At 61.1% G+C, this 45,843-nt stretch carries 34 protein-coding genes and 2 pseudogenes; 17 read left to right on the top strand and 19 right to left on the bottom strand.

Translation table 11 applies throughout. The features are described 5' to 3' along the window. Both BSG09_RS21130 and BSG09_RS15345 read right to left on the bottom strand, forming a co-directional pair. Positions 1–185, bottom strand: a pseudogene (locus BSG09_RS21130) (RNA-guided endonuclease InsQ/TnpB family protein); the annotation flags it as partial. Positions 186–426: 241 nt separating this feature from the next. Beyond that, positions 427–2,220, bottom strand: a complete 1,794-nt coding sequence (locus BSG09_RS15345) for a hypothetical protein (protein WP_092934629.1) — start codon at positions 2,218–2,220, stop codon at positions 427–429. Positions 2,221–2,444: 224 nt separating this feature from the next. On the opposite strand from BSG09_RS15345, the gene BSG09_RS15340 reads away from it, so the two are divergent. Beyond that, positions 2,445–3,368 (top strand): glycosyltransferase, encoded by a 924-nt coding sequence (locus BSG09_RS15340; RefSeq protein WP_092934627.1) that lies wholly within the window; start codon positions 2,445–2,447, stop codon positions 3,366–3,368. 112 nt (positions 3,369–3,480) lie between these two features. On the opposite strand, the gene BSG09_RS15335 is transcribed toward BSG09_RS15340, so the two are convergent. The 3 genes from BSG09_RS15335 to BSG09_RS15325 all read right to left on the bottom strand — a co-directional run bounded on the left by BSG09_RS15335 (position 3,481) and on the right by BSG09_RS15325 (position 7,571). Beyond that, on the bottom strand, positions 3,481–4,557 hold the full coding sequence (locus BSG09_RS15335) for a CARDB domain-containing protein (protein WP_092934624.1): 1,077 nt from the start codon (positions 4,555–4,557) through the stop codon (positions 3,481–3,483). 388 nt (positions 4,558–4,945) lie between these two features. After that, positions 4,946–5,902 (bottom strand): CARDB domain-containing protein, encoded by a 957-nt coding sequence (locus tag BSG09_RS15330; protein WP_175542222.1) that lies wholly within the window; start codon positions 5,900–5,902, stop codon positions 4,946–4,948. A 391-nt stretch (positions 5,903–6,293) separates the two neighbouring features. Further along, the gene (locus tag BSG09_RS15325) at positions 6,294–7,571 is read right to left on the bottom strand and encodes a DUF1616 domain-containing protein (RefSeq protein WP_092934620.1); all 1,278 of its coding nucleotides are present in this window, start codon (positions 7,569–7,571) and stop codon (positions 6,294–6,296) included. A 118-nt stretch (positions 7,572–7,689) separates the two neighbouring features. On the opposite strand from BSG09_RS15325, the gene BSG09_RS15320 reads away from it, so the two are divergent. The 3 genes from BSG09_RS15320 to BSG09_RS15310 all read left to right on the top strand — a co-directional run bounded on the left by BSG09_RS15320 (position 7,690) and on the right by BSG09_RS15310 (position 11,403). After that, positions 7,690–8,274 carry a metal-dependent hydrolase gene (locus BSG09_RS15320; protein WP_092934618.1) on the top strand — a complete coding sequence of 195 codons (585 nt, stop codon included), beginning with the start codon at positions 7,690–7,692 and terminating at the stop codon, positions 8,272–8,274. Positions 8,275–8,590: 316 nt separating this feature from the next. Further along, positions 8,591–9,601 carry a lipid II:glycine glycyltransferase FemX gene (locus BSG09_RS15315; RefSeq protein WP_092934616.1) on the top strand — a complete coding sequence of 337 codons (1,011 nt, stop codon included), beginning with the start codon at positions 8,591–8,593 and terminating at the stop codon, positions 9,599–9,601. 188 nt (positions 9,602–9,789) lie between these two features. After that, positions 9,790–11,403, top strand: a complete 1,614-nt coding sequence (locus tag BSG09_RS15310; RefSeq protein WP_092934633.1) for an alkaline phosphatase family protein — start codon at positions 9,790–9,792, stop codon at positions 11,401–11,403. 16 nt (positions 11,404–11,419) lie between these two features. Here the strand turns inward: BSG09_RS15310 and BSG09_RS15305 are convergent, their stop codons facing one another. After that, on the bottom strand, positions 11,420–12,727 hold the full coding sequence (locus BSG09_RS15305; RefSeq protein ID WP_092934614.1) for a hypothetical protein: 1,308 nt from the start codon (positions 12,725–12,727) through the stop codon (positions 11,420–11,422). Between the two features lie 286 nt (positions 12,728–13,013). On the opposite strand from BSG09_RS15305, the gene BSG09_RS15300 reads away from it, so the two are divergent. From BSG09_RS15300 to BSG09_RS15290, 3 genes are all read left to right on the top strand, one after another. After that, positions 13,014–14,855 carry a hypothetical protein gene (locus BSG09_RS15300; RefSeq protein ID WP_092934612.1) on the top strand — a complete coding sequence of 614 codons (1,842 nt, stop codon included), beginning with the start codon at positions 13,014–13,016 and terminating at the stop codon, positions 14,853–14,855. Positions 14,856–15,270: 415 nt separating this feature from the next. Beyond that, complete coding sequence (locus tag BSG09_RS15295) at positions 15,271–16,221, top strand: hypothetical protein (RefSeq protein WP_092934610.1); 951 nt, start codon at positions 15,271–15,273, stop codon at positions 16,219–16,221. A gap of 463 nt (positions 16,222–16,684) precedes the next feature. After that, positions 16,685–18,493: a hypothetical protein gene (locus BSG09_RS15290; protein WP_175542221.1), complete on the top strand. Its 1,809-nt coding sequence runs from the start codon at positions 16,685–16,687 to the stop codon at positions 18,491–18,493. Positions 18,494–18,969: 476 nt separating this feature from the next. Here BSG09_RS15290 and BSG09_RS15285 read toward each other — a convergent pair whose 3' ends face one another. Then, positions 18,970–19,563 (bottom strand): DUF7344 domain-containing protein, encoded by a 594-nt coding sequence (locus tag BSG09_RS15285; RefSeq protein WP_092934608.1) that lies wholly within the window; start codon positions 19,561–19,563, stop codon positions 18,970–18,972. Positions 19,564–20,282: 719 nt separating this feature from the next. Here BSG09_RS15285 and BSG09_RS15280 point away from each other — a divergent pair. Further along, on the top strand, positions 20,283–21,242 hold the full coding sequence (locus BSG09_RS15280; RefSeq protein ID WP_092934606.1) for a transcription initiation factor IIB: 960 nt from the start codon (positions 20,283–20,285) through the stop codon (positions 21,240–21,242). On the opposite strand, the gene BSG09_RS20910 is transcribed toward BSG09_RS15280, so the two are convergent. After that, the gene (locus BSG09_RS20910; RefSeq protein ID WP_175542220.1) at positions 21,235–21,411 is read right to left on the bottom strand and encodes a hypothetical protein; all 177 of its coding nucleotides are present in this window, start codon (positions 21,409–21,411) and stop codon (positions 21,235–21,237) included. The genes BSG09_RS15280 and BSG09_RS20910 overlap by 8 nt on opposite strands. Positions 21,412–21,523: 112 nt before the next feature. Between BSG09_RS20910 and BSG09_RS15275 the strand changes: the two genes are divergently transcribed. Continuing rightward, positions 21,524–23,440: a DEAD/DEAH box helicase gene (locus tag BSG09_RS15275; RefSeq protein ID WP_092934604.1), complete on the top strand. Its 1,917-nt coding sequence runs from the start codon at positions 21,524–21,526 to the stop codon at positions 23,438–23,440. A 109-nt stretch (positions 23,441–23,549) separates the two neighbouring features. Then, the gene (locus BSG09_RS15270; RefSeq protein ID WP_092934602.1) at positions 23,550–25,274 is read left to right on the top strand and encodes a helicase HerA domain-containing protein; all 1,725 of its coding nucleotides are present in this window, start codon (positions 23,550–23,552) and stop codon (positions 25,272–25,274) included. A gap of 30 nt (positions 25,275–25,304) precedes the next feature. On the opposite strand, the gene BSG09_RS15265 is transcribed toward BSG09_RS15270, so the two are convergent. After that, positions 25,305–26,420 carry an aminotransferase class I/II-fold pyridoxal phosphate-dependent enzyme gene (locus tag BSG09_RS15265; protein ID WP_092934600.1) on the bottom strand — a complete coding sequence of 372 codons (1,116 nt, stop codon included), beginning with the start codon at positions 26,418–26,420 and terminating at the stop codon, positions 25,305–25,307. Positions 26,421–26,653: 233 nt separating this feature from the next. On the opposite strand from BSG09_RS15265, the gene BSG09_RS15260 reads away from it, so the two are divergent. Beyond that, on the top strand, positions 26,654–28,282 hold the full coding sequence (locus BSG09_RS15260) for an alkaline phosphatase family protein (protein WP_092934598.1): 1,629 nt from the start codon (positions 26,654–26,656) through the stop codon (positions 28,280–28,282). Beyond that, positions 28,279–29,289 (top strand): lipid II:glycine glycyltransferase FemX, encoded by a 1,011-nt coding sequence (locus tag BSG09_RS15255; protein ID WP_092934596.1) that lies wholly within the window; start codon positions 28,279–28,281, stop codon positions 29,287–29,289. Before BSG09_RS15260 ends, BSG09_RS15255 begins: the two co-directional genes overlap by 4 nt. A gap of 236 nt (positions 29,290–29,525) precedes the next feature. On the opposite strand, the gene BSG09_RS15250 is transcribed toward BSG09_RS15255, so the two are convergent. Beyond that, entirely contained in the window at positions 29,526–29,810 is a 285-nt protein-coding gene (locus BSG09_RS15250; RefSeq protein WP_092934594.1) for a MarR family transcriptional regulator, read from the bottom strand. A 287-nt stretch (positions 29,811–30,097) separates the two neighbouring features. On the opposite strand from BSG09_RS15250, the gene glmM reads away from it, so the two are divergent. Beyond that, positions 30,098–31,423 (top strand): phosphoglucosamine mutase, encoded by a 1,326-nt coding sequence (gene glmM / locus BSG09_RS15245; protein WP_092934592.1) that lies wholly within the window; start codon positions 30,098–30,100, stop codon positions 31,421–31,423. Positions 31,424–31,510: 87 nt separating this feature from the next. Here glmM and BSG09_RS15240 read toward each other — a convergent pair whose 3' ends face one another. Continuing rightward, positions 31,511–31,717, bottom strand: coding sequence for a DUF7563 family protein (locus BSG09_RS15240; RefSeq protein WP_006431419.1), 207 nt, complete (start codon positions 31,715–31,717; stop codon positions 31,511–31,513). Between the two features lie 610 nt (positions 31,718–32,327). After that, positions 32,328–34,139 (bottom strand): glutamine--fructose-6-phosphate transaminase (isomerizing), encoded by a 1,812-nt coding sequence (glmS, locus tag BSG09_RS15230; RefSeq protein WP_092934588.1) that lies wholly within the window; start codon positions 34,137–34,139, stop codon positions 32,328–32,330. Between the two features lie 613 nt (positions 34,140–34,752). Here glmS and BSG09_RS15225 point away from each other — a divergent pair. Continuing rightward, entirely contained in the window at positions 34,753–34,935 is a 183-nt protein-coding gene (locus BSG09_RS15225) for a DUF5786 family protein (protein WP_092934586.1), read from the top strand. 87 nt (positions 34,936–35,022) lie between these two features. Here the strand turns inward: BSG09_RS15225 and BSG09_RS15220 are convergent, their stop codons facing one another. The 6 genes from BSG09_RS15220 to BSG09_RS15195 form a co-directional block, all read right to left on the bottom strand. Next, complete coding sequence (locus tag BSG09_RS15220; RefSeq protein WP_092934584.1) at positions 35,023–35,766, bottom strand: helix-turn-helix domain-containing protein; 744 nt, start codon at positions 35,764–35,766, stop codon at positions 35,023–35,025. Between the two features lie 289 nt (positions 35,767–36,055). After that, positions 36,056–39,253 carry a bacterio-opsin activator domain-containing protein gene (locus BSG09_RS15215; protein ID WP_092934582.1) on the bottom strand — a complete coding sequence of 1,066 codons (3,198 nt, stop codon included), beginning with the start codon at positions 39,251–39,253 and terminating at the stop codon, positions 36,056–36,058. Between the two features lie 310 nt (positions 39,254–39,563). Next, positions 39,564–39,986 (bottom strand): universal stress protein, encoded by a 423-nt coding sequence (locus tag BSG09_RS15210; protein ID WP_092934580.1) that lies wholly within the window; start codon positions 39,984–39,986, stop codon positions 39,564–39,566. 183 nt (positions 39,987–40,169) lie between these two features. Then, positions 40,170–40,853 carry a cytochrome c biogenesis protein CcdA gene (locus BSG09_RS15205; protein WP_092934578.1) on the bottom strand — a complete coding sequence of 228 codons (684 nt, stop codon included), beginning with the start codon at positions 40,851–40,853 and terminating at the stop codon, positions 40,170–40,172. 2 nt (positions 40,854–40,855) lie between these two features. Then, the gene (locus tag BSG09_RS15200) at positions 40,856–41,434 is read right to left on the bottom strand and encodes a TlpA family protein disulfide reductase (RefSeq protein WP_092934576.1); all 579 of its coding nucleotides are present in this window, start codon (positions 41,432–41,434) and stop codon (positions 40,856–40,858) included. Then, on the bottom strand, positions 41,435–42,148 hold the full coding sequence (locus tag BSG09_RS15195; protein ID WP_092934574.1) for an SCO family protein: 714 nt from the start codon (positions 42,146–42,148) through the stop codon (positions 41,435–41,437). Positions 42,149–42,353: 205 nt separating this feature from the next. Between BSG09_RS15195 and BSG09_RS15190 the strand changes: the two genes are divergently transcribed. Beyond that, entirely contained in the window at positions 42,354–43,457 is a 1,104-nt protein-coding gene (locus tag BSG09_RS15190; RefSeq protein WP_092934571.1) for an iron transporter, read from the top strand. A gap of 125 nt (positions 43,458–43,582) precedes the next feature. Continuing rightward, positions 43,583–43,759 (top strand): hypothetical protein, encoded by a 177-nt coding sequence (locus tag BSG09_RS20905; protein ID WP_008011862.1) that lies wholly within the window; start codon positions 43,583–43,585, stop codon positions 43,757–43,759. 445 nt (positions 43,760–44,204) lie between these two features. Here BSG09_RS20905 and BSG09_RS15185 read toward each other — a convergent pair whose 3' ends face one another. Further along, positions 44,205–45,455, bottom strand: a complete 1,251-nt coding sequence (locus BSG09_RS15185; RefSeq protein ID WP_092934569.1) for an RNA-guided endonuclease InsQ/TnpB family protein — start codon at positions 45,453–45,455, stop codon at positions 44,205–44,207. Between the two features lie 216 nt (positions 45,456–45,671). Here BSG09_RS15185 and BSG09_RS20255 point away from each other — a divergent pair. Continuing rightward, positions 45,672–45,843: pseudogene (locus tag BSG09_RS20255) on the top strand (RNA-guided endonuclease TnpB family protein); the annotation flags it as partial.

Raw genomic sequence — 45,843 nt, 5'->3', positions numbered from 1 at the left:
CCTTTCAACTCGCGTTTCAACTCCTCGTGGTCGGGAATTTCGCCCGTGTCCTCCCAGACTTGGCGGGAGTGATAGTTGGCAACGTTCCAAAGTTTGCTGGCCGACCATCCGTGGCGGTCGAGCGAGTCCTCTACCTGTGAGCGGTTGAGGATTCGTGCTCGGTGGGTGCGATGGACTTCCAGCATTCGTGGAACGGCTGTATAATCGCTTATACTTGCTTCAATTGTAAAAGATTGGATTGAGAACCGTGGAATATCCAGTCCTGTCGGAGACGGTGGGGCGTGACACTGAGTGACGGCGCGTATCCACGGCCTAAAGGCCGTGGTATTGCGCCTGTTCAGCGTATAACACTCGGTGTTAAATACACCACAGATATTATACTAAATAATAGAGTTGGCAAAGAACCTCTTGTTGTCATTATCGAAGTTACTCGTCCATCCCGTAGATATAGTATAGTTCGAACTCGCCATTAGACTCAACTCGATTGACGCCATATTGCCCACCAACCGAATTCAATTGTCTCCGTGAATACCGTAATTCTTGGTAGGCACGTAGTTCCCGACCCTTATCTGCTTGTGTCACGATCAAATATCGGTCATCGATATATTGTCTGGAGAGTCCATTATCAATCTCCTCGCTAGTTATCCCATCGTACTGCTGGTTGCGAGTCAATTCACCGCGTATCGCATCTGCGTATCGGTTCGGTCCGGCACGGATTCCGACGAACGTCACATTCTCATCTCTGTTGTCAAAGGCAGTCTGGTGACCGGACATAGACATATCAGTAACGTGTGGGGAGGCGCTGTAGATATACGGCGATGGGAACACAGCCACTAACGAAATCAATAATAAGAACCCCAATCCGACAATGACGATACCGTGTACACCCGCTGGCAAATGTTCTCTTGCGAACGTAGTTAAACCATATACGATCGCAATTGACCCTGTGATCGTGATCAGGACTAGCATCAACCCGAGCACGCGGAAGTACATATTTCCGTAGGAACCGAGAAAATACAATGCGAAAACGCCGGTCAGTCCGGCCAAGCTGATGATGAAATACGGAACGAAACCGTTCGTCTTCCGCATCATTGTTCCATCGTTCTCCCAGATCGTCCACAGCATCAAGAGTCCGGTCAGGCCGATAAATACGAGGCTTGGGCTGAAGAGTTTTAGAAATAGTTCAGTGGCGCTGGCACCGAGTTCAGCGAGTGATGTACTCTGTGAACCGATCGAATCGCTGGCTGACCCTCCTCCGATAAAGTACGCAAGGGCTCCGGAGACAGCGTACTCGACCGAGCCTAAAAGGAAGTCATGCTGGGTGGTCCACGCGAGAAATGCAGCCAGAAGTACGATAGTTTGACCGTAGATCGGACGATGGTCTACAATCGGATGATCTGTACGATACCGTCGGTATAGATACTGCAATACACAGATACCAAGAAAAACAACGAGTAGATGCGCGACGAGCTGTGGGTGATAGAAGACGAGCGTAATCGATGTGATCGCAAAGAGCACTCCGATAGCAGATAGGAGAGGGTGTACTGCCCCACCGCCAACGTACTTCAGCAAGAGGTATAGAGTGACCGAAAAAAACAGGATTGCCTGTGACATTGCGTGAGGAACGAGATAAGTACTGAGGTTCGTGATTGGCAAAAACAGAAAGGCAGAAAAGGCACCGATAACCGTGCTATACGGACTCTCAAGTCCAACCGACACCGACAGTGTCACAAACAAGAAAAAAAGAGACGACAGAGTGACAATCACGAACAACGCTGCATGAGCGAGATCGATCTCGAATATCACGGAGAGGATGGTCGTGACTGTATGAAACGCAGGATACTCGAGTTCGATAGGTGAAAATGACCCTGACTGGATACCACGTATCCATCCAAGATGGGTAAGCGCATCACCGGCACCATAAAACCGATATCCGCGAAGAATCGGAAGTCCAACGAAGGCCACGAGGGACCCACCACCGAGTCCGAGCCCGAGCTGGCGGTACCAGTCGGTCGTCGCCCCGAAAGAAACGAGGAGGGAAACGAACAGCGCACACCCGGATAGTATCCAGAACGCGAGTGGCGTGTTCGTATACAGGGACAGCTCGTATCCAGTCGCCGGTGTCGAGTGAGCGGCGAAAACGGCACCACTGAGAGCGAGGAATCCGATTGCGAGGAGTCCACTCTCTCCCAGTGTCGAACGCGAACGCGCCTGTGGCATTATTCGCACCTTCGCAAGCCCACACCTTGTTATGAAGCGCGTGAATACCAGTAACTTCGATATAGAGCCATCCCGGAAATTGAGACAGAACTGATTGTCAGATGGTGATTGCAGAATTATCAGCCGTTCGCTGGCAGTAACGGACGCGTTCGGATTGCCACCTCAGATGCTTCATAACAAAACCTCCAACTCCAGAACGTCCGGACAAAGACACCCACTCGAAGATGAATGTTCTTAATCTGACATCGAAATCGAACTCGCCACCGTTCGAACTGCAGATACGGGCCCTCGAGGAACGCGGCATCGACTGCACGACGGTTTCGGTACCGGGGATGGTGACGGCGGAATCGGGCCGATCCGTCCTCGATTACGTGCGATTCTATCCGACGGTGCTGACTGAATCACTCGGGTCGTACGATCTCGTTCACGCGAACTACGGACTGACAGCGCCGTTTGCACTGGCGCAACCGCGATTGCCCGTCGTGCTCTCGCTTTGGGGGACGGATCTCGACGGTGAACTCGGCTGGGTGAGCAAACGCTGTGCGCCCTACTGTGATGCCACGATCGTCATGTCGGAACAGATGGAACGTGAGTTGGGACAGGACTGTCACGTGATTCCTCATGGGGTTGATTTCGATATCTTCGAGCCGATGTCGCAGTCGAACGCGATCGATCGACTTGGCTGGGACCCGGATGCGAAACACGTGCTCTTTCCATACAAGAAAGAGCGTACAGTGAAAAACTATCCACGAGCGGCACGAATCGTCGACGCGGTTCGTGACGACGTTTCGGGACCGGTCCACCTCCAGACGGCTCGTGAAGTGCCACACGCTGAGATGCCGATCTATATGAACGCTGCCGACTGCCTGCTGTTGACCTCCGACCGTGAGGGATCGCCGAACGTGGTCAAAGAGGCACTGGCGTGTAACCTGCCGGTTATTTCCGTCGACGTCGGCGATGTCCGTGAGCGACTCGAGGGTGTCACACCCTCGAGCGTCTGTCAAACAGACGCGGAGCTTCGACGCGCGCTGGCTACTGTTCTTACCAGCGAAACTCGGTCGAACGGGCGTGAGCAGGCCGAGAAAATCAATATGGGGTGGATGGCTCCACGGATTCACGACGTGTATCGTGACGTCGTCGATCACTAAGCGGATGTCGACGGTGTCCTGTAAATAAGGCAAGTGATCGCGTTGACCGTGTGAGAAACAAACGTCGAGAGTGTTCCTGATTTTTGCCCGATCGGAGAACGACGACGACGGACTACAGGCGACGATAGACCACGAGCGTTCCGAGAAGCGCGGCCACTGCCACGGCAGTCACACCGAAGCCGGGCAATCCATCACCATTACCGACGGTTACATCCTTTGTTTGGTCTGCTGCTCCGATCGTATATGTGCCCGCTTCGTCGAACGTGGTCGTCGTCGACAGCGTCACGGTCTCGCCAGGGTCGAGGGACACTTCTTGTTCGTCAACGGTCTCACCATCGACGGTAAACGGCACGGTAACGTTCTTGGTGACGCCGCCGTCGTTTTTGACCGTGGCCTCGATGGTCGCAGACTCGCCCGGCGACACCGTCTCGTCCATGGTCAGTTCGGTCACGGTATGCGAGCTACAACTCCCGGACTGGATCACGACCGGTTTGTCCATATCGAGCGAGATTCGTTCGGTGCCGGTCTGGGTCGCAGAGACTGCGTCCCACTCACTGATCCGGCCGTCGGTCGACTGTACGGTAGCGGCGTCGCTGTTGAACCGTGGGCTGATCTCGATCAAGAAGTCGTCGTCCATGCCGCCGTTGAACGCAGCGCCGTCACTTCGGCCCTCAGACCAGAGCCACGTGATGCGACTCGAGGTGTCGCGGTGATCGAACTCGTCGTCGGCTCCATCGTAGTTATCGTCCTCGACGACCCACTCGCCTTCTTTTGGCAAGTTGGTAAACGTCATCGTCGCTGCGCCACCGCCGGAGTCACCGCGATTCCGATCGTGGAGCACCACGAGACTGAGACCGTCACCGCCTTCATACAAGAAGAGCGAACTCGTATCGTCTTCTTGGAGATGAGTCGTTCCGTGAGAGCTGTAGGAGTGCGAACTCGGAGACGTATTCGGGGTCCGGTAGTCGTAGAACTCCTCGACGGTCAGGTGCCCGTTGCCGAGCGGTTCGATGGTCGTACACTGGTCTCCCTGAGAGATTGTATACGTGTCTGGTCCGGACTGTGCTGTGGCCGTGCCGGCCACTGCAGCCACGCCGAACGTCGAACTGACGACGAGAGAGGCCACGACTGCAAACATCGTGAGCGACGAGTACGTTGCAGGGTTCATGCTACTGGATCGTTGTGACATTATTCGCCTCAGCCATGCCGATGCAGTTCATCCCAATTGTTATGTCATCATTTCTCAGGGAGTGAAGCGATAGTCACGAGATGTGGACGATGAAGGCAGCGAGCGGTCCGCAAACGTGTTTTAATTCACTATTTCTCATACGGTCTGCTGTAACGATTTACCGGCGCAACCGCAGGACGGGTTGCGGTTGCACCGGAAATGACAGACAGTAGTCAGTATCAGTGCCGTTTTCGGTTTCGATACTGGTGGGCAGAGCGAATCGCTTCGACGCTCAAACGTGGACATGCGGTCGCCACTTGCCGTGAGCCTCCGTCTCGAGCGAATCACGAGTTGAAAGGAGCGAAGAAGATCACGGCTCGAACAATGTCGCGATCGAGGTGGCGTTGACTTACTGGCGATAGCGGATGAGCAGGACACCGGCCAGCGCTGCCAGCGAGACGGCAACAACGCCGAATCCAACCATCTCGTCGCCGCTTCCAGTGACGGACATCGTCATGGTTCGGTCACCTGCCGCGACGGTGTACGTCCCCGTATCGTCGAACGTCGTCGTCGTTGACAGGGTCGTGGTCTCGCCAGGCTCGAGTGTCACATCCCGTTCGTCGACGATTTCGCCGTCGACGGTGATCGGAACTGCCGTTGTCGCCGTTCGCTGGCCGGCGTTCTCGACGGTCGCCGTGATAGCAACGGACTCACCAGTCGTCACCCTGTCGTCGATCTCTAGTTCGGTGACCGAAACCGAGGGACAGCCGTCGGATCGGATCTCGATCGGTTCGGTCATGTCAAGCGAGGTCCGTTCGTAGCCGTTCTCGGTCGCCGACAGCACCTGCCAGTCGGTAATCGTGCCCTCGTACAGCCGGAAATCGGCTGCGTCGTTAAACGCGGGATCGATCGTGAGTTCGACGTCGTCATCGAGGCCACCGCGGAAGACAGCTCCGTCGTTCCGCCCATCGGTATACACCCACGTGATGCGACTCGAGGTGCGATCGTGCATGAATTCGTCATCACGTCCCTCATAGCCATCGTCCTCAATGACCCACTCGCCGGCGTCGGGCAGCCCAGTGAACTCCATCGTCACCGCACCACCGGCGGTATCGCCAGCGTGCTGGTCGTGAAGCAAAACGAGACTGATGCCATCACGTCCCTCGTACAGGAACAGCGAACTCGTATCGTCTTCCTGAAGATGTGTCGTGCCGTACGAGCTGTAGTTGTACGAACGAGGCGCGGTATTCGGCGTTCGATAGTCGTAAAACGCCTCAACGGATTGTGAGCCGTTGCCAAGCGGATCGATAGTGACACACTCGTCCCCCTGAACGACTGCATACTGACCGTCAGATTGTGAGGGCACCGATTGGGCAGTGACGATGCCAGCCCCAATTATCGTTCCAAACACGATCACAACGTTCGTGATAACGAGCACGCACGTACTGCGTGCGGGAATTCTGTTACTTATTCTCATGATATTGGTTGTGTTCTCTATCGAAGTGTCTGCTACTCGAGTCAGTCAGGAAGCAAGCTATTGTTATGGAGGAGATTATCCGGCACTGACCGGATTTCGGTGCGCTCGAGCGAGGACCAGCGGAGAAGCGACCGGAGTCAGCGATACCAGTGGCGCGGACGGATTCGTTGCCGTCGACCGCGTCTCGGTCGCAGCCGCAGTGTCGATGGTGTCACCACCTCCGCCGATGTATCACACCGATCAGGCCGAATTACTTGCGGCGCGATCTCGAGACGCGATATCAGTCGTCTATCGGTACGTCATCGGCTCCGTCAGCCGGTTCACCTTCGGCCTCGGCGTCATCGATCTCGTCGTCCGGTTCGTCTTCGGCAGCCTCATCAGCCGGTCCGGCTTCGCTTTCGGTTTCGGCAGCCACATCGTCGTCAAATATGCCGTCGAATGGATCGCCGATCCCATCGTCCGTGTCACTGGATTCGGTCTCATTGTCTGTAGAATCGGTTTCGTCCTCACTGCTACCGCCTTCGGGCACAGTACTGTCTGTCTCAGCTACAGTCGTCCAGAAGTATGCGTTCCGATAGGCGTTCTCGAATGTCGGTGTCTCCGGTGTCCCGTCAGGATACAGCAGGACAGCAATTCGAACGGTCCCCTCCTCGGTCGTTGGCGTGACGGTTTGATCGACGTAGTCGGTCGTCCCCTGATTGACCTGCATGTCAGTCCGCTGTAGCTCCGTCCGTTCGACCAGCTCGCCGTCCACGAATCGCTGTTCCTGCACGACGACAGTATAGGTCATTTCTCGTTGCTCCTGGTTCTCGACACCGACGACGAACGGGACCGACTCGTTCGGTTCGATTTCCGGCGGGTACCCCGACGCGACGAGTTCTCCAGACTCGTTTTCGGTGAGCAGTCGAAGGCTCGTATATTGCTCGCCCTCCTGTGGAGAGACGAGCGCATAGCCGACTGTCGTCACCGCAAGCACCATGCTGAGGACGAGTACGACGTTGATAGCAACCTGCAGTGTCGATTTCGCGCCGAAGACCGCTGTGTGAGCGGCCTCGAGCCGCCGACCGAATCTCACCCGGTAGCGATCGACTGGCGGAACGGACAGTCGGCGGGCAGTAGCGAGACTCGTACCGACAATCGAAAAACAGGCCACTGCACTACCGACGACCGGACCGGTGAACCCCCACGGCGTTGCCGCAATGACTAGCCCGAGAAGCGGTAAGACCGCGAAACTCAGTCCGAACGAAAGCGCCCCACGCTCGATGTCGGTCAACGCCTGCGTTTGCTGAATGAACCGACGACGACCGGCTTGGGGCTCCTGAACGGGGGTCGCTCGCGGGAAGAGCGTTGCAACGGTCACGTAGCCCGGCACGAGAAACAAGAACGGAAATCCGACTGCTGCTCGCACCACCGGTGATGACACGTTCGCAACGACCAAGACCACAGTCGCGACGACAGTGAAGCCAGCGACACCGATCAGATCAGTCGGTATCACCGTAGCGAGGCGCTTGCTTCGCCGACGCAGGGTCGAGACAGGCTGAAACGGGAGGCCTTTCATTGTACTTGGCAGTTATCAGTCGCTCGCATCCCCTAGCCATTGTTACTTGTAAGATAACGATCCCGCGCGATCGCGTATCAGCGCCATTATCAATATCGACAGCGGCGTCCAACCAGCTATGTGGCCGTGGGAACACGCACTCTTCGGGTACCTCGTCTACTCGGCGGTCTGTCACGCTCACTACCGGGACGCGCCCGGCGAGTACGAAGCGGCGGTCGTCCTAATCGCATCCGTTCTGCCGGACGTGGTCGACAAAACGCTGGCCTGGCAGTTCGACGTGTTTCACTCCGGCTACGCGCTCGCTCACTCGATATTCATCACTGTCCCGCTCGTGACCATTGCGGGACTGGTCGCTCGAGAATACGGTCGACCCGCGCTCGGACTCGCGTTCGCCATTGGGTATCCGCTTCACCTCGTGGGTGATGTGATCCCCAGCTACATCTCGAGCGGCGAGTGGACGATCTCCCACCTCCTCTGGCCAGTCGTCATCATCGAGGGTCGCGATCACGGCGGCCTGCTCGAGGGATTCCGTCACAACTTCGGCCCATATCTCGCAGAGGTGCTTGCGCTCGAGCCGACACCGTATCTACTCGTCCAAGTCGGTATTGCCCTCACAGCGGTTGGGCTCTGGATCGTCGACGGCTGGCCGGGCTGTCGGCTCGTTGTTCGCTGGAACCGGCTGCTCTACGAGCGGCTGAGTTGAGGGGATGGTGGCAACAACGCGGAATGGGCAGAAGGCAATCGCCGCAGGTAGGACCACCGTAACGCGTGCTGCCGACACCGACCGGTCTCCCGAATACTGATACGGTCTGCTGTAAGTCATTTCTGGTGCAACCGCGACCCGTCCTGCGGTTGCACCGGTAAATCGGTACAGCAGACCGTATGAGACGATCACACCTGTCTCGTGGTGAGTCAGGAAACAGGCTGCTTACAAAGTAGCTCTGACGCGAGGCGATCCCTATGGACTGGACCGTGACGAGCGAATCGAGACGGCCGACCGACAGCGGGGGACCGCAGCCATGAGCATCGATGTCCGCGTCGCGACCGACGACGACCTCGAGAAGTGGAACGGATACGTCGAGCGATCGCCACAGGGAACGCTCTGTCACGAACTCGAGGCGCTACAGGTCCAGGCCGACCACGCCGGTGCGACGTTGCATCCGCTGATCGGATTCAAGGGACAGGAACCGGTCGGGCTCTTCCCCGTCTTCGAGATCAAAAAGCAGTTCGTGACGACGGCGTTTTCGCCGCCGCCGCATCTCCGCGTGCCGTATCTCGGGCCGGCGTTTCTAAACATGGGGAAGCTGAAACAGCGAAAGCGCGAACGGCGGCGACAGCGATTCATCGACGGCTGCTTCGAGTGGATCGAGACCGAATTGAATCCGAAGTACAGCCACGTTCGCACCGCGACAGCCTTCGAAGACGCACGTCCGTTCAAGTGGCAGGCGTACGACGTGACACCGGAGTATACCTACGTGGTCAACCTCGCGAGAGAGGAAGACGACCTGTTGATGAGCTTTAGCAGCGACGCACGGAGCAACATTCGCAACACCGACGACGATGCCTACGAGATTGCAGTCGGCGGCTCCAAGGAGCTCCGTCTGATCCACAAGCAGGTCCAGAATCGCTACGAATCACAGGGGATCGGCTTCGACGTACCGGTCGAGTTCATTCTCGATCTCGCCGAGCGGTCGCCAAACGGCCACGTCCGACCGTACACGCTCCGTGTCGACGGTGAGTTCGTCGGTGGCATCGTGGCCCTCGAGTACGGCGACACCACGGGCCGGTGGATGGGTGGCGTCCGGACCGACGCCGATGTCGACCTCCCGACGAACGACCTCCTCGACTGGGCAGTCATGCAAGACGGACGCGCGCGTGGCCTCGAGACGTACGATCTCATCGGCGCGGATACGCGCCGGATCAACCGGTACAAAGCGAAGTTCAACCCCGAACTGCGGACATACTACAGCCTCGAACACGGTACGTGGGGAATGCAAACGATCGCATCGCTGTACGATAGCGTCAAGTGAACTGTAGGTCAGCACTGGAGACGGACGAGCGCAAGCCAGTCGAGACAGGTACACGGTCGTTACTTCAGCTGGCGAACGCATGATGGCAATCAACTCGTGACTGCCGACCAAGGATAGATTCGAACACAGTCTTTTCTTGTTGGTAATCTAAGGCATAACAAAGACCGACCGAGATGGACGAATCGACGATGGACGACGGATCTTCGCTTCAGACACTCCTTGTCGGCATCGATGCTGCCTGCGATCGGGTACTGGCACCGCTGTTCGAAGACAACGAGGTCCCCACCCTCGAGTCGATCTATCGGAACGGAACCAGCGGGGCCCTCGAGTCACAGATTCCACCGTGGACGGCCTCGGCGTGGCCGTCGCTTTACACGGGGATGAATCCCGGCAAACACGGTGTCTATGGCTTTCTCTCGTTCGATGGGTACGACTGGGATGTCGTCAACGCGACCGACGTTCGCGAACGGACGCTGTGGGAGTTGCTCGATCGCCACGGCGTGACGAGCGTCGTCGTCAACGTCCCGGTCACGTATCCGCCACGGGCGTTCGATGGGGCCCTGATTCCAGGATACACTGCACCGGAGGACCCGGACTGCCACCCCGAGGGGGTGCTCGAGGACGTCCGAGGGGCAATCGGTGAGTATCGCGTCTATCCTGACGGCGATACCGACGATCTCGGTACTAAATATAGTGACTGCGTGCGCATGCGAGGCGAGGCGTTTCGGTATCTCGCCGACCGATACGATCCCGAGTTCGGCTTTCTCGAGTTCCAAGCGACTGATTCGATCTTTCACAAGCGGCCCGACGACAAAGCAGCGATCAGCGCCATCTACCGCGAGGTCGATCGGCAACTCAACGAGATTCTCGAGGCCCACGAGCCGACGAACGTGATCGTCGCCAGCGATCACGGAATGGGGCCGTACGACGGCCACGAGTTCCGGATCAACGAGTACCTCCGCGAAGCGGGGTTCGTCGAAACCGAACGCGGCGGGACGGGAATGCCGACGTGGGCGACCGTTCGCGACGGTAATCTCAAGGAAGGGAAGGACGCAGCGGAGTACGAACCCGGGGTCGCCGAGCGGGCGATGGCAGCCGCCGCGAGGGTCGGACTCACGAGCCAGCGACTCGGTGCGATCCTCGAACGCCTCGGCCTCGACGACCTCGCCGCGGCCTATGCCCCGGCCGGGCTCGTCAGCGCGGGGGCAACCCAGGTCGATTTCCGTGCGTCGAGCGCCTACGTTCGCTCGCGGATCGAACTCGGCGTCCGAATCAATCTCGAGGGGCGGGAACCCGACGGCGTCGTCCCGCCGTCGGAATACGAGAGCGTCCGAACACAGCTTATCGACGCCTTACGAGCGGTCACGACGCCCGATGGCGACCCTGTGTTCGAGACGGTTGGGCGCAGGGAAGAGTACTTCCACGGCCCCGAGAGCGACGACGCCGTCGACATCGTGACCGTCCCGGCGGACTTCCAACACTTCATCTCGGCGACGTTGCGAGACGAGCAGTTCGGCCCGCCGAGCGAGCCCTGGAACCACAAGCTCGAGGGAACGGTCGCGGCGTACGGCGACGATATCGATCACGCTGCTGGCGTCGGGGATGCCCATCTCTTCGATATCGCGCCGACCGTCCTCTCGACGCTCGGGGTTCCATTCGACGAACGGATGGATGGCGAGCCTCTCCCGTGTGTCGAGGCGGCTGGAACGCGCCAGTATCCACGGCTCGAGGAGGATCGATCGATCGAGACGGCAGACGAGGGCGTCGAAAAACGACTCGCTGATCTCGGGTATCTCGAGTGACAGCCAAAGAAGGGGACTATCGATCGGACCGAACGAACTGCAGGCCGGCTTTTGCCGTCCGCCAGGCCGGATACACCGTACTGTAAACGCTGTTCGGCGTGTTTCTCGCGCCGATCCAAAAGAGCCGGTGTGTCAGCGGCGGTTCGGACGACGAGACCAGCTCGTCTAAATCGACGGTCTCGAGCCACTCGAAGAAGGTCCGCTCGGCCGACGACGCAGGTTCTGTCTCGCGAGCGCGCTCGCGGATGTCAGCCCACATGTGACGTTCGTCCTGTCCAAGCACCCAGTCGCCGCGCTCGAGCGAGCGTCGGAGGTCATGATAGTCCGCGTCCGAGAACGGATAGCCGTGGGCCGACGGCTCGAGACCCGAGAGCCGGAGCCCAATGGCAGTGCGATAACACTTTTCACACTCGCCACAGTTGCCGTCCATGCGGTTGTTACAGGTCTGGAGCTGGAGGTCCGGATCCTCGTTGCGGACGTAGTCGGCGATGACGTCGAGGCGTTCCTGTCGGGTGAGTTCGTAGACGTCGTGGTGACACCCCGTGCCGGTCCAACGGACGTGCTCGTCGATGTCGGGGCGAGAGCCCCACTCGAGATCGATGCCGTCCCAGTGAGTCGCGGCGACGTAGAGATCGGTCATCCCGCGTGCGTAGGCCATCGGCGCACAGAGGCCCAAGAGTCCGAGGCCGTGGCCGACGGAGCTGTACCAGCCGCCGTCGACGTAGCGCTTGTAGTGGGCCAACAGCATGGGATGGTCCAGAAAGGAGAGCATGTTCGACTCGACGAAGGCGGTCGCACAATCGTGATCGGCAGCGAACCCAGAGACGCGCTCGCGGAGGGCGTCCCACTTCTCGTCGTCGGCCGCATCCGGCGTGATCGTCCAGCCCCGGATGCTGATCAGCGTCGGCGACTCCTCGCGGTGGCGGACGTACGAACACGTCGAGTCCACGCCGCCGGTAAAGAGCAGGCCGCTCTCGTCGCCTGGCTCGTGCTCAGGCTCGATCGTGCTGCGGGCGTAGAGCGTCCCGCCCTCGAGAAAGTCGTACATCTCACACAGCGACGCCTGGACGTCCTCGAGTGCTCGGGCGAACGTCGCGTCGACCTCGTCGACGTAGACGTCGGCTCCGTTGGCCCACGCGACCGGACAGACCTGTGCGAGCACCGGAATCGCGAGGACGCCCTCGGGGACGTCCTCGATCGACACGTCGTAGCTGGTGCGAAACGGTTCGTCGGTGAAAAACCGCTCGAGGGCGGCTGAACTGCGGATCGAACACTCGAGGCGGTCGCCGTGGGCTGAAATCTCGTCGATGATAATCGATGACATAGGACGTAGTCGGATCGTCCAGACTGGATCACGACCGGCTACAAAAACCATCAGAACCGTTGAACGGCCGCACGCTGAGACGGCGAGCTGTAGGCAGTCGTCCCCGATCGACAGGGACAGCATATCTCGACGCGCGCGCGAGCTGTGACAGTCTCTCACACTGTTGTACGAACGGCGACGACGGCTGTGTTCGCAGGTATGATCCCTATAACAATCCACGGCAGCGGCGACGACTGGGCCAATACATGCGTCTCGAGAGTGGTTCGGCCGCACCGGGTGACCCCCCATGAGACGATCGGCGATCGAAATGACGGTCGCGGTCGGCTTTCTCGCGGTTGCGATCGGGCTCCTCGTGGCGAGAGCGAACCCTGCGACTGCCTACGAGGCGTCGGTCTACGTGGGGACGCCGACGGTCACGTGGGCTGGCTTCGCGCTCGCGCTTGCGATTGCCGTTGGAACGACGCTGGTCTGTCGTGGTCGCCAGCAGGGTGTTGGGATCGGCCTCGGCGCGCTGACAGTGACAGCAATCGTGAGCCTGCCGTTGGTGCGGAACTACCGCTTTGCCGGGATGGGCGATGCGCTCACGCATCTGGGGCTGACACGAGACATCGTCGCCGGCGCGACACAACCCCACGAGCTCTTTTATCCGGGATTGCACGCGATCGCAACGGTGTTTCACTTCGTCGGCGGTATCTCGATCGAGCGTGGCCTCCTGATCGGCATGGTCGTCCTGTTTGTCCCCTTCGTCGTGTTCGTCCCGCTGGTCGTCCGTGGGATGGCTGGCAGCGAGTTGGCAGTCGGGATCGCCGCGATCGTCTCCTGGATGGTGTTGCCGGTCAATAATATCGCGACACACATGGCCGTCCACACCAACTCGAACGCGCTGTTTCTCGTGCCGCCTGCCGTCTTCGCGCTCGTTGCCTACCTCCGACGGCGCTCGACAGTCGAACAGCTTCCCCTCGATATCTCGCCGTTTAGCGCTCTTATCCTTCTGACTGGGTTCGCGCTCCTCGTCGTCCATCCCCAGCAGATGATCAACGTCGTCGTCCTCATCGGCGCGGTCAGCGGTATCCAGTATCTGGCCCGCTGGCGCTTCGACGACCATCCGATGCTCGAGCATCCGACGACCTACGCCCACACGATCTCACTCGGTGCCCTCTTTGGCATCTGGGCGCTCAGCAAAGAGCGGTTCAGGCAGGCCGTCGTCGCGCTTGTCACCGGGCTTCTCGCACAGGATGTCGGCGGGAACTCAACGGTCAACCAGCGCGGGACGTCGTTGACCGAGATCGGTGGGAGTCTCACCGAGCTGTTCGTGAAGATGTTCCTCGATAAGACGATCATCGCGATTATCGTCGGCCTCTTTATTCTGGTCGTCTGGCTCCGCCGAACGAGTCTCGACGATGAGCCCAGATCCTTCGTCAACTACGTCTCGCTCTCGCTGTTCCCGCTGACCGGCATGTTCCTCGTCTACTTCCTCGGGACGCCGACGATGGCGTTCCGACAGATGGGGTTCATTTACGTGCTCCTGACAATCCTCGCCGGAATCGCCTTTGCACGGCTTACCGGCGGCCTCTCGAGCGTGATCACGAGGCCGGGTGCGAACGCGGTCGTCGCACTGGTGCTCAGTGCCTGTCTCGTCCTCGGGTTGGTGACGGTGTTTACGTCGCCGCTGATCTACAACCCCAGCCAGCACGTGACCGACGAAATGATGAGCGGGTACGAGGATGCATTAGGCCACGGGGCCGAGGGCGTCCCCTACGCGGGAATGGGGTACGACCCATACCGGTACGATCATGGAATCAACGGCGTTTCTGGCGGCGGTAGCGGGACGATCAGCGGCGCGTCGGCCACGACCGGAACTGCCAACGCCAGTGTGTTCTCGGCGGGCAATTACACCGGGGCCTATCCCGCCGACAAGTACTACCTCGTCTTCACGGAATGGGACCGGACCAAAGAGATCGATATCTACGAAGGGCTCAACTACGACCGTGTTGCACTCGAGGGACTCGACACCGAACCGGACGTGAACAAGGTCATCTCAAACGAGGAGTTCAAAATGTACACGGTCAATGGGACGACAGTCAACAGGACGGCGACCAACACCACGGCGGTCAACGCCACGGCGTAGGATTGCCGTCAGTCGACGTGACAGCCGTCCCGTCACCGTTGGCCATCGATCAGCGCACACGCGATCCCTCGAGCAGCAGTTGTGTGACGCGAGGGGCCGATCGACCGGCAGTAATACCGGTTTGTGACCGTGAAAGACGATGCTGCCTGTGTGAAACAACGTTACTTCGCTGTGTAACAGTCTGTCAGCCGCCTGCTGAATCCGGCCGAGGTAGCGCTTCTGGTCGATGTATTCACTGATTTCCCGAGGAACGCTGTGATTTCCTGGTGGCTATCGGGCGCTGATTCGTTCGTAATTTCGAGATTGAAAACTCGTAGTTTGTGTGTATTCGTGCAGTGTTAGAAATATTGTCTGAAAATCCTAAAGATGATAGCAAGAAAAAGTTTATGAGTGTAAGGTGGTGTTACGGAACTGTATGGCGCAGAATCCCCGTACGTCCGAAACGGAATCTACTCCGACAACAGGCCGTAATTCCGGATTAACCCGCCGCAACTACGTTCGTTCGCTCGCCGCGGTGGCGACTGCAACGACGGCGATCGGTGGGGCCGGCTCCGCTGCGGCCAAGGACGACTACGAGGTCATCAAAGCCCAGGGACAGACGATCACCATCGACGCAGGTGAGACCTGGGAAAACAAGCTCATCGACATGACGACCGGTCAGGACATTGTTGTCACTGCCCACAGCAGCAACTGGACGATCCGAAACATCGGATTCAAGGGTCAGAACACGTCCGGGACCGGGACCGCTACATTTGGCATCTCCGACACCGCTGGTGGCACCTGTACCGTCGAAAACGTCTACCTCGGCGACGGTGCGAGCACGGGTAACGGCAACCCCAACGGACACGGCCAGACCGCCTTCTGGGCCGCCCCCGACCACTCCGGCCACATCGACTTCAAGAACGTCAACATTCAGGGCTTCGCGGACAACGCGATCTACGGCTCGGCCCCCGGTAACAACGGTGGCGGGACGATCCACATCGACAACAGTTTCGCCGCGAACTGTTATGTCTCACACTTCCGACTGGCCACTGAAGGCAGCAAGGTCACGAACTCGAGCGTCTACGTCGACACCAGCGAGGGCTACGTCGGCCGCGGGATCTGGGCGTGGGCACCCGGAACGATCGAGGTCGAGAACTGCCAGCTCGAGATGAACGGCCAGAACAACGCTATCGTCGCCGGTGCGAACGGCAAGCCGACCGAAGTCGTCGTCAAAAAATCCGACTACGACAAACAGGCGGGCATCGCCGAACACTCCGGCTCGAACGTCAACCTCGGCAACAACGTCGGAACCAGCCCCGAGGCAGTGATCCCTGACGGCGTCCCGACCTCCCCGAAAGAAGCCGCATCTGGCGCGTCGAACTAAATCCTCTTCTGAGACGACACCGCGAATACGGACCCAGCTGACGCGACGTTCTCCGTCTAGCAGTTCCCGCTGACGCGACTCCCCTCCCCAGCGCGGATCATCGTTGATCCCCTCCACGATCCGTGCTCTCTCGCAACATACTTTAGTTTCTGTTTTCGCTTCGACACTCGTGGTAGCCCCTTGAGTAGCTCAGCCACCGCGAGCTCTTGGGTGTGATCGGCCGGTCATCCGGTGGTAAAATTGTATTACCGGGCACCAACGCTCGAGATCGATCGGATGTCAGCGCTTCTCGGGCGGTAATACAGTATTACCAACAGTGAGGATGATATATTCCACAAATAAAATTCCAATTCGATATATCACACAATCATCTATGAATCCTACAGACAATAGGTACAGTCTGTAAATTTTAGGCTCTGGAATTGGGAAAGTTTATTGCGGTAGTGTCTAATTACCCGATTGCATGGCACGCGACCTTTCGGAACTGGATGACGAGTCGTCTTTCTCTCGTGACGGCGAGACGATCGACGACAGTGGTAATGATGGATTACTACATCGACGATCGTATATGAAACTCGCCGGTGCAACGACAGCAGCAGCGGCACTCGGCGGAACCGCGAGTGCAGCGGCTGACGACTACGAGGTCATCGAGGCCCGTGGCCAGACGATCCGGGTCGGCCGAGGCGACACCTTCGAGAACAAGCTGATCGACTTCACTACCGGCGAGAGTTTTCTGATCTACGTCGAGGGTGCGAACTCGGTGATTCGGAACATCGGCTTCAAAGGTCTCTACCGAGGTGCGTCATTCATTATTTCGATCAACGCCGGGCAGGGCGACATCCTCTTCGAGAACATCTATCTCGGTGACGGCGCGACAAAGGAAGGCGCTGATTTCGTACACGGCCCCGGTGCCGTCTTCATGCACAAAGGCAGTCAGGCAGACCTCACGTTCCGTCACTGCAACGTACAGGGGTTCCCGAACAACGGCTTCTACTGTTCCAATACGCCCGTCGGCGGCAGCGTTCGCTTCGAGAGCTGTTTCGGGAAGAACAACGGCGTCTCCACCTTCCGGTGTGGCAGCGAAGACGACGAAATCGTCAACTGCGTCGCTTACAACGACACCACCGACTATGGACGCGGCTACGGCGGCTACATCGAGACCGACGGGCGGCCCGTCTGGGTCTGGAACGGTGGCACCGTGACGATCCGCGACTCGCACTTCGCCGACGGCCCCTACCCCTACGCGCTCGTGGCCGGGGCGAACGGCTCCCCCGGCAGCGTCGACTTCCAGAGTGGCGGCTACCGCGGCACGATCCAGCGCGCAAGCGGCTCGACGGTCTCGATCGGCAGCGACGTCTCACGGAATCCGGACCTCTCGATTCCCGACGGCGTCCCAACGTCGCCCGAGGAAGCCGCATCGGGGTCCGGAAGTACAGGCTCGAGCAGTTCCGGGCGCACGGACACGAACGACGAACCGGACCTGCCGAACCTGCTGCTCGTCGACGGCAGTCCATCGGATGCGACGCGATACGAGTTCACCGTCAGCGGCGAAGTCGAACACTCCAACGCCAAGGGCGCGTCGATCGACGACGGAGACACCATCGACGGCTCGACCGTGCAAGGCAGCGTCGGCGACTGGAAAGACGCCTTCCGCTATGCGGGCGAGCTCGAGGAACTCACCGTCGACGGCCCCGGCTCGGTGCTCATCAACGGCGAGGCAGTCGACCCCGCTGACTACGGCCAGGAAAAGCCACACGTGCTCGAGGTTGTGGGCAGTGGAACACCGACGAGCTACGAGATCACAGTCGACGGGGCGATCGAACTCGCATCGACCGACGAACCGGCAACGGAGGCGACGACAGTCTCGGGCACGACCGTCCAGAGTTCGGTCACTGACGAAACCCAGACCGTCCGGTTCTCAGGGGAGCTGACGGACATCACCGTTACCGACGGCGAAGCTACTGTCATGCTCGACGGCGAGCAGATCGACCCGAGCGAGTACGGCGACCAGGAACTGCCGCCCCACGCGCTCGTAATCGACGGCGTCGATACCGACGGGCCGAGCACGTACTCCTTCGAGGTCGACGGGACGGTCGTCAAATCCACCTACCAGGACGCCTCGATAGATGACGGCGACGTGATCGACGGGACGACCGTTCGCGGCGCTGTCTACAACTGGATCGACGCCTACTGGTTCGACGGCGACATCGCCGACTTCCGACTGCGTGGCGATGCGAACGTCGACGTTCAGTACAACGCACGCGATCAGTAACTGCATCCGATTTTCTGCTTCACCGTCACTGTCCGCTCGAGTACCTCGTCATCGCGACCGTAGATGTGACCCTCGAGACAGACCCATCGGTCGTCGTTCTCGACGATCCGGATCGGATAGTCGGGCGACGCCGTCGTCTCAATCGAGTACGATGCTGACTCGAAGCCGACGTCGGCTACGTACGTTGGCTCGCGCTCACCCGACGCGAGAGAACAGTCACCACTCGAGTCGCGTTAAAAGGCCCCCGCGCCGAGAACAGCTGCTGGCACGCGACTGTTCCGGTACTGGATGACGGTCGTCGGGAGCCGTCCGAACATACGAAGCCGAGCAGTAAAAAGTCTTCTTGGCGGACGGCAAGACACGACCACTGTCCAGTGGTTCGATTCCGTCACCGACGAATAAAACTGCTATCTGCTAGATCATGACTGACAAATTACGATGAGCGAGAAGACGGCTCCACGAGACGAAGCGAACACTCAGTCGATACGTGAGAGTTTCCCGTCGACGGTACGTTCCTGATGACGGTTTTGGACGACGTGTGCGGCCGAGAGACAAAGGAAAGCAGCGATGACGACACTCGCGATGGCGAGTGTCGGGATGGCCGACAGCAGTGGTACCCCGAGGAGTGCTGCGCCCAGCAGGGTCGCGCCAGTCACACTGAGCCCAGCGTACCATCGGTCCCACCGGTCCTGACGATGGGAATCGGTATCGAGATACATCATCAGCAGGTCGGCGTTGTCCGCAAGCGAGATGAGCCCACGGTCCTGATCGTACTCGACGATCCCAGCGTCGTCCATCTTCGGGAGATGGGTCTGGTAGAGGGCGACGTAGACCCGCTTGCGCTGGTCGGAGTTGAGCGCGTTGACGCTGGTGTCGTTTTCCCAAGCAGCGATCTGTTCTGCAAGTTCACCGAGTGTGACCGTTTCGTCCGCTTCGAGCAAGTATGCGAGCACTTCGCGACGACGCCGATTCTTTAAGAGTTCGAAAATAACGTCCTTCGAGAGTCGTTCGTCTTCGTCTGCGGCGACCGACGTTATTTCATCGGGCAGCGACTGGTCGATGGACGACATTATTAAAACCACCCACCTGTAGCATCCCCATTCGCGCTCGCTGTCTCCGGTCTCCGGCGGCCGACGTCACCGAAGTCTCGGCGTAGCGGCGACCGCTGTACGTTCAAACGACGAGTCGAACTCACGATTGACACACCAGGTTGTACACCAATATAGATACTCTTAAGCACAGCCACGTTTCGCACCGGCTGCAAAGCAGGTACGGAGGGAGTTCGTGACCGGCTGACAGCGGTGGCTTCCCATCGCCACGGCTGTCGATCGTGATCGTCCGAGCGGGTGGGCAGTATCAGCCGACTGTACGTGTGTATCCACGGCGTACGGCCGACTCGATCGAAACGAGATCGGACACTGGGATGCGTTCGGACGACTGTCTGACAACACGGCACCAGTGCTGACCGTCTGACTCAACGAATATAAATTCGAGTGACAGTTCGGACACGAAAGACGTGTTTACCGTCTCGAGTCGGCGTAACGACCCTCATATTACATGTACCATGCGCGTATTAATGCTAACAGAGCGAGTCGATTGACCCGTAGGCGTTTCGTCCGGACGCGACCGATGGGACGTGACTATCGTCGCTGTCTCCGAGACAGCCGATGATCGGATCGTTCGTCTACCTTTCTTTTATTCAGCCATTGACGACAGCAGAGTAAATCGGTGTTTCCCGCGAAACCATGTTACCCCCTTACAATGACTGCACGGCTTCGGTCGGGTACTGATGACGCGGTCTATTATCGATCACGCCAGCAACGAATCGCAGTCGGAGGCGGTTGAGGCTGATCGCTGTCCCGATTGCGAGACCGAGACGATCGTCCACGATCCGGACCGCGGCGAGCGAGTCTGTGAGGAATGTGGCCTTGTCCTTACGGAGGATCCCATCGATTACGGCCCGGAATGGCGAGCGTTCAACGCACAGGAACACGACAACCTCTCGCGGGTCGGCGCACCGCTGACACAGTCGATGCACGACCGCGGGCTGACGACGACTATCGACTGGCGCAACAAGGACGCCAACGGCCACTCGATGTCGGCCGACAAACACGGCCAGCTCCATCGACTCCGTGTCTGGCAGGAACGAATCCGAACGAAAAACGCGGGCGAACGAAACCTCAAATACGCCCTCTCCGAGATCGACCGGATGGTAAGCGCGTTAGGTGTCCCCAAGCCAGTCAAGGAGACGGCAAGCGTCATCTACAGACAGGCACTCGAGCAAGACCTCATCCGCGGGCGCTCGATCGAGGGCGTCGCGACGAGCGCCCTCTACACCGCCTGTCGTAAAGAGGGTATTCCCCGTAGCCTCGAGGAAGTAACATCCGTTTCACGCGTCGAGCAGCGCGAGATCGGCCGTACCTACCGGTATATCGCAGACGAACTGGACATCAACTTAGAGCCGACGAATCCCCGACAGTTCGTTCCGCGGTTCTGTTCGGAACTGGACGTCGGCAAAGACGTCGAGACCAAGGCCATCGAAATCATCGACCAAACGACCGACCAGGGGCTACACTCGGGCAAGTCACCGACCGGCTTCGCCGCCGCGGCCATCTACGCTGCCGGGCTGCTCTGTGACGAAACGATCCCGCAGCGAGCGGTCGCCGAGACCGCCCAGACGACCGTCGTCACCGTCCGTAACCGATATCGCGAGCAACTCGAGGCGATCGACCAACAGCCGGCTACATGACTGAGCGGTCGTCCGCCTCATAGATTTCCTCGTCGAGGAGGGCGTGGAGGTTGCTGTAGGGAACGAACGCAAGGAAGTTGTCGTCGGAATCGTATAACTCGAGCCCGTCATCGGTGTGATCGTACCGTTCACAGACGATCTGTCCTTCTGGGAGGATTGCGTGGTACATGTGAGCCTGTAACGCTGGCACATTAAATATAGCTGTTTGCGCTCGGGGCAGCCGTCCCGCCGTCGCGTCCCGAGCGAAATGGGTTTACTCCCACCGCCGCTACGACCCGGCAGTGACTGACGAACGTTCTTCGGCGGCTTCCGACGAGCAGCGAAGCGACGCCCACGACCCGGCTGGGGACGCGACGGCCGACGCCAGCGCGAAGCCCGACGAGAACGAGGCAGGTGATGCGTTCACCATCGCCGACTTCCACGACGCCAGCCAGCAGGCCGGTCGACCGGTGCTCACCGCGGCAGCCGTCTCCCGTGCGCTCGAGATTCCCCACGAGGAGGCGAGCGACCGACTCGAGTCGCTTGCCGACCGTGGCGATGTCGAACGGCTCTCAGTGTCGACTGATCCCGTCGTCTGGTATCCCAGCGAACTCGAGGATCTGACCGACCGCGAGCGCGTCGTCGTTTTCCCGAAACGCCGCGAGATCATCGTCGACCGACCGGACCAGTTTACACGTGCGCAACTCTCCCAGTTTGCCCACCTTGCGGATGCCAACGGCGAGGACGGCTATCGCTACGTCGTCCGACCGGAAGACGTCTGGAGTACGCCCCACGATAGGTTCGAGGACTTAGCCCGGACGATGCGTCAAGCGCTTGGTCAGCGTTCCGAGAAACTCGAGGAGTGGGTCGAAAGCCAGTGGGATCGGGCCCACCAGTTCCGGCTCGTGACCCACGAGGACGGCTACACCGTTCTCGAGGCCCAGACACCCGAGATTATGGGCAACGTCGCCCGGCAGAAACTCGACGAGGAACACGTCCACGCACCGATCTCCGAAACCGAAGACTGGGTTCGAGAGGGGTCGGAAGCTGCGATCAAGCGGATCCTCTACGAGGCCGGCTATCCGGTCCAGGACCACCGCGAGCTTGCCTCCGGCGAGGAGCTGCCGATCGACCTGAACGTCCGACTGCGAGACTACCAGCAGAACTGGGTCGACCGCTTCGCCGAGGCCGGCGAAGGCGTCTTCGTCGGCCCGCCGGGCAGTGGGAAGACGGTAGCCGCGATGGGCGCGATGGCTCACGTCGAGGGCGAGACGCTGGTCCTGGTGCCGAGTCGCGACCTCGCCCAGCAGTGGGCCGACACGATCGTGGAGTACACCTCGCTCGAGCCCCATCAGATCGGCCAGTACCACGGTGGCCGCAAGGAGGTCCGCCCGGTGACGATCGCTACCTACCAGATCGCGGGGATGGACCGCCATCGCTCGCTGTTCGACGATCGCGAGTGGGGACTGGTGGTCTTCGACGAGTGCCAGCACGTCCCCTCGGACGTCTATCGGCGGAGTACGCACCTACAGTCGAAGCATCGTTTGGGGCTGAGCGCCAGTCCCATCCGGGAGGACGATCGCCAGACCGAGATCTTCACGCTCGTCGGCCCGCCGATCGGCACCGACTGGGAGGCCTTATTCGAGGCCGGCTTCGTCGCCGAACCAGAACTCGAGATCCGCTACGTGCCGTGGGGCGACGACGAACAGGCCAACGCCTACGGCTCGGCTGACGGCCGGGAAAAATATCGCATCGCCGCGAAAAACCGAGGCAAGATCGACGAGGTGCGCTACCTGCTGTCGGCTCACCCCGACGCGAAGGCGCTCGTCTTCGTCGACTATCTCGAGCAGGGCCGGGAGCTTTCCGACGCGCTCGAGACCCCCTTCCTCAGCGGGGAGACACCGCATTACGAACGCCGGCGGCTGTTAGAGGAGTTCCGGCGGGACGAGCGCGACCTGCTGATCATCTCGCGGGTCGGCGACGAGGGGATCGATCTACCAACGGCTGATCTGGCGATCGTCGCCTCCGGACTGGGTGGGTCGCGTCGGCAGGGTACCCAACGAGCCGGACGGACGATGCGCCCCGCTGGCGGTGCGCTCGTCTACGTCCTCGCAACGCGGGGCACGCGCGAGGAGGATTTCGCCCGAAAACAGCTCCAGCACCTCGGGCGCAAGGGAATGACGATCCGCGAGCAAACCGTCGAACGCGACGCGGAGTGACCGGAACCGCGACGAGGAGGCCGCTCGCATCGAGGCCAATCTTCAAGGTCGCGTGTTCGGACAGTACAGATATCATGAGTGAATCGTGCGTTCGCGGGGTGATCGACCGGTGAGCGACGGCACCAGACAGCGACAGATCCGCGTCGGCGAGACGGCCGGCGGTGCGGAGCTCAAACTGCCCGTTATCGAGATCCTCACCGGACGCGGGTTCGCGACCGGCAAGAGTGGCTCCGGAAAGTCGAACACCGCGTCGGTCATCGCCGAGGAGTTGCTCGAGGCCGGCTACCCACTCCTCATCGTCGACACGGACGGGGAGTACTACGGGCTCAAAGAGGAATACGAGATGCTCCACGCCGGCGCTGACGAGGAGTGTGACATCCAGATCGGCCCGGAACACGCCGAACAGATGGCGACGATCGCACTCGAGGAGAACGTCCCCGTCATCCTCGACGTCTCGGGGTATCTCGACGAGGACGTGGCCGACGAACTACTCCGGGAGGTCGCCCGACACCTATTCGTCAAGGAGAAGAAACTCAAAAAGCCATTCCTGCTGGTCGTCGAGGAGGTCCACGAGTACATCCCGGAGGGCGGCGGCGTCGGCGAGACGGGCAATCTGCTGATCAAGATCAGCAAACGCGGCCGGAAACACGGCCTCGGGATTTTGGGAATCAGCCAGCGACCGGCCGACGTCAAGAAAGACTTCATCACGCAGGCCAACTGGCTGGTCTGGCATCGGCTGACCTGGGACAACGACACGAAAGTCGTCGGCCGGATCATCGACACCGAGTACGCCGAGCGCGTCGCCGACCTCGATGACGGACAGGCGTTCGTCCAGACCGACTGGACCGAAGCCGACGTCCGGAAGGTCCAGTTCCGACGCAAGCGGACGTTCGACGCCGGCGCGACACCGGGGCTCGACGACTTCGAGCGCCCCGAACTCAAATCCGTCTCGGATGCGCTGGTCGGCGACCTTCAGGACATCTCCGAGCGCAAGGATCGCGAACAGGACCGAATTCAGGAACTCGAGGCCGAACTCGAAAAGAAAGAAACGCGCATCGAGACCTTAGAGGACGAACTGGCCTCGGCCCGGGACGTCTCGAGTGCGGCCAAACAGATGGCCGACGCCTTGCAGAACACCGAGACGGTCCAGTCGCAACTGCCTGGCGGCAGCGAGGACCTGCGCCGACTCCACGAGGAGATCGCAGATCTCGAGGCCGAACGCGACGAGTTGCAGGACCGACTCGAGACACGCGACGACCGAATCGACGCCCTCGAAGACGAACTCGAGTCGCGCGCGGACAAGCTGAGCCGCCTGCGCGATGAAAACGAGCGGTTACGCGAGACCGTCAGCGAACACGAGAGCGCAGACGAGGACGAGACCGACGAGGAGTCGACGATCCTGCAGGCCGGCGGTGACGACATCGAGTTCGGGTACACGCCCGTCGACTGGGACAAGGCGACAGCCAACGCCAGATCGAACGACAACACGTCCACGTCCACAGCCGATGAGACGACACGTGTCACCACCGACAGTGAACGTGACCTCGCAACGGTCCTCGAGGCGACGGACATTGGCGACCGCGTCGAGCGCGCGTGCGAGGGCTCGCAGTGTTCGCTCGAGACGGCACGTGACGTGCTTGCTGCCCTCGACGAGCGCGGGTCGCTCGCGGCAGCGACCCTCACAGCGGAAGTCGAGCGCTCGAGGGTCGCGGTCCAGGGCCTCCTCTCGGAGTTGCGGACGGAGGGCGTTCTCGAGCGGACGCCCGATCGGGCGTACGCGCTGAGCGACGACGTACACGCAGCGCTCTCGTCGCCGCCAGCTGCCAGCGAATGAGGTGCTGCTCGAGCCGCGAAAGCTTCCGGCTCACTGCTGCAGTCGATCGCCGGCGGCCTCGATCGCTGCCGGCTCGATGCTCTGGTGGACCGGCAGCGTGACGACCTCCTGTGAGAGACGCGTCGCCGTGTCGTAGCCGTCGGCCTCGAATACGGACTCGCGGAGTATCGGCCAGGTGTGTGCACCCACGACGCCACAGTCATGAAGCGCCGCCAGAAACGCGTCCGGATCGCGCGCCCGGACGGGAAATTCGTACGGGCTGATCCCATCTGACAGCCGCTCGTAGAAGATCGTAATGTCCTCGCGGTCAGCGAACACCTGTTGCCACGTCCGGTAGTTCTCTCGCCGGGCGGCCCGGATCGCGTCCGGATCGGCGGCGTCGGTGACCATCGCTGTGAACTTCGACATCGGCGCTTTTGTGGCCTCGTATCGGGCACCCGGATCGACAGATGAGGGATCGTTGGCCCCGTCGTCGAGCATCGACTCGATCGACTGGTAGAGCGGGCCGAGAGCGGTTTCGGCGGCCGACGTCGTGACGAACCGACAGTCGGTGGTCGCGATCCGCTCTGCGCTGCCGGCCAGCGGCGATGGGGAGAACGCCGCTTTGACCTCGTCGGCGACACGGTAGAGGATCGCGCCGTCGGGAACCGGCAGTAGCTTTCGCAACGTCGTGAACCCGAGATCACCGTGCGTCCCGAGCAGCGACCCATTCGCGACGCTGATCGGGCCGTGTGCGTTGTCGTCGATGTGGTAACAGTCGTATTCGTTGGTCAGCGATGCAAGCCGCTCGAGGCCGGGCTGTGGAAACCCGAAATAGTTGACCGACATGACGGCGACCGTGTCGTCGTCGATCCGGCTCTCGAGATCGGCGAAATCAGGCGCGAGCGTCTCTTCGATGGCGTAGAACCGAGGCTCGAGCCCGAGGTCACGGAACGGTTCGACGACGGCTGGCGAGAGGTAAGCGGGGACGAGAACGTTCTCGCCGGGTTCGACGAGGGCATCGAGGCCGTCCCGGAGCGCGACCTTCCCAGCACCGTAGTAGGTGTGGTCGACGTCAGGGGCGTGCCGGTCGACGAACGCGTCGATTCCCGCATCCCCCGACCGTGAGAGCGACGCGTCGAACACGGAGGGGGTGGCACTGATCATATCTCGAATCGGTGGTGACGAACACCAGTAACGGCGATCATCGACGTAATACGGTATCATCGGACACCTTAGTGATGCGGACGATACTCGCCTGCAACGGGTGACAATCGACCCTTACAGCCACGGCGAGAGACACTGACGCGAACGCTATTCCGACCGTACTGCCACCCAGTACGATGTTACAGTCATCAAGCGGTCGCATAACAAAGCCTAACCGACAACATACCGTCTCTATGGCAAGTTCGACGGACGAAGAATCCCTTCGTCTGCTCGTCATGGGGCTCGACGCCGGGTGTCGGCCGATACTCGAGCCCCTGTTCGAATCGGGCGAGGTGCCGACCATCCAGCGGCTGTTCGAGTTGGGCACTGCTGGACCCCTCGAGTCGCAGATTCCGCCCTGGACTGCAAGCGCCTGGCCGTCGCTGTACACGGGCAAAAATCCGGGCAAACACGGCGTCTACGATTTCCTTTCCTTCGACGGCTACGACTGGGACGTCGTCAACGCGACCCACGTTCGAGAACGGCCGGTCTGGGAGCTGTTGAGCGAGCACGGCTTTACCAGTGTCGTCGTCAACATGCCCGTAACCCATCCCGCCCGGGCGTTCGACGGGGCGCTGATCCCGGGGCTGACCGCGCCCGAGGACCCGGACTGTCACCCCGAAGGAATCCTCGAGGATGTCAAGCTGGCGTGTGGCGGCGACTACTGGATCTATCCACAGAACAGCCCGGAACCGGAACAGTCGATCGAGGGCTACGAGCGGACGGTCGAACTCCGGGGGAAGGCCTTTCGGTACCTCTGTCGGCGAACCGCGCCGGAGCTTGGCTTCCTCCAGTTCCAGCAGACCGATTCGGTGTTTCACGAGCGCCCAGGGGACAAGAAGGCGATCGAAGCAGTGTATCGGGCAGTCGACCGCGAGCTCGAGGAGACGATCGAGCGAACGGACCCCGAAAACGTCCTGCTCGTCAGCGACCACGGCATGGGGAAGGTGACCGGCGACGAGTTCCGCGTCAACGAGTACCTCCGGTCGGAAGGCTACGTCAGTGCCCAGAGTGGCGGCGAAGGGATGCCCGACTGGTCGAAGTCCTGGGAGAACGATCTGCTCGAGGGATCGGACGCCGGCGATGGTGGCCCGAGCGCGCTCGAGCGAGCGATGAATCTGGCCGCGACCGTCGGGATCACGACCCAGCGAGTCGCAAACACGCTCGAGGTCGTCGGGCTGAAAGAACCGATCGGCAAGCGGGTGCCAAACGACATGATCCGGGCGGCGAGCGAGCAGGTCGACTTTCCGGACTCGCAGGCATACGTCCGCTCGAAGAGCGAACTCGGCGTCCGGATCAATCTCGAGGGGCGCGAGCCAAACGGTCAGGTGCCAGCCGAAGACTACGAGCAGGTCCGCGAGGAGCTCATCGACGAACTGTCGGCGGTTCGGACGCCCGACGGCGAGGCGATGTTCGACGCCGTCGAGCCGCGGGAGACGTACTTCGAGGGACCCTACGTCGAGGAAGCACCCGACATCCTGACCGTCCCGGCGGAGTTCGACAACGCGATCGCCGCGTCGCTTGGAAACGGCCAGTTCGGCGAGCCGATGGAGTCGTGGAACCACAAGCGAACCGGCGTCGTCGCGGCCGCTGGGTCGGCGTTTGACGAGTCCGCCGCGCTCACCGAGGCGACGATTTTCGATATCGCGCCGACGATCTGCTCACTGTTTGACATCCCGATCGACGCCGCAATGGACGGTGAGCCACTGCCGATCATCGAGAGCAGCACCGAACGATCGTATCCGACGTACGACCCCGAGCCGATCACGGCGACCGACGACAGGGCCGTCGAAGACAGACTCTCAGATCTGGGCTACCTATGAGCGTCGAGATACGCACCCTCAACCCACACGCCGATGCCGAGGAGTGGAATCGGTACGTCGAACGCTCGGACGACTCGAACCCGTTCTTTCGGGCGGAAGCGCTCCGGTTGCAGGCCGTCGATACCGATACGATACTACACCTGCTTGCAGGGTTCAAAGGTCAGGAAACAGTCGGGATCTTTCCCGTCTTCGAATATACCAAGGGACCGGTAACCGGCGCGTTCTCTCCGGCTCCCCACTCATGGACGACGTATCTCGGCCCAGCCCTGCTAAACGTCGACAAGCTCAAACAGCGCAAGGCCGACCGCCGGATCAAACGGTTCATCGAGGGCTGTCTCGAGTGGATCGACACCGAACTCTCGCCGCTGTATAGCAAGTTCGTCACCGGCACGCTCGACGACGTCCGTCCGTTCGTCTGGAACGACTACGACGTCAAGCCAAGTCACACGTACGTCGTTGACCTCGATGGTTCCGAAGAGGAACTGCTCAATCGGTTCAGCAGCGACGCGCGAAGCAACATCCGAAACGCCGACGAAGACAGCTACACCATCGAGGAGGGCGACACCGACGACGTCGAACGCATCGTCGAGAAGGTCCGTCAGCGCTACGAGAGCCAAGGCCAGCCGTTCCGGTTGAGCGTCGACTTCGCGAGAGCGGTCCACGAACAGCTCCCCGACGGTGCGATCAGACCCTACATCTGTCGCGTCGACGGTGAGTTCCTCGGTGGCATTCTCGTCGTCGAATCGGATCGGACGCGGTATCGATGGCAAGGCGGGGTCAAACCGGACGCTGACGTCGACATCGCGATCAACGACTTACTCGACTGGCACGTCATGCGCGATGGCCTCCACGCGGGAATCGAAGAGTACGACCTCGTCGGCGCTGGCGTCCCGAGCATCAACCGATACAAGGCGAAGTTCAACCCGCGGCTCGAGACCCACTACGAGATCACGTCAGGCGCGTTCGGGATCGATCTGCTGGTCGATCAGTATCAGAAACACCGGTAGCGCACGCACTGCAGCCGTTCGATCGTCGAGTGCTAACCGACAGTTCATACGACCGGACAACCGTCAGTGACTACTCGACTGCGTCCCGACGGCTGTTGCCTCGGCGACAACGTCTCGAGTCCGATCGATGGCTGAGACGGACGCCTGTCAGTCAGTGCCGGCCGGCCGCGACTCGCACTGCGTGCGGGCCGGAACATCGGGACAGCAGACCGTATGAATCGTGTTGTCCGGCAGTATCAGTCGTCGATCCGATACTTCGACTGTCGGGCATCCGCGAGACAGGCGCGACTTGTCACGACACCCTGTTCCTCGAGTCTCCCCAGTGCGTATCGGACGGTTCGGGGACAGAGCCGCGATTCGGCGGCAAGTTCCTCCTGTGTCAGTGGGGCCTCGTACTCGAGGACCTTGTAGATCAGTTTCGCGCTCGGCGGTAGGTCGGCGTCGATCGTCGCCCCGTCACACTCGCCGTGTGGGTCGTCGGCATCGACGACCTCGTCGGAATCCGATTCAGTTGCGCTCATGGGTATCGATTGCTGTGGTCGCCACGTCCGTCGACCGGTTCGGCTGGCAGGACACGAGACGTTCGTATGTCATGTTCAGTCACGTGTATCTGCGTGTGTTACATATACGGCACCGACAGTTCAACGAGACAGGCAGGAGCTAACGGGCGTGTATGCGACCGTTCCAGCACTCGTTGCCGTCTCGAGTCTGCCCCGAAGCGGTCGCACAACACTGGCATGGAGCCGATCGAGATGACGGACACCAGTAATCCGCACATAGTAAGGCGGTCGCCCGACTCAGGACCGATATGTTCGGAACCAGTGGCATTCGCGGACGAGTCGGCGACGAGGTGACGGCAGGGCTGGCGCTTTCCGTCGGTCGTGCGGTCGCCTCGGACGGCTACGACCGGGTCGTCGTCGGTCGCGACGTGCGAGACAGCGGCGCGATGCTCGTCGACGCGATCAGCGCGGGACTGTGTGAGTGTGGGGCGGACGTCATCACGGTTGGCGTCGAGGCGACACCGACGGTCGCGCGGTCGATCGAGCGTCTCGAGGCCGACGCGGGGGTCGTGGTGACGGCCTCGCACAACCCGGCGACGGACAACGGGATCAAACTCTGGAATCCCTCGGGGAAGGCGTTCGGTCCTAACCAGCGCGAGGCTATCGAACGACGGATTCGCGAGGACGACTACGAGCTGGCTGCCTGGGACGGCGTCGGCGATCGAACGAGCCACGACGGCGTACAGGACTACCACGCCGACGCACTCAACGCGACAGTCGACATCGCACAGCCACTCAGCGTCATCGTCGATCTCGGCACCGGTGCCGGCGGCGTCACTGCGACGGTACTCGACGAGCTGGGCTGTCAGGTCCGGACGCTTAACGGGCAGGAAGACGGTGCCTTCCCGGGCCGCCCGAGCGAGCCGAACGCGGAGACCCTCGAGACGCTGTCGACGCTAGTCGCAGCGACGGACGCCGACGTGGGGATCGCTCACGACGGCGACGCCGATCGAATGGTCGCCGTCGACGAGACAGGCACCTTCGTCCCGAAAGACGCCTTGCTGGCCCTGTTCGCCCGCGAGACAGCCGGCGACGGAGACCGAATCGCGGCACCAGTCGACACGAGCCTCGCCGTCGACGACGCGCTCGAGGCCGTCGGCGCGTCGGTGACGCGGACACAGGTGGGCGACGTCTACGTCGCCGAACGGACGACAGAGCCGGACGTCGTCTTCGGCGGCGAGCCGAGTGGAGCGTGGATCTGGCCGGATGAAACGCGGTGTCCCGACGGCCCGCTCGCGGCGTGTAAGCTGGTGGAACTCGTCGCCGACCGCGGGCCGCTGTCCGACCTCGTCGCCGAGATCGAGGGATATCCGATCCGACGCACGTCGATCGAAGTGACCGAAAAGGTGGCGGTGATGGCCGACGTCAGCGAGGCGGTGCGCGACCGATACGACGAGATCGATACGCTCGACGGCGTCCGGGTCGAGACCGAAGACGGGTGGTTCCTGCTTCGTGCGAGCGGCACACAGCCGTTGATTCGCGTCACGGCGGAGGCGCGGTCGGCCACCGACGCCGACACGTTGTTCGAGGACGCACAGGCACTGGTGACCGAAACTGTCACGAGGAGAGCCTAACTGACAGATTTAGTGTGGCCAACGGAGAGCGTGTCATCGGCAAGCGCTAGCAGAGAGACAAGATACTCGAGACGATACTGATAGACACTATCGGGCTTCTTTCGGAATGAAATCCGAGGTCTTCATCTCACGGTACGTCGCGCAGTCGGGACAGGCGTGGACGACGTCACGGTTGTCGCCGAAGACGCGAGCGAACTGTCGAGTCACTTGATTGCCACAGTTGACACATCGGGGGGCAGTCGTTTGCTGGCCGGACGTCATTGGCGTCCACTTCGCGGATGGGTCCGTCGACATCAACAGTCTATACCCATAGCAGGGTATTTACTATAGACCGCATAATCGATACGACCGCCGCTCGAGCGCTGAGTTGGCAACGACTAGCACTCGATCGAAACACTCTGGATATCGTACGTATCAGCGCTTCTCACCCGAGAAATACAATATTACCCTGTCGAAATATCGGATTTCAGGCCGGAATTATGTATTCGTGGTCACATCTTGGGACCCTCGAGCAGCGACGACCACCCTAGTACGTGCGGCCAATTTGGTTTGTAACTATTGTGGGATAGCCGTGCATAGCCGTCCACGCTGTTGCCCGGCGTGATCAGGTATCCCCTTTATCCATCGGTGAATTTCGATCGTAATTGGAAGGGGTGATCGATACCCAGGGAAGCGATGGGATCATCACCGCATGTGATCGTCACAGTACCCCGCCACGTTCGACAGCAGTCGAGTACGGGACCGATGCCGATGCCGAGTGGACTCGAGACTATGGGGGTGGCCTCGCGTCCTGCGGTCTCGAGGACCATACTCGACGCACTCTCCGGTATCTGCGGCGAGCCGTCCGTGGCCGGACGATGTGACGGCCCTCAAGAAGGGCGATCGGAGCAACCGCGTGGCCGACCTATTCGACGGTAACGCTCTTGGCGAGGTTTCGCGGCTTGTCGATGGGGCGATCGAGGAGGTCGGCGGCGTGATAGGAGACGAGCTGGAGCTGGACGTTTGCCAACAGCCCCGCCAACTTGGAGTCCGTGTCGGGAATCGAGAGGTGCTCGTCGGCCACCGCGATGGCAGGGTGCCCGTCGGGACAGACCGCGACGACGGGCGCGCCACGGGTCTGGGCTTCCTCGGCGTTTTTCAGGGTCTTCTCGTCTTCTTGGCCAGTGAAGACCGCGAACACCGGCGTGTCTGGCGTGACCAGTGCTAGCGGTCCGTGTTTCAACTCACCGGAGGCAAAGCCCTCAGCGTGTTCGTAGGTAATCTCCTTGAACTTCAGCGCACCCTCGAGTGCCACGGGATAGCCGAGCCCGCGTCCAATGAAGAAATACGACTGGCTGTCGTCGTACTGCCTGGCGATCGACGCAGCCTCGGAGGTTGCAAGCACCTCTTCGATCGCGCTCGGCATCGACTCGACGGCCGGCAACAGCGACTCGAGATCGGCTGGCGGCTCACCCAGACGGTCGGCAGCGATGCGTTGAGACAGCAGGGTGAGCATGACGGCCTGTGAGGAGAACGTCTTCGTCGCGGCGACGCCAATCTCCGGCCCGGCGCGGATGAACAGCGCGTCGTTGGCCTCACGGGCGGCCGTCGAGCCGACGACGTTCGTCACCGTCAGCGTGCGCGCACCCTCAGCGTTGGCCTGTCTGAGTGCGTTTAGGGTGTCGGCAGTCTCGCCGCTTTGCGTAACCGCGATCACGAGAGTATCGTCGTCGACCGGCGGTGCGACGACGCTGTACTCGTTGGCCAGTAGCGCAGTCGATTGGACGCCGGCCTGATTCAGCCCGAGCGAGCCGTACAGCGCAGCGTGATAGGAGGTCCCACAGGCGACGAACTGGACGCTCTCGACGTCGTCGAACGTCCCCGGTTCGAACTCTGAGAGTGCGATTCGACCCCTTCGAGGATCGATCCGCCCCTCGAGCGCTTGGGCCAGCGACGTCGGCTGCTCGTGGATCTCCTTGAGCATGAAGTGGTCGTACTCACCCTTCCCGGCCTGTTCGGGGTCCCAGTCGACCGTCTCGGGCGTGCGCGTGACCGGATTCCCCTCGAGGTCGGTAAACTCGACGCCGGTTTCGTCGACGATGACGACGTCACCGTCCTCGAGGTAGACCACGCTGTCGGTGTACTCGAGGAACGCCGGCACGTCGCTGGCGAGGAAGTACTCGCCGTCCTCGATGCCGACGACGAGCGGCGAGCCTTGCCGGGCCGCATAGAGGACGTGCTCGCCAGATACCATGGCGGTGACGGCGTAACTGCCCTCGAGTTCGCTGATCGCCTGGCGGAACGCCCGCTCGCTGCCAAAGTCCGCATCGAGGTAATACTGGATGAGATGCGGGATGACTTCGGTATCGGTATCGCTCGTAAACTCGTAGCCGTTTGCGGCCAGTCGCTCTTTGAGCTCGGCGTAGTTCTCGATAATACCGTTATGGACGACAGCGACGTCTGCACTCTCGTCAGTATGGGGGTGCGCGTTGGCGTCAGTCGGTGGCCCGTGGGTACTCCAGCGGGTGTGGCCGATGCCGACCTCTCCCCGAAGCGGTTCGCCGATCGATTCTTTCAGCTCTTCGACCTTCCCTGAGCGTTTTTCGATATCGATGCCCGAGCCGTTCTGGACGGCGATGCCGGCCGAATCGTAGCCTCGGTACTCGAGGTTCTCCAGCCCGGTCAACAGTGGCTCGATGGCGTTTCCGTCTCCGACGCGGCCGATAATTCCACACATCGGTTGCTCACCGCCTGGTGGGCCGCTGGACGGCTGGCCCGGAGACGATCATGGGGTTCGCGGACGGGACACCAGCCAGTCTCCGCTGTGCAGACGACGGTGACCGTCTCGTGGCAGACGATCCCGTCGAAATACGTGGTCGAGACGACGAACGGTATGCAACCATGAGCAGAATTCAGGCCTCCGGAAGCCATTACTATAGACGGGCTACTGAACGGCGTAGCCAAAGGGTACGCTGCCACGTGGTGTCATCCGTAGTGATTGTCAGTCACAAGGCACCATGAGCGTGCAAATCGACACCGACGGCGAACTGTCGGAAACGAGCCCCTCTCACACCTAAAACGCACGTGCTGTCGAATCCCCCTCAAAAGTATGGGAAACGAACAGGGGATCAGCGCTCGAGTATGGGGAGACAAACACTCGATAGCGATCGCCCAACGTCAGTAGGGCCGATGAACGGTCGCATCGGACTGGGTACGGAGGAGACTCGAGCAATCGCCGGAACGCCATTCGATGAGTCGGTTGGCTCAATCGATCCGCTTTGGAACGCCAGTGTGGACGAGGAGACGGACCGAACCGTCACATCTTTTGTACTGGCTCGGAACGTATGAGTATGGGTTTTGGTAGCTACGACGAGTCCGAACAGCAAGAGCAGACCACCAACGATGAGGACGTAGAGGCGGTCAACGTCCACGAAAACGATCATCACGGCGAAATGTCCTTCGAGTCTGATGTCTCGACGGACGAACTGGTCTCGCAGCTCGGCTCGATGAAAGACGACGACGACGACGAGTAATCGCGTCACCCCACAGCCGTCGCTGACTTACGTTTTTGAAGCCGGACACTCGCCGTCGAATCAATCGAGATCGAGCGGCGTCACCGATCAGGAAAGTGACGACGCGCAGAGTTCGCCGATCGCTCGTCGCAGTCGCTGTGAGATAGCCGACTTCGAGACGTCGAGTCGGTCCGCGAGTTCGTCCTGGGAGATCCCTCGCGGCACGTCGAAATAGCCCTCTTCGTGCGCGACTGTGAGCAGTTCCTGTTGTTTCGCCGTCAGGGCGACGACGCCGTCGTCACCGTCATCGGAGACGCGAAGGTGATCGACAGTCACGGAGATCTCTCGGTCGCGACAGTAGTCGTTGAACGCGACGAGTTGCTCCCGGTCGGCGAACCGAAGCTGGACCTGCCAGCCGTTCCGGCAACTCGAGAGTTCGAGCAGCCGGCCGCCGACGGTGGCAATGGTGGCAGTAAACGTCACCGCACGGTCGGTAAGTGCAACCCGATAGACGCGTCTGTCGGGATACCGATCGACGAGCACGGGATCGGTGACCGTCGGATCCGTCTCGAGGCCGGTTTCGAACTGGTCGAACGCGGTTCCGTAGACGGTGACGAACACGAGCGTTCGCTCCGGCTCGACGGTCGTCCAGTAGTCGGGTTCGACGGTCACGTCCGGCGCGTCCCGGAGCGTCGGCCCTAAAAACAGGTCCGGGTGATCGAGTCGGAGTTGCGCGACGATCCCGCCGTCGGCCTGCGACTGGATCGGGGACCGATCGTCGGTCGCATCGGAGAGCTTTTCGAGGCTCTCGGTCGGGTCGGCGAAATCGATGCTCACGAGTGCATCCGCCATCCGGGGAGACGGCCGCTGTAACTATCACTTACCTCGAACGCGCTCATTGAATAGCTCATTAGATGCTGAGGACATGATCATGGGAGCTATATACGGAACCAGTACCGGCTCAATGCTCAATACTGATTCATTAATCGGTGCCGTGACCAGTCATAAAACGTGAAGAAACACGGTATTACCCACCGTTCAGGCCGAAGTAAGTACTGTATACTGCCCGTCGCCGCCGCTCGGCGACTCGCTCGCGATCGAAGATGGACCGACGATCGGCAGCGTGCAGGCACAGTTGCGCCTAGTCTCTCGTCGGCTCGTCGAACAACAGCGCGAACAGTTTCCCCTGGGCCAACCGAAGATGGCGACTGAACGTCGGCTGTGAGACGCCGAGCGATTCAGCGACCTCCTCACCAGTGTGTTCGCGGGGCCACTCGAAGAAACCGCCGTAGTAGGCCGCCTCGAGCGTCCGCCGCTGGCGGTCGGACAGGTGGTCGTATAACTCGTCGAACGGACGGGGCGGGCGAAGCGGGCGGTCGCGCTGGCGGCGAGCGACGAGTTCCGTTCCCGGGTGACGTCGCTCGAGGTGCTGGACGAACGACCGAACGTCGACCGGTTCGCCGAGTTCGGTCACGAGCCGGGTCCGATCGTCGACCGGTGTCAACGACCGGAGAACGCCACCATGGTCTGCGATCGTCTCCGCGACGGTGGGCGCTGTGACACCGATTTCGAGGACGCCATCGTCGCCCCGCTCGACGATCGAGCTCGAATCGACCGCCGGCAGCGATTCGACCGCATCGCACACGGCATCGTCGACGCCGCCCTCAACGGTACAGAAGGCCGTCGACCCGCCGGACGTCCGCGGCACGATCGCTCGCACCGTCAGTCGCCGATCGAGTCGGTTGGCGATCGCCGAGAGCGGCTCGGTATCGTCTCGCAACACGATCTCGAGTTCGGTGATTCGGTCGGCAAGCAGTGCGCGTTTCGTCTCGATCGACCCGATCGCAGCGCCAGCGATCGCAGCGAGGTGCTTGCACGCACGTTGGACGTGCTCGTCGAACGCCGACGGCTCCGACGCGTAGGCGGTGAGCGTCCCATAACGGACCCCATCAGCCGTCAGCGCAACGCTGAGTACAGACTGAATCCCTCGCTCGAGGAGCCGTCGTCGCCACGATCGGCCGTCGTCGTGTGTCTCCCGGTCGCTCGAGAGGTCATCGACGACGAGTTCCCCGGTCGCAGCTGCCGTTCCCGTCGGCGTGTCGGCGTCCGCTCCCATCGGAACCATCGCGGACTCGAGGAACTCGCCGTCTCGTCCGGCCCAGGTCGTCGGTACGACCGTCTCGCGCCCGTGGTCCGCGTGGCCGATCCACGCGAGTGTGATCCCGTCAGGCGTTTCAGGAGACGACAAGTCGACGATTGCCTCGCAGAGGCGCTGTTCGACCGCGTCGCGGGTTTCGGCTGTTAGCATCGCCCTGCCTGCGTCCCACACCCGTTCGGCCTGTGCGGCAGTGGTCTCGAGGCGCGAGCGATCGTGTCGGCACGTCCGGAGGCTATCGGCATGCTCGAGGGACTCGAGGGCGACCGCAGCGGCGTCCGACACCGTCTCGATCGGGTCCGTCTCGAGTCCGTCGAACGCCATCGGGTCGGTGCTGGTCGCGAGGACGACGGCTCGCGTCGCGATCGGGACGGACAGACCCCGCTCGGCGCGGAGTCCGGTTTGAGCGAGCACGGCATCGAGCTCCGCGCGCTCGTAGACGGTCGGCGCTTCGTCCGCGACGGTGGCTGCCAGCGGGGTGTCGTCGAGATCGATCGGTGGTGGTTCGATCGAGTGGCGATCGCCACCGACGTGTTCGGCCGCCGCGATCGCTGCCGGCTGCAGTCGGTCGTCGGCGATGCGATACCAGACGGCCACGTCAGCACCCGTATGCTCCCGGATGGCATCCGTGGCGGCGTCACGAACGGCCGACGGCGTCTCTGCACGGCGGATAGCCGCGACGGTGTCGTGGACCGTCGACAGGGTGGCCACACGAGACTCGCGTCTATCACGGACGACACAGAGTGTTCGATCGGGCATCGACAGCGGCACGACGAAGACGTCGACCGGCGGTGCCTCGTCAGTCGCGAGCGTGCCCGAGACCGGCTCCATCCATCTGACGACCGGCGATCGGGCTCGCGTTCGAATCGCCGACACGAGGTCCGCATCGAACACCGTCTCGAGTTCGTGGCCGGCGAGTGCGTCCACATTGGCAAGCTCTCGGAGCGCTGGATTCGCCAGCCGAATCGTCGATCCCTCGAGGACGGCGATTCCATCGTCGAGCGCGTCGATGACGGCCTCGAGCAACTCGAGTCGCTCCAGGTCCGGTGCGGCCGCGGCGTCGACGGACTGGTCGGTCGCGTAGACCGAGATGCCGTCGTCGCTGGGGTGGACGCGCACGGCGAGGCGGCCCTCGAGCGACGGCGCGGTCACGCTGATCGTTTCGATCGCACCCGTCGATTCTGCGGCACGCACCCGATCGAACAGCGCTTCGCTGATCTCGTCCAGAAAGAGATCCCAGACGACGGTTCCACTCACGTCGGCGGGATCGATCTGGCGCATCTCGGGACGAAACAGTGCAGTCGCCGCGTCGTTGGCATACTGCAGTTCGTCTTGCGGGCCGAGGACGAAAAACGCGTCTTCGAGTCGGTCGACGCCCGCACGCAGGGCAGCAGGGGCGGCCACGTCGGCCGCCGCGCCGATCCCGGTTCGGGTCACGACGACACCTTCGACGGTCGGATCCGCAAGCCGGTTCGCACATATCACCTCCGAGACGTGCCACGTGCCGTCGGCGTCACCCAGCCGAAGGGTAACGCGTTCGGTCGCGCCGACCGGCGCGTCTGTGACGGCTGCAAGCGTCTCGTGGATCGCCTCGCGGTCGTCGGGATGGACGAGCCGACCGATCGGCGTCCGCTCGAGTTCGGCGGGCGTATACCCCAGTTCTGACTCGACTGCCGGCGTCGCGTATTCGATCTCGCCGTCGGCATCGAGCACCCAGACGACGGCAGCGGCATGCTCGAGGATCGACCGCTGGCGTCGGTCCGAGGCCGCGGCAGCCAGCCGGTACTGCTCTCGCTCGGCGGCGGTTCGAACCCGCGCGGTCAGCACCGGCGGCGACTCGTCGCGGGCCACGACGTCACTCGCACCGGCTGCGAGCGCGTCGTCGGCATCCCCCTTGTCAGTGATAGCCACGATCGGCCGCTCGTCGGCTTCGGCGGCGAGGCGCTCGAGCGTTAATTCTCCCTCCGATCGATCGACGGCAGCCGCGTCGAACGGACAGACCAGACAGTGGACGTCACGATCGGCGAGTCGCTTGTGAGCCCCCTCGAGCGTCCGCTCTCGGAGGATCGATGCGCCCGCGAATCGTGCAGCGAGCACGTCTCTCGCATCGTCGGCAGCGGCGTCATCGCCGACGACAAGCACACAGGGTGTGTCGCTGACGACGGTCACGGTCCGCCTGCTCACGCGCCGACCACCCCGACTGATACTGCCGGACAAAACGGTTCAGACGTCGATCGCACTCGAGACGCTGTCGCCGACGGCGACAGCCGTCGAGACGCGATCGAGTAGTCACTGACGTTTGTCCGGTAGGATGAGACACACGTGGTGCCACCGCTCGCCATCGGCACTGCTCTCGGACACGGGAGGCAAACGGCACAGCGAGCGGACTGACCGGCCACGATGGTGGCTGCGTCGCTTCCGCGCGGGTTAAGTATCAGCGTCGTACCCGGACGTAGCGACGGATTAGGAGGTAGTACACCCGTATTGCCGATCGCTACGTCTGGTCTCGAACCGTGAGAACCGGAACTGGAGCGTTTCGGACGATTTCTTCGGCGACGCTGCCCGAGAGCAGGTGCTCGAGCCCGGACCGACCAGCCGTTCCGACGATCACCATATCGACCGGGTTCGTCTCCGCGTAGTCGACGATCTGTTCCTGCGGGACGCCATGACGAATGTCCGTCGTCGCGTCGATCCCTGCTCGAGTCGCCGCTTCTTTGGCCTCGTCGGCAGCTGTAGTGGCTTCTTCATCCGGATCGGTACGAAGCCGATCTTGTTTGTTCTCCGCCTGTGGCCCCGCTTCGGAAACCGACAGCACGTGGAGGGTCGCATCGAGTTGGTCGGCGAGGTCGATTCCGTGCTCGGTTGCCTGACGAGCGACGTCGCTGCCGTCCGTCGCGAGAAGCAGCTCCTGATACATGGTCGTCCGTTCGAGCGACGGTGGGATACATCCCGGACCTGCCGTTGCCTGCCCGGTGGTTGCCAGTCCCTACTCGTCACGTCACTGCCAGGCCGCCGTGGTTCGGTTGCGATCGACCGCGCGTTGCCACCGGCGAGGGCGACCACACGCGATCGCTGTCGGAATCGAACTCTCCACCGTCGCTCAGAACAGCCCGAAGATGTTGAACCGAACAACCGCGAGGTACAACTGCCCGATCCCGGCGACGATCATCACCACGCCCGCGATCCGTTTTAGTAGCCCGGAGTAGGCCGTCAGCCGGCCAGCACCAGCGACGAGTCCCATCCCCGTCGCGACGGTCAACGAGACCATCAACACGACGACGCTGCCGACATAGGTCCCAAGGAGGACCAGCGCATCGGCCATCGACAGCGAGAGCGCACGGGTGACAACGCTGATGAACAGCGGCGCGACACAGCCCGCCGACGCGAGCGCGTAGCCGATGCCGAAGATCGAAAAGCCGAGCACGCTCGAGCGGCGCTTTGGGAGCGTAACCGAAAACGATGGCGCGCGACCGGCGACGATCAAGGCACCGAGAACGAGCAACACGAGGCCGGCAGCGGCTTCGAACCACTTGATCGACGACAGCGTCGACTGGCCAACCCAGAACGTCGCCCCAAGCAGGGCCGTGAACGTGACCAGGACGCCCAGCCCGGCGAACAGCCCGCGGCTCAACGCACCGCCGAGCGACGCCTGCTCGCCGTCGGTCTGGCTCACGTAAAAGCCGACGTAGCCCGGCAACAACGGGTACGCACACGGCGAGAAAAACGTCGCGATGCCGGTCGAGAGTCCGAACACGATCGACGTGGTCAGTGCGGCGTCGACCATCCTTACTGCCCTCCAGCCGCGAGTGCTTGTTCGATGCCAGCGACGAGTTCGTCGGCGGTTTTGATGCCCGAATCCGACCACTGGACGGTTCCCGACGCGTCGATCGCGACAGCGGACGGATAGCCGCCCGCGAGATATCTGGCCGTCAGTTCGGCAGTCGGGTCGAGCCCAAGCAACCAACTACCGTCGTGTTTCTCCCACCAGTCAGCCAGTTCCTCGTTCGGTATCGATTCACTTGTGACCGACATAAACAGTACCTCGTCGCCGATCCGCTCGTTCGCCTCAGCGAGTGCCGGCATCTGCTCGACACACGGCGGACACCACGTTCCGAAGAAGTCGAGGAACGTCGCCCGATCAGCTGCCGGAACGCGGAACGCATCGGCTTCGCTGCCCGGCGCATCGATCGTCTCGATCGTGAGCGGCTCCGTGTTCGTCGAGTCGGTTTCGTCCGAATCGCCGGGCTGTGACTCGCCAGTCCCGGTGTTGCCGTCCAGCGATGGCGGCCCACGAACTGCCATCACGCCAGCACCAGCGACGACGCCCACGCTCCCGAGACCGGCGAGGACGTCCCGTCTGCGCATTTACTCCGTCACCACCGTTTCGACGTCGTCGATGACCTTCGACGGGTCGATGGAAGCGCCGTTCGGATATGCACGCTCGACGATGCCGCGTTTGTTGGCAAGCAGGATCAGATTGTAGTGGGGGAACATGTACTCGAGATGGTCGTACTCCGGGGCATCCGTCTTCTTGAACGGCAGCCCGATGTCCTCGGTCATGATCGTCTTGGCTCTGTCGTACGTCTCGGGTCTGAGGAAATGCCAGTTGTCAGCCTCGGCGTCGACACCCTGCTCGTCGGCGAACGTCCGCAGTTTCGATTCGGTGTCTCGTTCCGGATCGAACGTCATCTCGAGGAGCGCCACGTCGTCGCTGAAGCCGTTTTCAGCGGCGACTTCCTGGGTGCGCCGCAGCCGCAACGTGAGCGCTGGGCACATCCCATCCGGGCAGTTCGTATAGACGAACGTCATCAACACGGCACGTTCGCCCTCGAACTGGTCGGTCGAAATCGTCTCGTCGATCAGGGGATCAGGCAGGCTGAGCGACGGCAACTCATCACCGTAGCTCGGATGTGAGGACTCGCTTAAATCCATCTCCGGCGGCTCGAGGATGGTGTTGGGGGCCCCAGAATCCGAAGATCCGTTTCCGGTCTCCCCTCCGCCGATCGTTCCATCGAGACAGCCGGCAACACTCGTAAGTCCTGCGATTCCGACTGTTCCAAGATATGTCCGCCGGTCCATATTCGAGTTCTAGAAGCGGTGGATGAAAGGTCCACTGGTTCTCCTCACGAAGGGGCGTCACGTAGCAGTCGCTTACTGACATCGGCTTCAAAAGACACGGAAATTGACCAGAACGGAGAAACACATACCGGCAGCGACACCTCGGGTATCACGTTCGACCAGTGAACCAACAGGCGTTTTGTCGGGGGTTCCCAACCACGGGCTAATGAACCGCCGGGCTTTCCTTCGTGGTACAGCCGCAGCTGGAGCCGTCGGGACTGTCGGCCTCGCCGGCTGTCTCGAGCAACTCGGGTTCGAAGAAGAATCAGCCTTTGCGAACCCACCGCTCGTCGAAAACCGGCCCGATGCCGTCTATCTCCCTTCTTCACGCGACGCGATGGGAATGTATGGGATGGCAACCGACGGCGACTACGCCGCGATGCTCTCGTATACCTTCCCCCACCGGTTCTGGACCGTCGAAGCAACCGACGAGGAGAAAGAGCTCATCGAGATCACCGCCGACGACAGCCTTCATCTCATGGTCACCGTCTGGGATCGTGAGACACACACCGTCCTTCCGGTGGACGCACGCATCGAACTCCGTCAGGACGGCGAGCTCGTCGATATCGGCTCCTCATCGCTGTGGCCGATGATTTCTCAGCGGATGGGCTTTCATTACGGAGACAACATCCAGCTTCCGGGTGAGGGGCAGTATACCGCCCGGATTCAGGTCGGTCCGGTCACTCTCGAGCGAACCGGCGCGTTCGCGCAGCGACTGGGCTCGCTCGGCTCGCTCGAGATCGACTTCGAGTACGTCCGGTCGGACATTCACGACCTCTCGTTCGAGACGATCCCCGACTCACAACAGGGGAACCGCGAGGCGTTATCGCTCATGAAGATGGAACACGGCGGCGGTGACGGCGAGCACACGCCGATGGGACAGGCCACGCCGCTCGAGGAACTGCCTGGGGAGTCACTCGACGCCCAGCGCAGCGGCGACGCGACGTTCGCCGCGCTCGTCTCCGATGCCGACCGGCTCGCGGACGGTGGCTCGTATCTGGCAGTCAGTCCCAGAACGCCGTACAACCGGATTATCCTGCCGTTTACCTCCCTGTCTGCGACCGTCGAACGTGATGGGGAGACCATCTACGACGGGCCGCTCACGGAGGCGCTCGATCACGAGATTGGCCACCACTACGGCGTCACCGTCGATGAGATTACGTCAGGTGATCGCGTCACAGTCACCGTCGACTCATCGCCGCAGGTGTCACGACACGATGGATACGAGACAGCGTTTTTCGACTTCGACGACGTGACCTATACTGTGTGAATCTCGGGGTCAAGCCTCATCCGCTGATAAAGCCGATCGTACGGTCCGTGAACGGAATGAAACGAGTCCCTGTCGGTACTGTACGATTCCGATAACTATCGGGGACAACCAAATACGTCTACGGTATGTCTCGGACAGGAAATGCAGACATCAATATCGGCTGTCCGGAGTGTGATGCGACGGTTGCCACGTCCCTTCCACCAGGACCGGGGATCCACACGGAGAACGATTCGAACCGGCTTCTCGGAAAAGAAACACAGTGTCGAAACTGTGGCCACGAACTCGAACTCTATTACTACTGAACTGACAGCGCCGCCAGCAGTTTCGATGCAACAGGGGCCCACATCCCGTGGCTGTAACCCACACACCGGGTTTCCGGTGAAATCGTCGGAGACGCAGAATCGGCCTCGAGTGATCGAGATTGGTCCGACACCGAAACGTGGCAGCGACGTCCTGTGGCTGACACACACCGGGTTTCCGGTGAACGACATCGTGATTTCACTGGAAAGCGGACGGCAGTCGGTGGGGCCAGTCAACGACAGTGACGAGGCCAGTCTCTAGTCCCCACTGCCAGTCACTGCACACCCGATCGCACGAGGGCTATGTGATAGATATGTCAATCGCTTCAGTTATCGACGCCACCAGCGAACAAACACACCGGGTTTCCGGTGAATTCGATTCGTCGGTGACATCCTCCGCGCCGTAAACGGCGCGGCTTCCCGTACTGCGGGTGGGATATTTGCTGGTCTACGACACGACCTGTTCTCTCGTCTGAAACGTCCCGCTCTCGCGGTCGAACAGGTGTACCGATGGCTGTGCCACACAGCCGTTACTCCTATCCTCACCGTGAAGACTCGGAGTTATCTTCTGGCGCATGTTTTCCGCTCCGTTACAATCCGCGTTGGCTACCAACTCACACGACTCACAGACGTACAGGCCACGTTCGACACGGTTCGACTTCGTCGCATCGCCACAGCGTGAGCAGGTCTTACTGGTATCCCACTCGTTCTCCTTCAGCACCTCGACGCCACGAATCTCGCCTTTGTATGCGAGGTACTGGTAGATGCGGTCAAACGCCCACGAGTGCAACTTCTTGTTCCCCGTCTTGCCCCAGTCGGACTCTCGAACGTCTTCGGGCCAACTCACCGCGAGCGTGCCAACACCGCGTTCGACACACTCCGTGATGATCGTGTCCGTAAGCGTGTGGTAGAAGTGAGTTTCACGGTCTGTGAGTTTCCTGCGTGCCCGCATCGACTTCTCCGAGGGGCCGTTCTCACCCTCAGTGTCGTACTCTGCTCGGGTGAAGTAGTGCTTGTCCTGTTTGAGCGAGTTGCCGGGGTACAGGATGTACTCGTCGGGGAATGCGACTGTGGCGATGTTCTTGATACCGAGATCGATACCGGCCACTTCGTTGCCTGCTGAGTCGTTGGTTTCGAGTTCGACTTTGCAGACGAAGTGCAGTTCCCACTCGTCGCCATTCCAGACGGCTCGAACGTTCTGCACCTTGTTGACTTCTGAAAGGTCAACGTCGGGGCGGATCTGGTACTCGCAGAGCAGGAAGTCCGACCAGTGTTCTTTCAGGTTCTTGCCCTTTGAGAGTCGGACGCGGTCGTGTTCGGGGTCGTGTTTGAAGCCGTCTGCTTTGAACGTGACCGTACTCTTGGGTCGAGTGTCGCCGTGTTTACGGTAGCCGGGAGGATTCGCCTCGTCAAACTTGTGTCGCAAGTCGAACCATGACTGGAAAGCGTCGGAAAGTTCTTCGATGACTTTCTGACTGGATTGTGCGTTCAGGTCTTTCCAGCACGACTGGTTCTTCATGTACGCTTTGAGCGTTCCTTCGTCTGGTATTTCGCCAGCTTCATCCCAGATGCGGTCTGCTGTCCAGCGTGCGACGTTCCAGATTTTCGAGGCGGAATCACCGAGCGAATCGAGGCCATCGCAGACCTGTTGCTGGTTCTGGATGGAACCAACATAGGTTCGAGTGGCCTCAACCGTCATACATAGCCTATGTAGACAAACCTACTTAATCATTCAGATTAGCGTTGAATATCTGGTCTGTTATAGGTGGAACAGGCGCAATACCACGGCCTTCAGGCCGTGGATACGCGCCGTCACTCAGTGACCCGTTCCACCGATACCGACAGGGCCGGATATTCCACGTCAAACATAGCCTCTAAGATCCTCTGTTTCATAACTGATTATGAACACAGTACGATGCTGGAGACAACCCGCACCTACGTCGCACGCATCACGAATCACACGCAGATTCGTGACAACCTCGACGAGTGCGGGTTCGCAGCATCGAAACTGTGGAACGTCGGTCGCTACTACATCCAAGAACGGTGGGATGAAGACGGTGAGATTCCCGATGAAGCCGAACTGAAGT

The organism is Natrinema hispanicum (assembly GCF_900111485.1).
GTDB lineage: Archaea > Halobacteriota > Halobacteria > Halobacteriales > Natrialbaceae > Natrinema > Natrinema hispanicum_A.
This window is presented reverse-complemented; position numbering and strand designations above follow the sequence as displayed.

Excerpts from the sequence above, each read along its gene's own strand:
- BSG09_RS15225 (WP_092934586.1), top strand. The coding sequence starts at position 34,753 with ATGGGTTTTGGTAGCTACGACGAGTCCGAACAGCAAGAGCAGACCACC.
- BSG09_RS15200 (WP_092934576.1), bottom strand. The coding sequence starts at position 41,434 with ATGCGCAGACGGGACGTCCTCGCCGGTCTCGGGAGCGTGGGCGTCGTC.
- BSG09_RS15315 (WP_092934616.1), top strand. The coding sequence starts at position 8,591 with ATGAGCATCGATGTCCGCGTCGCGACCGACGACGACCTCGAGAAGTGG.
- BSG09_RS15240 (WP_006431419.1), bottom strand. The coding sequence starts at position 31,717 with ATGTCGACGGACCCATCCGCGAAGTGGACGCCAATGACGTCCGGCCAG.
- BSG09_RS20910 (WP_175542220.1), bottom strand. The coding sequence starts at position 21,411 with ATGTACCACGCAATCCTCCCAGAAGGACAGATCGTCTGTGAACGGTAC.
- BSG09_RS15290 (WP_175542221.1), top strand. The coding sequence starts at position 16,685 with ATGGCACGCGACCTTTCGGAACTGGATGACGAGTCGTCTTTCTCTCGT.
- BSG09_RS15335 (WP_092934624.1), bottom strand. The coding sequence starts at position 4,557 with ATGTCACAACGATCCAGTAGCATGAACCCTGCAACGTACTCGTCGCTC.
- BSG09_RS15190 (WP_092934571.1), top strand. The coding sequence starts at position 42,354 with ATGAACCGCCGGGCTTTCCTTCGTGGTACAGCCGCAGCTGGAGCCGTC.
- BSG09_RS15205 (WP_092934578.1), bottom strand. The coding sequence starts at position 40,853 with ATGGTCGACGCCGCACTGACCACGTCGATCGTGTTCGGACTCTCGACC.
- BSG09_RS15280 (WP_092934606.1), top strand. The coding sequence starts at position 20,283 with ATGACGCGGTCTATTATCGATCACGCCAGCAACGAATCGCAGTCGGAG.
- BSG09_RS15220 (WP_092934584.1), bottom strand. The coding sequence starts at position 35,766 with ATGGCGGATGCACTCGTGAGCATCGATTTCGCCGACCCGACCGAGAGC.
- BSG09_RS15195 (WP_092934574.1), bottom strand. The coding sequence starts at position 42,148 with ATGGACCGGCGGACATATCTTGGAACAGTCGGAATCGCAGGACTTACG.
- BSG09_RS20905 (WP_008011862.1), top strand. The coding sequence starts at position 43,583 with ATGTCTCGGACAGGAAATGCAGACATCAATATCGGCTGTCCGGAGTGT.
- BSG09_RS15295 (WP_092934610.1), top strand. The coding sequence starts at position 15,271 with ATGGCGCAGAATCCCCGTACGTCCGAAACGGAATCTACTCCGACAACA.
- BSG09_RS15340 (WP_092934627.1), top strand. The coding sequence starts at position 2,445 with ATGAATGTTCTTAATCTGACATCGAAATCGAACTCGCCACCGTTCGAA.
- BSG09_RS15185 (WP_092934569.1), bottom strand. The coding sequence starts at position 45,455 with ATGACGGTTGAGGCCACTCGAACCTATGTTGGTTCCATCCAGAACCAG.
- BSG09_RS15300 (WP_092934612.1), top strand. The coding sequence starts at position 13,014 with ATGAGACGATCGGCGATCGAAATGACGGTCGCGGTCGGCTTTCTCGCG.
- BSG09_RS15345 (WP_092934629.1), bottom strand. The coding sequence starts at position 2,220 with ATGCCACAGGCGCGTTCGCGTTCGACACTGGGAGAGAGTGGACTCCTC.
- BSG09_RS15305 (WP_092934614.1), bottom strand. The coding sequence starts at position 12,727 with ATGTCATCGATTATCATCGACGAGATTTCAGCCCACGGCGACCGCCTC.
- BSG09_RS15265 (WP_092934600.1), bottom strand. The coding sequence starts at position 26,420 with ATGATCAGTGCCACCCCCTCCGTGTTCGACGCGTCGCTCTCACGGTCG.
- BSG09_RS15255 (WP_092934596.1), top strand. The coding sequence starts at position 28,279 with ATGAGCGTCGAGATACGCACCCTCAACCCACACGCCGATGCCGAGGAG.
- BSG09_RS15285 (WP_092934608.1), bottom strand. The coding sequence starts at position 19,563 with ATGTCGTCCATCGACCAGTCGCTGCCCGATGAAATAACGTCGGTCGCC.
- BSG09_RS15310 (WP_092934633.1), top strand. The coding sequence starts at position 9,790 with ATGGACGACGGATCTTCGCTTCAGACACTCCTTGTCGGCATCGATGCT.
- glmS (WP_092934588.1), bottom strand. The coding sequence starts at position 34,139 with ATGTGTGGAATTATCGGCCGCGTCGGAGACGGAAACGCCATCGAGCCA.
- BSG09_RS15320 (WP_092934618.1), top strand. The coding sequence starts at position 7,690 with ATGTGGCCGTGGGAACACGCACTCTTCGGGTACCTCGTCTACTCGGCG.
- BSG09_RS15210 (WP_092934580.1), bottom strand. The coding sequence starts at position 39,986 with ATGTATCAGGAGCTGCTTCTCGCGACGGACGGCAGCGACGTCGCTCGT.
- BSG09_RS15260 (WP_092934598.1), top strand. The coding sequence starts at position 26,654 with ATGGCAAGTTCGACGGACGAAGAATCCCTTCGTCTGCTCGTCATGGGG.
- glmM (WP_092934592.1), top strand. The coding sequence starts at position 30,098 with ATGTTCGGAACCAGTGGCATTCGCGGACGAGTCGGCGACGAGGTGACG.
- BSG09_RS15250 (WP_092934594.1), bottom strand. The coding sequence starts at position 29,810 with ATGAGCGCAACTGAATCGGATTCCGACGAGGTCGTCGATGCCGACGAC.
- BSG09_RS15325 (WP_092934620.1), bottom strand. The coding sequence starts at position 7,571 with ATGAAAGGCCTCCCGTTTCAGCCTGTCTCGACCCTGCGTCGGCGAAGC.